Below are 47,283 nucleotides of genomic sequence, written 5' to 3' on the forward strand. Positions count from 1 at the left end.
AGTAGGACACCGCCGGACTTAACTTAGCAACACCAGAAAAGCCACCCCACGGGGTGGCTTTTCTGCGTTTAACCCCCCGGTGCCCTCGACGGGTCAACCCATGCGGCCCGGCATCTCCACGAGTACCTGCCCGGGGTCGATCGTGATCGGCGGCCGCAGCCAATACACACCGGCGTTCTCAAAGACCTGCCAGCGTTGGTTGTGCAGCAGCAGGTGGTGCGCGGAGCACAGCAGAATCCCCTGGTTGATATCGGTGCGGCCGTCATCCCGCGACCAATGGTTGATGTGGTGCACCTCGGTGAACGCGGGCGGCCGGTCACAGCCCGGCCACATGCACCCACCGTCCCGGGCCGCCAATGCCCGGCGTTGAGCCCGGCTGAACACCCGGTCCTCCCTTCCCATGTTCAGCGGCCGGCCCAGATCATCCAACCTGAGATCCACCGACCCGGAATCACAGATCAACCGCTCGATCGTCTCGGCCGACACCGGCGCACTGTTGCCCTCGAGGTAACCGTGGCCGCCTTGCCCAGGCCCGCAGATCACAATCTCCTCAGCGACCCGAAGAAACTGCAGCGGCCGGTCGAGTGCAGTCACCTCGGAGCGGGGAGGCGCGGTCGCCTCACCAAGTCCGGTGTTTGCGTCGGTAATGGGACGAGTGGAACCGGCCGGGGCGGCGGGTCCGGCCGGCCGTTGGGTGGGGTTGGCGGTAGTGATGATCTGCACCGCCGGGCGGCGGCCGCCGAGCATCTCATTGGGATTGATCGTGGTGCCGGCCTTGAGCAGATCGAAAAAGCCGTCGCAGGTGATTTGAGTGGTCGTGCGCGGGTCGTTCTGCACCCGGCGGGCCCACGCGGCGCGCCTTGTGTCGACGAAGCGCACGCCGCCACGACGGGGGCTGGTGAAGCTGTCGAAGGTGGACTTGATGAACTCACCCTGTTCCGGCGGAAACAGACCGTCCACCCGCACCTGCCCGGTATCCAGGGTCCAGATCCGCAGGTAGCGGTCATCCCACGCCTTCTGTTCGCGCTTGCGAATGCCGTCGGCATCGAGGGAGTCGCGCGTTTGCCGGGCTCGTTTGAGCAGCCGGTCGGCGTTGAGCGTGCGGGCTTCATTGAGCAGGCCGGCCAGGGCGTCGGCGAGCACGGGACCAGTGACCACAGCGTCGATATCGCCCAGGCCGGTGCGGAGGGCGTGGGCGGCATCGATGGACAGGGTGCCGTTGGACACGGCGTGCGAGATCGGCGCGTGCCAGGGCGCCGGCACGGGTGGGAGTGGGGGAGCGACCGGCTCGGGCGCACCGTTCGGGTAAGACTGCTGGTCGAGGAGTCGGCGGGCGGCCTCGGCTTCGGGGGCAGCGTCAGCAGCGGCTTGAGCGGTGGCGGCGGATTCTTCGGCTTCGCCGAGCATCTGACCGACCCCGACGAGCTTGCGCGATTCCACCCGGGTGGTCCCGGTCAAATCCTGGATGAGGTCTTCGGGGGAGAGGAAGCCCTGTTTCTTCGCCAAGCCCTCCTGGCCAAGCTCCCACCGGGAACGGTGGGCGAGAGTCTTCGCCATCCACGCTTTCCGGGTATCAAGCTCGTGCTGCGCCCGGGCGATGGTCTTCTGCCCGGCCAGCGCCTCAGCATCCGAGAGCGCGTCATACGCGGCACTGGTGGTGCCGAGCCGGGCGACCGCGTCGGCGGCCCCCAGCAGCGCATCGGCTCGACCCACGCCGTCCGCAGCGCCGCCCGCAGCAGCACGCACGGCACCGGCCGGGTTGTCCCCGAGGGTGAACGTGTCTGCGATATCCGGCTGGTTCGTCATGCCACGAATATAGCCCGATGTCGAACGTTTGTGTGAGCGAATGTCAGCTTGTGGATAACTCTCAGATCTCGCAGGAGTTATGCGCAACGCGCGGCTTGTTCCGCGGCTGGGCGCCGGCCAGGTTCGAGCTCGTGGCGGGCATATTCGCGATTGCGATGAACGTTGGCCACGTCGAGCCCGAGGTAGTCCGCGGTGCCGAGGGCAGAGGGCACGGGCCTGGCACCACCTCGGCGGCCGCGACCTCGGACCCAACCCACGTTTTGTCCTGTAGACTGAAGCAATCGAAGCTTGATGGTTCGAAACGACTTGATGGCGGGCATGAAAGTGTCTGCGCATCGCACGATGTTTCGGCGGCTATAGCAAGAGGGAAACGCCCGGTCACATTCCGAACCCGGAAGCTAAGACTCTTTGCGCCGATGGTACTGCAGGGGGGACCCTGTGGGAGAGTAGGACACCGCCGGACTTAACTTAGTCAAAATGGCCACCCATTCGGGGTGGTCATTTTGCGTTAACGTACGCTGGAGATGTAGTCCCGTACGAAAGCCCCACACACAGGAGATAAACAGTGACCCCCACCGAACGCAACGGGAACGACGCACGCGATAATGGTCGCGGCGACCAGCGAAGCGGCGGCTACCAGGGGGGTCGAGGCGGATCCGACCGGCCGCGCCAAGACGGCGCACGTCCGCCGTACCGCGGTAATGCAGGCGCCGGCAACGATCGCCCGCAGCGCGATGGCGAGCGTCCTCCGTACCGCGGCAACAGCGACCGTCCGCAGCGTGACGGCGACCGCCCCGCCTACCGTGGCAACTCTGACCGTCCGCAGGGCGGGGAGCGTGCGCCGTACCGTGGCAACAGCGACCGTCCGGCGTACAACTCCGACCGTCCGGCACGCGATGGCGACCGTCCTCCCTACCGGGGTAACTCCGACCGTCCGCAGCGTGACGGCGACCGCCCTCCGTACCGTGGCAACTCCGACCGTCCGCAGCGTGACGGCGACCGCCCTCCGTACCGTGGCAACTCCGACCGTCCGCAGGGCGGGGAGCGTGCGCCGTACCGTGGCAACTCCGACCGTCCGCAGGGCGGGGAACGTGCGCCGTACCGTGGCAATAGCGACCGTCCGGGGTACCAGGGCAACTCCGATCGCCCGCAGCGCGATGGTGAGCGTCCTCCGTACCGTGGCAATTCCGATCGTCCGGCCTACAACTCCGATCGCCCTGCGTACAAGGGCAACTCTGACCGCCCGCAGCGCGATGGCGAGCGTCCTCCCTACCGCGGCAACTCCGACCGCCCCGCGTACAACTCGGACCGCCCGGCCTACAAGGGCAACAGTGACCGTCCGCAGCGCGACGGTGAGCGTCCCCCCTACCGTGGCAACTCCGACCGTCCCGCGTACAAGGGCAACAGCGACCGTCCGCAGCGCGATGGCGACCGTCCCGCGTACAAGGGCAACAGCGACCGTCCCCAGCGCGATGGCGACCGCCCCGCGTACAAGGGCAATAGCGACCGCCCGGCATACCAGGGCAACTCCGATCGTCCGCAGCGCGATGGCGACCGTCCCGCGTACAAGGGCAACAGCGACCGTCCGGCCTACAACTCGGACCGTCCCGCCTACAAGGGCAACAGCGACCGCCCGCAGCGCGACACCGAGAACAAGCCGTGGCTGAAGGACAGCGCCCGCGGCGGCTCGCCGACCCGCGCCGGAGCCCCGCGTGACGCAGGCAAGAAGCTGTGGACCCGCGACGGTGCCCCCGCCCGCAATGACCGTGATGCCCGCGTCGTCGAAGAGGAGATGACCGAAGAGCAGCGCATGCAGCGCGAGCTGCGTTCGGTGCGCCCGCGTCACGACGACCCCGAGCTGCCCGACGACATCACGTCGGAAGACCTCGACCGGATCGCCCGCAACGAGCTGAAGACCCTCACCAAGGACAACGCCGAAGCCGTTGGCCGGCACCTGGCCATGGCCGCCCGCGTCATCGACGAGGACCCGGAACTGGCCCACCGCCACGTGATGAGCGCCGCGCGTCGCGCCGGCCGCATCGCCGTGGTGCGCGAGAGCCTGGCCATCACCGCCTACGCCACCGGCGACTTCGCCCTGGCGCTGCGGGAGCTCCGCACCTACCGCCGTATCTCGGGCTCCAACGCCCAGCTGCCGCTGATGGTGGACAGCGAACGTGGTGTCGGCCGCCCTGACCGCGCCCTCGAGCTGGGTCGTTCGGTTGACCGCTCCACCCTGCCCGCTGGCGTGCAGGTGGCCCTGGCCATCGCGATGTCCGGTGCTCGTCTCGACCTGGGGGAGACCGAGGCCGCGCTGAGCGAGCTCGAGATCGCCCAGCTCGACCCGAAGACCGCCTTCTCCTACAGCTCCGAGCTCTTCGCCGCCTATGCCGAGGTTCTCGAAGAACTCGGCCGCACCGACGAGGCCGACGTGTGGAACGAACGCGCCTCCCGCGCCGACGCTGCCCTGAACGGCGATGTTGACGAGACCATCGAGATCGTCGAACTCGACGACGAAGAATTCGATGAAGACGACGACGACACCGACGACGAGACCGACGAGGTCAACACCGGCGAAGACGACGCCGACGCGCCCGACGAGCTCGAGACCGCCGACGACACCATCACCATCACCGAGACCGAGGACGCCGCTTCAGCCGATGACGAATCCACCGACAACGCCGAGGGCGTGGACGAAGATCCTGAAACGACGCCCGTTGACTGAGCCGGCCACACCGCTGGCCGGCATCGACGTGGTCCTAGCTGACCTCGACGGCGTCGTGTACGCCGGCCCGCACGCCATCCCGTACGCGATCGACGGCCTCAACAAGGCCGCCGAGAGCATCCGCGTGGGCTACATCACCAACAACGCCTCCCGCACGGATGCGTCCGTGGCCGGCCACCTGACCGACCTCGGCCTCACCGTGGCGCCGTCCGACGTCGTCACCTCGCCCCAGGCAGCCATGCGGCTGCTCGTGGACCAGGTGCCGGCCGGGTCGCGGATCATGGTGGTGGGCGGCGACGGTCTCGTCGACGAACTGCAGAAGCACGGCTTCGAGGTCACCCGGTCCGCCGACGACAACCCCGCCGCCGTGGTGCAGGGTTTCGCGCCCGACGTGGGTTGGACCCAACTGGCCGAGGCCTGCTTCGCGCTGAACGCCGGCGTCACCCCCGACGGCGACTACGCGGGCATCCCGTGGATCGCCACGAATACCGACTGGACGATTCCGCAGGCCCGCGGCATCGCGCCGGGCAACGGCACCCTGGTGTCAGCGGTGCACACCGCCGTCGGCCGTCTGCCCCTGGTGGCAGGCAAGCCGGAGACGCCGATCTTCTTCGAGGCGCTCAAGCGTTTCGACGCCAAGGCGCCGCTGTTCATCGGCGACCGGCTCGATACCGACATCCTCGGCGCCAACCGCGCCGGCATGCCGTCGGTGCTCGTGCTCACCGGCATCGACAAGGCCAAGCAGGCCCTGGCGGCCGGCCCGGCGGAACGTCCCACGTTCATCCTGGAAGACCTGCGCCAGCTGCACGAGCCCTACCCGGTGACGGTGTTCTCCAAGGACAAGTCCCAGGCCACAGTGGAGGGCGCGAGCGTGCGCATCCACGGTGCCGACGTTGAGATCGTGGCCGTCGGTGACGACGGAATCAACCTGTTGCGCGCCGCCTGCGCGGTGATCTGGGCATCCGGACGACCGATCTACGGCCTCAACGTTCCGGAGAGTCTGTATCTCGGACGGTAGCCTAGGAGGCGTGAGTGCAGACGGAGTAGAGGCGGCCGGGCCGCCCGGTGGGCCGATCCCGGGTCGCCCGGGGCCGCGCCCGACGCCGTCTGCCCCTGCGCCCGCTCCCACCGAAGACACGCCAGCACCGCCCGTGCTCGACGGTGACCTGGACGCCCGCCTCGCGGCCGTCGAGGCGTTGCCGCTCGAAGACCGGGCGGCGGCGTATGTGAAGCTGCACGACAGTCTGCGCGACCACCTCGAAGGTGGCGACGTGCCCCGATCGAAGGCCGAATGAGTACCACGAGCACGGCACAGCCCGACCCCGAGCAGGGGAACCAGCCCGAGGACGCACCCCAGCCCCAACGTGCGGCGCCACAGCCCACCAGCGTGCCGATCAGCACGCCGCCGGCACCAGTCGCTGAACCCGTGCTCTCACCGACGGGGGAGCAGCGCCTGGACTCCGCCCTGTTCGACCGCGGCCTGGTGCGCTCGCGCACCGTGGCCGCCCGGCTCATCGCCGAGGGCCTGGTCACCGTGGACGGCACCGCAGTGGTCAAGGCATCCGCCAAGGTTCGGCCCAACCAGGTCATCGCCGTGGCACCCACCGACCACTACGTGAGCCGCGGCGCGCACAAGCTCGTAGCCGCTCTCGACGCCTTCGACCTGCCCATCACCGGGCGCACCGCGATGGATGCCGGCGCGTCCACCGGCGGCTTCAGCCAGGTGCTGCTCGAACGCGGCGTGGGCCGCATCATCGCCGTCGACGTGGGCCACGGCCAGCTGTCGCCGACGATCAAGGCCGACCCGCGGGTGGTGCTCGTGGAGGGCTTCAACCTGCGCTACGCCACCGCCGAGACCATCGCGGGCGCCTCCGGCGTCACCGACCGGCCCGACCTCGTGGTGGGCGACCTCTCGTTCATCTCCCTCACCACGGTGCTGCCGGCGCTCGTCGCCACCGCCGCCGAGGGCGCCGACTTCGTGCTGCTGATCAAGCCGCAGTTCGAGGTGGGTCGCGGCGGAATTCGGGAGGGTGTCGTGCACAACGCCGGCCTCCGCGCCGACGCCGTGTCCGGCGTGCTCTGGTCGGCGTGGGACCTGGGCCTGGGCGTGAACGGCCTGATCGCCTCGCCGATCGCCGGCGCCGCGGGCAACCACGAATATCTCGTGTGGCTGCGACGTGGAACCGGCACCAATCCGACAGAATGGATCGATCGGATAACCATCCTGGTGGGAGCGTGACGAGCGTGACGAGCATGACCGCAACACCCAGGCACATCCTCGTCGTCGCCCACACCGGCCGCCAGGATTCCCTGGAGGCCGCGGCCACGGTGTGCGAGCAACTCATCGCCGCCGGCGCCGTTCCGGTGCTCGCCGCCGACGAACGCGCCGACCTGCTGGCCTCCTGCCCACAGCTGAACGGCAGCACCGCCGTGCTCGGCGAGACCGTGCACGCCACCGACCTCGAGCTGGTCATCGTGCTCGGTGGCGACGGCACCATTCTGCGCGCCGCCGAGATCGTGCGCGGCTGCTCCGCCCCGCTGCTGGGCATCAATCTGGGCCACGTCGGCTTCCTGGCCGAAAGCGAACGCGACGACCTCGGCGAGGCCGTGCGCCGCGCCCTGCTGCGCGACTACCTCGTGGAGGAGCGCATGACGCTCTCGGTGCGGGTGAAGGTGGACCACGAGGTGGTCTACGAAACCTGGGCGCTCAACGAGGCCACGGTCGAAAAGGCCAGCCGGCAGCGCATGATCGAGGTCATCATCGAGGTCGACGGCCGCCCGCTCTCCGCCTTCGGCTGCGACGGCGTGGTGCTGTCCACCCCCACCGGGTCCACCGCATACTCGTTCTCCGCCGGCGGCCCCATCGTCTGGCCGAGCCTGGATGCCCTGCTGCTCGTGCCGCTGAGCGCCCACGCCCTGTTCGCCCGGCCCCTCGTGGTGGGGCCGGATTCCTCGCTTGCCGTCGAGATCCTCGCCCGCACCGACAGTTCGGCGGTGCTCTGCGCCGACGGCCGCCGGGTCTACGACCTGCCGCCGGGCGCCCGCGTGATCGTGCGCCGCTCGCCGGTTCCGGTGCGCCTGGCCCGGCTGCACAGCGGCCCGTTCACCGACCGGCTGGTGAACAAGTTCAACCTGCCCATCTCGGGCTGGCGGGGCCCGGTCGGACGTGAGTGAGGTGGCCGCATGATCGAAGAACTCGTCATCCGCGACCTCGGCGTGATCAAGGAGGCCACCCTCCCGCTCGGCCCCGGCTTCACCGCGATCACCGGTGAGACCGGCGCGGGCAAGACCATGGTCGTCACCGCACTGGGCCTGCTGCTGGGCGAACGAGCGGACCCCGGCACCGTGCGGGCCGGAGCGCCACAGAGCTGGGTGGAGGGCCGCTGGCTGATCGCCGCCGACGGGCCCGTGGCCCAGCGGGTGCGCGACGCCGGGGGAGACCTGGACGGCCCCGAACTGCTGCTCAGCCGCTCCGTCTCGGCCGAGGGCCGCAGCCGCGCCGTCGTCGGCGGCCGCAGTGCCCCCGCCGGGGTGCTTGGTGACCTCGGCGGCGACCTCGTCGTCGTGCACGGCCAGTCCGACCAGGTGCGCCTGCGCTCCACCGCCGCCCAGCGCGGGGCCCTGGACCGCTTCGCCGGCCCCGACCTCACCGAGGCCCTCACCGCCTTCCAACACGTGTACCACCGCTGGCACGCCAACCAGGCCGAACTCGACCTGCTCATCGCCGAGCAGGACCGTCGGGCCCGGGAGGCCGAAGACCTGCGCCTGCGCATCGCCGAGATCGAACTCGCCGCCCCGCAACGCGGCGAGGACGACGAACTCACCGGCCGCGCCGAACGGCTCGGCAACCTCGAAGAACTCCGGCTCGCCGCCGCGCAGTCGCGGGAGCTGCTGTCGGCCGAGGAAGCCACCGACGACACCCCCGATGTCGTGGCCCTGCTGGATGCCGCCCGCCGCCAGCTGGAACGCGCCGCTGAGCACGACCCGGTGCTGCCGCCGCTGGCCGAGGCCCTGGCCAACGCCGGTTTCGTCGTCGCCGACATCGCCGCTCAACTGTCCAGCTACCTCGCCGGCCTCGACGCTGACGGCGCCAGGGAGCTCGAGGTCGTTCAGGAGCGGCGCGCCGAGCTGAGCGCGCTGTCGCGCAAATTCGTCGGCGGCCTCGACGAGGCCATCGACTTTCTCGACACCGGCAGCAGCCGGCTGCTCGAGCTCGACAGCGACTCCGACCGGATCGACGCCCTGCGCGCCGACACCGTCGCCGACCGCGACCTCGTGCAGCGGCTCGCCGAGTCGCTCAGCGGCATCCGCACCATTGCGGCCGCAGCGCTCGGCGCCGCCGTCACCACCGAACTGGCCGCGCTGGCCATGCCCGATGCCCGCCTCGTGGTGGAGCTCGAACGGCTCGAGGAGGTCTCGGTGACCGGCCTCGACCTCGTGCGGATCATGCTGCAACCGCACGCGGGTGCCGAGCCAAGGGCCCTGGCACGCGGCGCCTCCGGCGGCGAGTTGTCGCGGGTGATGCTCGCCATCGAGGTGGTCATCAACGCCACCGATCCCGTGCCCACCTTCGTCTTCGACGAGGTCGACGCCGGCGTGGGTGGTGCGGCCGCGATCGAGATCGGCCGGCGACTCGCCCGGCTCGCCGAAACGGCGCAGGTGATCGTGGTCACCCACCTGGCCCAGGTGGCGGCCTTCGCCGGCAACCACCTCAGCGTGGTGAAGGGCAGCGACGGCTCCGTCACGGCCAGCAGCGTGCGCCAGCTCACCGGCGACGACAGGGCCGCCGAGATGGCCCGGCTGCTCTCCGGCCTGCCCGACTCCGCCAGCGGCCTCGAGCACGCTCGCGAGCTCATCGAACTTGCCCAGACAACCAGCTCCAACGGAGAGGCCCCAGCTAGGTGATAGGATCGAAGCCCGTGGTGAACATTACAAACGCGGACAACAATGACGGCATTACCAAGCACATTTTTGTGACCGGTGGTGTCGTTTCTTCATTGGGTAAAGGCCTGACGGCGGCAAGCCTCGGCAACCTCCTGACAGCACGCGGCCTGCGCGTCGTGATGCAGAAGCTGGACCCCTACCTCAACGTCGACCCTGGCACGATGAACCCGTTCCAGCACGGCGAAGTCTTCGTCACCGACGACGGCTCCGAGACCGACCTCGACATCGGTCACTACGAGCGCTTCCTCGACATCAACCTCACCCAGGCGGCGAACGTCACCACCGGTCAGGTCTACTCGCAGGTCATCGCCCGCGAACGCCGCGGCGAGTACCTCGGCGACACTGTGCAGGTCATCCCGCACATCACCGACGAGATCAAGCGCCGCATGCGCCTGCAGGCCAGCGACGAGCCGCGCCCCGACGTGATCATCACCGAGGTCGGCGGCACCGTCGGCGACATCGAGTCGCAGCCGTTCATCGAAGCCGCCCGCCAGGTGCGCCACGAACTCGGCCGCAAGAACGTCTTCTTCGTGCACGTGTCGCTGGTGCCGTTCATGAACGCATCCGGTGAGCAGAAGACCAAGCCCACCCAGCACTCCGTCGCAGCGCTCCGCTCCCTCGGCATCCAGCCGGATGCGCTCGTGCTGCGTAGCGACCGGCCCGTCTCCGAGTCGAACAAGCGCAAGATCGCGCTCATGTGCGACGTAGACGAAGACGCCGTCGTGAACTGCAAAGACGTGCCCAGCATCTACGAGATCCCCGCCGTGCTGCACGACCAGGGCCTCGACAAGTACATCACCGACGCCCTCGGCCTGGCCGTGCAAGACGTGGACTGGACCGCCTGGAAGCGAGTGCTCGACGCCGTGCGCGAGCCCAAGCACGAGGTCACCATCGGCCTGGTCGGCAAGTACATCGACCTGCCCGACGCCTACCTCTCGGTGACCGAAGCGCTGCGCGCCGGCGGTTTCGCCCAGCAGACCAAGGTCAAGATCGAGTGGATCGCCTCCGACACCTGCGAGACCCCGGAGGGTGCCGCAGCGATGCTCGGCGAGCTCGACGGCATCTGCGTTCCCGGCGGCTTCGGCGTGCGCGGCATCGAGGGCAAGCTCGGCGCGCTCAAGTTCGCCCGCGAGAACGCGATTCCCGTGCTGGGCCTGTGCCTCGGCCTGCAGTGCATGGTCATCGAGTACGCCCGCAACAAGGCGGGCCTTGCGGGCGCGTCGTCGAGCGAGTTCGACCCGGAGACCGAGTTCCCCGTGATCGCGACCATGGAAGAGCAGGTGGAGATCATCGCCGGCGGCGACCTGGGCGGCACCATGCGCCTCGGCCTGTACCCGGCGGACCTCGCCGAAGGCTCCATCGTGGAGGAGCTCTACGGGGCCCCGGTCGCCTCCGAGCGTCACCGCCACCGCTACGAGGTGAACAACAGCTACCGCGCCCAGATCGCCGACGCCGGCCTGTGGTTCTCCGGCACCTCGCCCGACGGCCACCTGGTGGAGTACGTGGAGCTGCCCCGCGCCGAGCACCCGTTCTACGTGGGCACCCAGGCCCACCCCGAACTGCGCTCACGCCCGAGCAACGCGCACCCGCTGTTCCGCGGCCTGATCGGCGCGGCCCTGGATCGCCAGCAGGCCAGCCGTCTGTTCGAGGTCAAGGAAGATGTCTGAGCCCGTTCTCGCCGACCAGGTGCCGGTGAATCCGTTGAGCGCCCGCGCCGACGCGGATGCGCTGCTGGCGCCGATCGAGGATGAGCCGGCGGTCACCTCGTTGAACTCCAGCGCGCTGCGCATGGAGGGGTACGTGTGGGACGTGCGCCAGGACTCGTTCGACTACAACGGTACCGAGATCATCCGCGACTACGTGGACCACCCCGGCGCCGTTGCGGTTCTCGCGATCGACGAGCAAGACCGGGTGCTGCTCATCCAGCAGTACCGGCACCCCGTGCGCATGCGCGAGTGGGAACTGCCCGCCGGCCTGCTCGACGTCGACGGTGAGCACGCCTACATCGGCGCTCAGCGCGAGCTGGCCGAGGAGACCGACGTCGTCGCGGCCGAGTGGAATGTGCTCACCGAGTTCTACACCTCCCCGGGTGGCAGCAACGAGGTCATCCGCATCTACCTGGCCCGCGGGCTCTCGCCGGCCCCCGAGGCGTTCGAGCGCACCGACGAAGAAGCCGACATGATCACCCGCTGGGTGCCCCTTGACGACTGCATCGACGCCATCCTCGCCCGCAAGGTGCAGAACCCGTCGCTGATCGTGGGCGTGCTGGCCGCCGTCGCCTCCCGCGCCCGCGGCTGGGCCAGCCTGGGCCCGGCCGACCTGCCGTGGCCGCGGCATCCGTCGAACTGGGACCACACGGTGTGACCGGCTCCGTGTTCGTCGAGGAGGCCGTGCACTCGTATCTGCGGCATGTCTCGATTGAACGCGGGCTGAGCGCCAACACCGTGGCCGCCTACCGCCGCGACCTGGTGATTTACGCCGGCTGGCTGCTGGATGCCGAGATCACCGACCTGCGCGCGGTGACCGGTGCACAGGTGAGCGGGTTCGTGCAGCACCTGGGCACCCGCGCCGAGTCGCCGCTGACCGCCTCGTCGATCGCCCGGATACTCTCCACCGTGCGCGGCTTCCACCGGTTCCTGCTCGAGGAATCCCTGGTGGAGACGGATGTCGCGCACGAGACCAAACCGCCCAAGCTCGGCCTGCGGCTGCCCAAGGCCATCTCGATCGAGCAGATCAACCGGCTGCTGGCCGCGACCGACGGCGACGAGCTGCCGCAGCTGCGCGACAAGGCACTGCTCGAGCTGCTCTACGCCACCGGGGCGCGGGTGTCGGAGGTGGTGAACCTCAACGTGGACGACATGCTCGAGGGCGATGTGGTGCGGCTCACCGGCAAGGGCAACAAACAGCGCATCGTGCCGGTGGGCAGCTTCGCCCGCGCCGCGGTGGATGCGTACCTGGTGCGCGCCCGGCCGCTGTTGTCTGGCCGGGGCAAGGCCACGCCGGCGCTGTTCCTCGGGGTGCGCGGGTACCGGGTGAGCCGGCAGAACGCGTGGTTGATCATCCGCGCCGCCGCCGAACGCGCGGAGCTGGGCATCGAGGTGTCGCCGCACACCTTGCGGCACTCGTTCGCGACCCACCTGCTCTCCGGCGGCGCCGACGTGCGCGTGGTGCAGGAGCTGCTCGGCCATTCGTCGGTGGCCACCACCCAGATCTACACTCTCGTCACCATCGACACCCTGCGCGACATGTACACCACCGCGCACCCCCGGGCTCGCTGACCGAGCGCAACTGTCCCCGCTCCGGACAAATGGTCCCGGTGCGCCGGGACCATTTGTCCGCACGGGTAACAGTTGCTGGTCGAGCGACCTAGGAGCGGGTCGCCGGGTCTCGACACGCTCGACCAACGGTGGGGACAATTCGAACGGCTACCGGGCCGCATCGGCGACAATGGGGGAGTGACCCGCACCTCCCCGCCACCGCCCGCACCGACGCCGGCCGGCCGCCTCGGCATCCGCCGCAACCTGCTGCGCCCCGAGGACTCGGAGGGCGCCGACCGGGTGACCTACGTTGAACTGTTCTTCGACCTGGTCTTCGTCTTCGCGCTCACCCAACTCTCCCGCTACCTCTACGAGAACCAGTCCTGGGAGGGCGCCCTGGAGTCGGCGATGCTGGTGCTCGCGCTCTGGTGGGCCTGGGTGTACACGACCTGGGTGACCAACTGGCTCGACCCGGCCAAGCTGCCCGTGCGCGGGGTGGTGCTCGCACTGTCGCTGGTGGGCTTCGTGGTGAGCGTCTCGATCTACGAGTCGTTCGGCGACCGTGGCATCGTCTTTGCGCTGGCCTACTCGGTGCTGCAACTGGGCCGCACGGTCTTCATGGTGCTCGCCGCGGCCCGGCACGACGCCGAACTGCGCCGCACCTTCGTGCGGATCCTGGCCTGGCTGGCCCTCTCCAGCGTGTTCTGGATCGTCGGCGCGTTGTTGCCGTTGCAGTACCGGCTGCCGATCTGGCTGATCGCCCTGGCCATCGAGTACGTCTCCGCCGGTGTGGGCTTCCGGGTGCCCGGGCTCGGCGCCTCCGGCATCGACCAGTGGAACCTCTCCGGCCCGCACATCGCCGAGCGCAGCGCTCTGTTCGTGATCATCGCCCTGGGCGAATCGCTGCTGGTCACCGGGTTCGCGTTCGTGGCGAAGGAATCGTCGGCGGAGAGCATCCTGGGCATGCTGCTGGCCTTCGCGGCGAGCGTGGCCATGTGGTGGCTGTACTTCGACCACAGCGAACGCGCCGGCGCCAAGGCGATCGCCGCCGCCTCGGAGCCCGGTCGCATCGCCCGGCTCGCGTACACCTACGTGCACGCCGTGATCATCGCCGGCATCGTGCTCACCTCGGTGGCCGACAAGGAGGTGCTCTCGCATCCGCACGCGGAGATGACCCTGTCGACGGCCGTGGTGCTGGTGGGCGGGCCGCTGCTCTACGTGGTGGGGATGCTGCTGTTCCGGCTGGTGGTGGCGCGGGAGCTGCTCGTGTCGTACCTGGTGGGCAGCGCGGTGCTGCTGGCGGCGTTCGGGGCGGCGTTTGTGCTCACCCCGTTGCAGCTGGGCGCAGTGACCACGGTGGTGCTCGTGATCGTGGCCGGCTGGGAGACCGTGGTGCGGGTGCGCCGCGGCACCGACGACAAGAAGGCCGGCTGACCGCGGCGCCTCCCCAGCCAGCGCGCCTCCCCAGCCAGCGCGCCTCCCCAGCCAGCGCGCCCGCCGCTGCCCGCCCGCCGCTGCCCGCCCGCCCCGCCCGCCCCGCCGCATCCGCCCGCAACTGTCGCCGAAGCGGACAAATGGTGCCGGCGCACCGGGTGCAAATGTCCGCACGGGCAACAGTTGGGGGCCCGAGGGGCGCGAGGCAGCGCGGTGGGCGCGCCGGGCGGAGGCGGGGCGCCCGGGCGCGGATGCCGGGCAGCTGGCGGCACACCGGCGATTCTGGCCGGGCTGGGCGTGCTGGCTCGGTAGAATCGACCAAGTGAACTGCATGACGGATCGAGGACAGCCCAGTGGCGCGTAAGACGGATAGCCGGACGCAGCTTCCCGGACTCGAGGAACTTCCCACCGGTGCAACCGGTCGGCCCCTGCAGGTGTTCGACGAGCCCGCGCCGCTGAAGAGCCACGGCCCGGCCCGCATCGTCTCGCTGTGCAACCAGAAGGGCGGCGTCGGCAAGACGACGACCACCATCAACCTCGGCGCCGCCCTGGCCGGCTACGGCCGCCGTGTGCTCGCCATCGACTTCGACCCGCAGGGCGCCCTGTCGGCCGGCCTGGGCGTGCCCACGCACGATGTCACCACCATCTACGACCTGCTCCTGAGCGGCTCCAAAGACCCGCACGAGGCCATTCAGCAGACCTCGGTGGAGGGCCTGGACATCATTCCGGCCAACATCGACCTCTCCGCCGCGGAGGTGCACCTCGTGAACGAGGTCGCCCGCGAGCAGATCCTCGCCCGGGTGCTGCGCAAGGTCTCCAACGACTACGACGTGATCCTCATCGACTGCCAGCCCTCGCTGGGCATCCTCACCGTCAACGCTCTCACCGCCAGCCACGGCGTGCTCATCCCGCTGGAGTGCGAATTCTTCGCCCTGCGCGGCGTGGCCCTGCTGATCGAAACCATCGACAAGGTGCGCGACCGGCTCAACCCGGCCATCGAACTCGACGGCATCCTGGCCACCATGTACGACTCGCGCACCCTGCACTCCCGTGAGGTGCTCGAGCGGGTCGTCGACGCGTTCGGCGACCGGGTGCTCGACACCGTCATCGGCCGTACCGTGAAGTTCCCGGACGCCAGCGTCGCCGGCATTCCGATCACCGAGTTCGCGCCGGAACACGCCGCCGCCAAGGCCTACAAGCAGGCGGCGCGGGAACTGATCCAGCGTGGCGCGGTCGCCTAAGCGGCTTTCGGCCGCTCCGGCCACCGCCGCGGCGACCACCGCCACGGCCGGCACCCGCACGACCGGTACCGGCGCGCTCGAGGATGCCGGCAGCCCGGCACCCGGCTTCTCCGTGGCCCTGCAGAACTTCGAGGGCCCGTTCGACCTGCTGCTGTCGCTGATCGGCAAGCACGAACTCGACATCACCGAGATCTCGCTGAGCCGGGTCACCGACGAGTTCATCTCCTACCTGCGCGGGCTGGATGCCGCGGAGGAACTCGACCAGGCCACCGAGTTCCTGGTGGTGGCGGCGACGCTGCTCGACCTCAAGCTGGTGGGCCTGCTGCCGCAGGGCGAGCTGGTGGATGCCGAGGATGTGGCGCTGCTCGAAGCCCGCGACCTGCTCTTTGCCCGGCTGCTGCAGTACCGGGCGTTCAAGACCGCGTCGGCCTGGTTTCTCGAGCACCTGGAGCACGAGGCGACGCGGCACGTGCGCTCGGTGCGGCTCGAGGAGAAGTACCGTGCGGCGTCACCCGAGTTGGTCTGGACGCTGTCGCTGGGCGACTTCGGGGCGCTGGCCGCGCTGGCGTTGACGCCGCGGGAGCTGCCGACCGTGGGGCTGGAACATTTGCACGCGCCGCTGGTGAGCATCCGGGAGCAGGCCGCGATCGTGGTGGCGATGCTGCGGGCGAATCAGAACCTCACGTTTCGGGAGCTGATCGTGGACTGCGCCGCGAAGGGGCTCGTGATCGCCCGTTTTCTGGCCGTGCTGGAGCTGTACCGGCACGGCGCGCTCACCTTCGACCAACTGGAACCGTTGGGGGAGCTCAGTCTGCACTGGGACGCCGAGGGCTGGTCGGACGACAATCTTGCGAACCTCGGAGGCGACTATGACGCTTGATGCCAAGACGACCGCGGTGGATGCGGACAGCCACGAGGTCTCGACAGGCTCGACCAGCGGCGGGGGAGCGCCTTCGGCTGCTGCTCACGAGGGCCAGACGATTGAGCGGCGGCTCGAGGCGATTCTGATGGTGGCGGATGAGCCGCAGAGCCTGGTGCACCTGGCCACCGCGGTCGCGCATCCGCTGGTGGACGTACGGGAGGCCATCCTGCGGCTCGTCGCCGACTTCGACGGCGTGCACGGCACCGTGCGGCGCGGCTTCGAGCTGCGCGAGGTGGCCGGCGGCTGGCGCATCTACGTGCGCCCGGAATACGACCCCGTCGTGGCCGACTTCGTGCTCACCGAGAACCCCAGCCGGCTCTCCCAGGCCGCCCTGGAGACCCTCGCCGTGATCGCCTACAAGCAACCAATCAGCCGCGGCGCGGTAGCCTCGATCAGGGCCGTTAACGTCGACTCGGTGGTGCGCACCCTTCTGGGGCGCGGATTGATCACCGAAGCCTTCACCGATAGCGAGACCGGCGCGATCAATTACGCCACCACCGACCTGCTGCTTGTGCAGCTGGGAATCAACTCGCTCGACGAGTTGCCACTAATTTCGCCGTTGCTCGCCGACGGTGCGAACGGATTCGAGGATCTACCATGACTGACCACAACGATGGCTACATCGACACCAGCAGCTCCAACCCTGACTTCGCCACCAACCCCGAGGCCGCCGTCGACGGCATCCGCCTGCAGAAAGTGCTCTCCGCCGCGGGCGTCGCCTCCCGCCGGGTGAGCGAAGAGATGATCAGCTCCGGCCGGGTGCGGGTGAACGGCAAGGTCGTCACCGAGCTCGGCCGCCGCGTGCACCCCGACACCGACAAGATCGCCGTGGACAACATCGCCGTGCAGCTGGACACCAGCCGCCGCTACGTGATGCTGAACAAGCCCGTCGGCGTGGTCTCCTCCATGCAAGACGAGAGCGGCCGCCCCGACCTCCGCCAGTTCACCGACGGCTACGAGGAACGCCTGTTCAACGTGGGCCGCCTCGACGCCCAGACCAGCGGGCTGCTGATCCTCACCAACGACGGTGACCTCGCCCACGTGCTCGCGCACCCCTCCTTCGGTGTGGCCAAGACCTACATCGCCAAGGTCGAGGGCCGCGTCTCGGCGCAGACCATCGGCAAGCTGCAGAGCGGCATCGAACTGGACGACGGCCCCATCGCCGCCGACAAGGCCCGCATCCTCACCAGCCCTCCCGGCGACGGCTTCACGCTGGTGGAGCTCACCCTGCACTCCGGTCGCAACCGCATCGTGCGCCGGATGCTCGACGCCGTCGGCCACCCCGTCGTGGACCTGGTGCGCCGCCAGTTCGGGCCGCTGCAGCTGGGCACCCTCCGTGCCGGCGCCGTGCGCGACCTCACTAAGGTGGAACTCGGTCAGCTGCTCACGGTGTCGCGCGCCGAGGTCGACAAGTAGGCAGCCGCAGCATCCGTTTCACCCGCCGTAACCGCGCAAGTTTGGAGCCGAACGTGGTCGAGTCTCGCCTGATCGGGCCGGTGCGCGTCGTGGGCGCCGGTCTGCTGGGAACCAGCATCGGCCTGGGCCTGAGCGCCCGGGGCCTCGACGTGATCCTCGCCGACGCCTCGCCCACCAACCTGTCGCTGGCCATCGACTACGGCGCCGGCCGCGCCGCGACCCCCGCCGACGCCCCGCAGCTGATCGTGGTGTGCGTGCCGCCGGATGTGACCGCCGACATCGTCGCCCGCGAACTCGCGGCCTTCCCCGACGCGATCGTGACGGATGTGGCCAGCGTCAAGCTGGCCCCGCTCACCGAGCTGCGCGAACGCGGCGCCGACGTGTCCAGGTACATCGGCTCGCACCCGCTGGCCGGCCGCGAACGCGGCGGACCGCTGGCCGGCCGCGCCGACCTGTTCATCGGCCGGCCCTGGGTGGTCGCCGCGCACGACGAGATCAGCTACCAGCGTGCCACCGCGATCGACGACCTGATCCTCGACCTCGGCGCCACCCTGGTGGAGATGAGCCCGGAGGAGCACGACCGCGGAGTGGCCCTGGTCTCGCACGTGCCCCAGGTGGTGAGCACCCTGATGGCCCGCCGCCTCACCGACGCGCCCGCCTCCGCGCTCAACCTCGCCGGCCAGGGCCTCCGCGACGTGACCAGGGTCGCCGCCAGCGACCCCGAACTGTGGGTGCAGATCCTCGGCGCCAACCCGGCCCCGGTGCGGGAGATCCTCGTGGCGCTCCGCGACGATCTGGACCGCTTCATCGGCGCCCTCGCCGATCCGGCCGCGCCCGGCGCCCGCCGCCAGGTGGCCGAGGAGATCGCCGGCGGCAACACCGGTGTGGCCCGGCTGCCCGGCAAGCACGGTCAGGACCGCCGCTACGCCAGCCTCACCGTGATGGTGGACGACACCCCCGGCCAGCTCGCCCGCCTGTTCGCCGAGATCGGCGAAGTGGGCGTCAACCTCGAGGATCTGCGCCTCGAACATTCCCCGGGAGCCCAGATCGGGCTCGCCGAGATCAGCATCCTTCCCGAGGCGGTCAGCCGCCTCACCACTGAGCTGGCCGCGCGCGGCTGGCGGATTGTCGGTTAGAGATTTGAGTAAGCACTCCTACCCCCTATTGGTTGCGATCGACGGGCCGGCCGGCAGCGGCAAGTCCAGCGTGAGCCGGGCCGTGGCCCGCAAGCTCGGTTACGGCTACCTCGACACCGGCGCCGCCTACCGGGCGCTGGCCTGGCACGTGATCGACCAGGAGGTCGACCCGCAGAACTCCGCCGCGGTCGCCGCGCTGCTGACCAGCTTCGACTACGCGATCGGCACCGAACCGGATGCATACTTCGTGCGGGTGGGGGAGACCGACGTCACCGACGCCATCCGGGAGCCGCAGATCTCGGCCGCCGTCAGCGCCATCGCCCGGGTGCCGGCCGTGCGCACCCACCTCACCGAGCTGTTCCGCAGCATCGCCAGGGCGGTTCCGCAGCCCGGCGTGGTGGTGGAAGGCCGCGACATCACCACCGTCGTGGCACCCGAGGCCGAGGTGCGCATTCTACTCACAGCAACCGAAGAGGCTAGAATGGCTAGGCGCTCTGCGGAAATATCAACCCAATCGGCCCACACCGTGGCGGAACAGCTGCGATCGAGGGATCGCGCCGACTCCCAGGTAGTGGAATTCATGAGCGCCGCAGACGGTGTGACCACCGTCGACTCCACCCATCTCGACTTCGACCAGACCATTGACGCGGTTGTAGAGGTCATCAATACCGCGAGGAACTCGCATGACTAATCAATTCGACGACACGACGATCCCCGAACTCGACCCGGAAATCGCCACGCGGCTGACCGACCTCGACGAGGACGACGCGCTGATCTCCCAGCGTGCCGCGGCGCTCCGCACCGGCCTGAACGAATACGACCTCGACGACGAGGACTTCGACGTTCTCGACCACGTCTCCGAGGACCCGGACGCCATCCAGTACCTGCCGGCACTGCCGGTCATCGCGATCGTCGGCCGCCCCAACGTGGGCAAGTCCGCGCTCGTGAACCGCATTCTCGGCCGCCGCGAGGCCGTCGTGGAGGACACCCCCGGCGTGACCCGTGACCGGGTCACCTATAAGGGTGAATGGCACGAACGCCGCTTCAGCCTCGTCGACACCGGCGGCTGGGAGCCCGACGCCAAGGGCATCGACGCGTCCGTGGCCATGCAGGCCGAACTGGCCATCGAACTTTGCGACGTCGTCATGTTCGTCGTCGACGCCAACGTGGGCCCCACCTCCACCGACGAGGCCGTCGTGAAGCTGCTGCGTCGCAGCGGCAAGCCGGTCTTTCTCATCGCCAACAAGGTCGACGACATCCGCCAGGAGCCCGAAGCGGCCAGCCTGTGGGCGCTCGGCCTCGGCCAGCCCTGGCCGGTCTCCGCACTGCACGGCCGCGGTGTGGCCGACCTGCTCGACGCGATCCTGGAGAAGCTCCCCGAGATCTCCGCCGTCGCCAAGCAGGAAGTGGGCGGCCCGCGCCGCGTCGCGATCCTGGGCCGCCCGAACGTGGGCAAGTCCAGCCTGCTCAACAAGGTCGTCGGCGAAGAGCGGGTTGTCGTCAACTCGCTGGCCGGCACCACCCGTGACCCGGTCGACGAGCAGGTTGAGCTCGGCGGCAAGGTCTGGCGCTTCGTCGACACCGCCGGCATCCGCCGCCGCGTGCACCTGTCCCAGGGCGCCGACTTCTACGCGTCGCTGCGCACGAGCGCCGCGCTGGAAAAGGCCGAAGTGGCCGTGGTGCTCATCGACGTGACCGAGGTCATCAGCGAGCAGGACGTGCGCGTCATCGACCTGGTGCTCGAATCCGGCCGGGCCCTGGTGCTCGCGTTCAACAAGTGGGACCAGATCGACGACGACCGTCGCCGCTACCTGGAGCGCGAGATCGAGCAGGACCTGGCCCATGTGGCCTGGGCCCCGCGCGTGAACATCTCGGCCAAGACCGGCCGCCACATGGAGAAGCTGGTTCCGGCCCTCGAGCTCGCGCTCGAGTCGTGGGACACCCGCGTCGCCACCGGCAAGTTCAACGCGTTCCTGGCCGAGCTGGCCGCGGAGCACCCGCACCCGGTGCGCAGTGGCAAGCAGCCGCGCATCCTGTTCGGCACCCAGGCCTCCAGCCGCCCGCCGACCTTCGTGATCTTCACCACCGGGTTCCTCGACCCGGGCTACCGCCGGTTCATTCAGCGTCGTCTGCGCGAGGTCTACGGCTTCGCCGGCAGCCCGATCAACATCAGCATGCGCGTGCGCGAGAAGCGCAAGCGCTAACCCGCAGCGCCGCCTCGGCGGTTGCTCGATTCAGCCGCATGCCGCACCCCTCACGGGTGCTGGCATGCGGCTTTTTCGTGCCTGCCGGAGAGCCCGATTCGCGGCCGAACCGGGGGTAAAACCCTACCTTTTCACCGTGCACCCGGGCGCTGAAATCACTCCATTTGCCGCAAGGTTGGCGCAAGGAAGCCGCAAGACACACCGAACTTCGCCGCGGCCGGCGAGACCGATCGCAGTCCTGGCGCGGATCCCCGCGAACCAACCCCGCAGTAGAGGTTGAAGGTGCCCCCATTCGGGGGGTTCTTCCGGTTGCTGGAGTGTTCTAGGTTCTTGCGTACTGGAACCGCCCACCGGCGGAACCACCGAACCAACCGGTGCCGAGCCCCACCCGGCTCGTGATCCGCACCGAAGTGCTTCACCTGCGACCCGCCCTCACCTCGGGCACCGCCACCGCATAACCGTTCCGCCTCAGCTGTTCCAGAATCCCGGGCCCCGAAGCCCGGCGCTACCGTCTGATCGCCGCCGCACCACCCGACCGGTGCGTTTACCCGTCGCTGAACTTCGGTTCAGCCCGCAGTGTCACGGAACCCGTTCGACTCAGCCGTTCGACGCTGCCGCACCACGTTACCTTCCAACATTTCCGCGCCATCCCGTGCATTTCGTTGATCTTGGTCCTCACGAGAACCCGAAACTCTCGACCGCTGTTCCAGCGAGATCCCTGGCCCTATCCAAGGATGTAATCACCGTGCCATCGAAGTCCCTAGCTTCGCCTGCCCGCAAACGCCAACTCGGCGCCGAACGCAGCACCCAGCCCCTCCCGACTGTTCACGACATTCCCAGCGACGCCAAGATCACCTGGGGTCGCCTGGCGATCATCAGCACCGTGCTGGCCTGGCTCGCCTACGTGATCTACACGATCCTCCGCCAGTTCCTCAACAACGGCACCGAGAGCTTCCGGTTCACCACCGAGGCCGTCTCCTACGTGATCGTGGTGACCTTCCTCACCTTCTCCGCGCTGCTCTACCTGGTGGCCCGGCAGGGGGCGTTGCAGAGGTTCCGTGACCACGTGCGGGTGCCCCGGGCCGAACTCGACAGCCACTTCGCCAGCCACCAGGGTTCGCTCACCGTGCTGGTGCCCTCCTACAGTGAGGAACCCGGGGTGGTGCGCGCCACCCTGTGGTCGGCGGCGTTGCAGGAGTACCCCGACCTGCGCATCGTGCTGCTGCTCGACGACCCGCCCCACCCCACCGACCCCGCGGTCGCCGCGCAGCTGCAGGCCTCCCGCAGCATCGCCCGCGACATCGAGCTCGCCCTGGCCGAACCGACCGCCCGGTTCACCGAAGAGCTGCTGATCTGCGAGCTCGAACTGGCGGATGACCGGCAGCCCACCAAACGCGCCGTGCACCGCCTGGCCGACAACTATCAGTGGGCCGCCCGCTGGTTGCAGGCGATGGCCTCCGCCGAGACCATCGACGACCACGTGGACACCTTCTTCGTGGAACAGGTGCTCGGCGGCCTGGCCGCGGAACTCTCCCTCACCGGCGCGGCCCTGACGGCCGCCGCCCGGGAGGGCACCGCGCCCAGTGCCGCCCGGATGCTGGAACTGCACCGACGGCTGCTCTGGACCTTCTCCGCCCAGCTGGACACCTTCGAACGCAAACTGTTCTCCTCGCTCTCGCACGAGGCCAACAAGGCGATGAACCTCAACGCCTACATCGGCCTGATGGGCCGCCGGTTCCAGCGGGAAGACGGCCCGGACGGCACCATCCTGCGGCCCGCCGCCGACGACGCGCCCGCCGACTACGTGGTGCCGGACTCGGAGTACCTGCTCACCCTCGACGCCGACTCGCTGCTGCTGCGCGACTACTGCCTGCGCCTGGTCTACTTTCTCGAGCAGCCCGACAACGCCAGGGTCGCCGTCACCCAGACGCCGTACTCGTCGTTCCGCGGCGCGCCCACCCGCATCGAGCGGCTGGCCGGCGCCACCACCGACATCCAGCACATTCTGCACCAGGGCCTGTCGCACTACGGCGCCACGTTCTGGGTGGGCGCCAACGCGGTGATCCGCAAGGTGGCCCTGGAGGACATCGTGGAGGTGGAGACCGTGGGCGGCTTCGAGGTGCGCCGCTACGTGCAGGACCGCACCGTGATCGAAGACACGGAGTCCAGCATCGACCTGGGCACCCACGGTTGGTCGCTGGTGAACTACCCCGAACGGCTCAGCTACAGCGCCACCCCGCCCGACTTCGGGTCGCTCATCGTGCAACGCCGGCGCTGGGCCAACGGTGGCCTGCTCATCCTGCCCAAGCTCTGGCGTCAGCTGCGCGAGCGCCGCCGTCAGGGCCATCCGATCAGCCTGATCGAACTGGCCCTGCGGGTGAACTACATGGCCAGCATCGCCTGGGCCAGCTTCGGCCTGATCTTCCTGCTCGCCTACCCCTACGACAGCCGGCTGCTCAGCCCGGTGGTGGTGCTTGCCGCCCTGCCGTACTTCCTCGCCATGGGCAGCGACCTGCGCTACTGCGGCTACAAGTTCAGTGACATCCTGCGCATCTACGGGTTCAACCTGATTCTGCTGCCGGTGAACCTGGCCGGGGTGCTCAAGTCGCTGCAGCAGTCGGTGACCAGCAAGAAGATCCCGTTCGCGCGCACCCCCAAGGTGCGCAACCGCACCGCCGCCCCGCTGATGTTCGTGGTGGTGCCGTTCGTGATCGTGGCGTTCTCCGGCCTCACCCTGTGGCGGGATGTGTCGCACCAGAACTGGGGCAACGCCGCGTTCGCCGGCTTCAACGGGCTGCTGGCCATCTTCGCGATCCTCGCCTACATCGGCATCTGGAACTCGGTCGTGGACGTCTGGTTGGGCCTGACCCAGTGGATGTTCGTCGAACGCGCCCCCCGCCGCCAGGTGGCCGACGCGGCCCCGGCCCCGGTGGAGCCGGTGCTGGACTGGCGGGCCGTGATCTATCACGGCCACGCGGTGGGCGAGCTGCCCAGCGACGTGGAAGTGATCACTGGACCGTTCGTGAGCGCGCCCGTGTCGAAGCGCGCCAAGCAGGGCGTGAGCAAGTGAGCGCCCGCAAGCCCGACAAGGCCGCGCCCACGACAGTGCCCGCGACCGTGCCCGCCGCCCCGGCAGCCGCCGAGGCGCCGGCCCGCGTCGACAAACCGCGCCGCCGGCTCTCGGTGGTGCGGGTGTTCCTCGGGGTGGTGCTCGTCGTGGCGCTCAGCACCGGCGGCTATGTGGGCTGGCAGTGGTGGGGGTCGGCGCAGGCCGCCGAGGCCTACGACCCCTGGTTCGCCGGCTACGTGGACGTGACCGCCACCCCCACCTACGACTTCGAGGCCTCCGCCGACCGCACCGGCAGTGATGTGGTGCTCTCGTTCATCGTCGCCGACGCCGACGAGCCGTGCACGCCCAGCTGGGGCACCCACTACACCCTCGACGAGGCGTCGGACGAGTTGGACCTCGACCGGCGGCTGGCCCGGGTGACGCAGCTCGGTGGCCAGGTGATCGTCTCGTTCGGTGGCCTGCTCAACACCGAGCTGGGCACCGGCTGCACCGACCAGAAGTCGCTCGTCGCCGCCTACGAGGCGGTGCTCGACCGGTATGACGTGACCACCATCGACCTCGACCTCGAGGGCGACAACCTCACCGACACCGCCGCGGCCAAGCGCCGTGCTGCGGCCCTCGCCGAGCTGCAGGCCGATCGCCGCGCCCGCGGCGACGACCTCGCGGTGTGGCTGACCCTGCCCGTGGCCACCGGCGGGCTCACCGATGACGGCACCGACGCTGTCGCCGCGATGCTCGACGCCCAGGTGGACCTGGCCGGGGTGAACCTGATGACGATGGACTTCGGCAGCAGCAAAGACCAAGGCGAGACCATGGCGGAGGCGGCCATCCGCGCCGTTACGGCCGCGCACCGGCAGATCGGCACCCTGTACAGCCGGGCCGGCACCGAGCTGACGGATGCCACGGTGTGGTCGAAGATCGGCATGACGCCCATGATCGGTCAGAACGACGTGCCCGCCGAGGTGTTCGACCTCGACGACGCCCGCGCCGTGAACACGTTCGCGCAGGAGCAGCGGATCGGCCGGATGTCGTTGTGGTCACTGAACCGCGACACCACCTGCGGCTCCAACTACGCCGACCTGACCCGGGTGTCCGACTCCTGCAGCGGCATCGACCAGGGCGACGACAGCTTCGTGGCCTTGCTGGGCGACGGCTTCACCGGCCGCCCGGTGACCGCGGCCGCCGCGGTGACCACCGACGAGGCCGAGCAGATCGACTCGATCGTGGACGACCCCGACACCAGCCCGTACGCGATCTGGTCGGAGACCGCCGCCTACCTCGAGGGCACCAAGGTGGTATGGCACCGCAACGTCTACCAGACCAAGTGGTGGACCCGCGGGGACCTGCCCGACAACCCGGTGCTCAACGAGTGGGAGACGCCGTGGGTGCTGATCGGCCCGGTGCTGCCGGGGGAGACCCCGATCGCCAAGCCCACCCTGCCCGCGGGCACCTACCCCGACTGGGCCGGCACCGCCATTTACGAGAAGGGTGCCCTGATCCTCTTCGACGGGGTGCCCTACGAGAGCAAGTGGTGGAACCAGGGCGAGAGCCCGGATGCCGCGGCCGTGGACCCGGACGGGTCGCCGTGGACCGCGCTGCCCGACGCCGCGGTGCAGAAGCTCCTCGACGCGCTGCCCGAGTAGGTTTTTGGGCGGGGGAGGCCCAAACATAGATATGCCCGGGGCGGTGGTTAGGGCACCGCCCCGGGCATTCCCCTGTGCGCTTGCGCGCAGAGGAGACTAGCGAGCGCTCGTGGGCTCGTCGTTGGTGTCGGTGTCGCCGTCAGTGCGCGAGCTCGTGGGCTCGGTGGGGGCAACCGGCGCGGCGGCCGGTGCCGCGGTGGTCGATGCTGCGGTCGACGCGCGGGAAGCCTGCACGGCAGCCTTCTCGTCGGCGTCGAAGTCGGTGTCGTCGTCGAAGCCGAAGTCCGGCTCGTCGTGAGCGGCGGCCACCGGCGCCGCGAGGGCGGCGTTGCGGGCGATCGACCGCGACACGACCATGGCCGCGAGCGTCACGATGAAGCCCAGGATGCCGGTGCCGATCAGGGTAGCGCCCAGGCCGCTGCCCGACTGCGCGGAGAAGTACGCCACATAGTCAGCGGACTGCGTCGTGTAGAACTCCGCCTGGGTGGCGTTGGAGGAAGTGAGGATCAGGTACCCCGCGGCGGTCACGACCACGTCGACCAGCCATAGCAGCGCCAGGACGAGGTTGAACTTGGACAGGGGACGTGAGCTGTTCTGGGACATAACTTCCTTCGATTGATGAGCGGCCGGTGACGACCTCGCGTCACGCTACGCACCCTTTCTATGGACAACCTATGTGCGAGCAGGGAATCGTCGCTGCGCCCCCTGTGTGTGGCGACTTCGCAGCACGCGCCCGCTTCGTTGATCGAGTTTGTCGAGATCCGGTGACCCGTCTCCGGTAGACCCTACGACGCTCGCAGGCGTTGTCAACCTCCCTCCCAGCTGCCCTCCGCCGAGATGCACCCCAAAAGTGAACGCAACCCCTCTCCCGACGCGGTAAGCTATTCCAGTTGTCTCCGGTAGATGCCCTCGGGAATTCACCGGAACACGGCGGGCTGTAGCGCAGCTTGGTAGCGCACCTGACTGGGGGTCAGGGGGTCGCAGGTTCAAATCCTGTCAGCCCGACCAAATGTCCCGGAAACTCAAGGGTTTCCGGGACTTTTTTGGTTAAGAGATTTGATGTTCCCATCACTACCCCATCACTTTCAGCCCATTTCCGCCGTTGAGCCGGCCCTGTCGTCCGAGGCGAAGAGGTCGGTTTCAGTCCTTCCCGATCGTCCGGGATCCTCGTGCACACCTCTTGGGTATGAGCATTCACAACGAGAACCTACCCTCTCCTGCCACCGACGACTGGGGTCTGGAGCCCCTGATGGACGTCCACGAGCTGGCCGCCTACCTGGGCATCCCGATCTCCACCGTTTACGACTGGCGGGTGCACGGCAAAGGCCCCACCGCCTACCGGTTCGGCAAACACCTCAAGTTCGCCATCTCCGACGTGCGGGCCTGGATCGCCCAACAGCGCGAACCCTCCTCCAGCTCGCCGAGGCATCCCGATCGGCGGTGAGCTGAGATGCCCCGGCAACGGTTGACCATCGGCACCTTCGGCGACATCACCACCCGCAAGCTACCGTCCGGCCGATTCGCGGCACGAACCCGCTACCGAGACTGGGACGGCCACGCACGGCTGGTTCAGGCCAGCGGCGCCACCGCTAATGCCGCCGAACGGGCGCTGAAGGCCAAGATCGCCGACCGGGACCTCTTCCAACCCGCCGACACGTCGCTCACGCCCGACAGCCTGTTCAGCGACCTGGTGGTCTACTGGCTGGAGGACATCGACCTGGAGGACCGGATCTCCCGGACCACCCGCAACCTCTACGAGCGCAACATGCGCACCCTCGTCTCACCCGCCTTCGACCACCTGGCCTTGCGGGAGATCGGGGTGGCCCGGTGCGACAAGTTCATCAAGCAACTGGCGAAGATCTCCTACAACCGCGCCAAGCAGGCCCGGGTAGTGCTGCGGCTCGCCCTGGAGCTGGCGGTGCGGCACGAGGTCCTGCCACGCAACCCCATGGACCACGTCGCCCGTCTCCACCGCGAGCCACACGTTCCCGCCGCGCTCATGGCCCCCGAGGTCAACGTGATCCGCGCGGCGATCGCCCAGTGGGAGAGCGCCGTCAACCACATCTCCGGCCCCAAACCCGACGGCCAGCTCGGCGCGATCATCGAGGTGATGCTCGGCACTTCGGCCCGGATCGGTGAGGTGCTGGCCATCCGGCGCCGGGACGTCGACATCACCAGCCCCGTGCCCTCCATCCGCCTGGCCGGCACCATCGTCAGCCGCAAGGGCGAGCAGACCTTCCGGCAGGACCACCCCAAAACCGCCAAGTCCACCCGGGTCGTCGCCATCCCCACCTTCACCTCCGACGCAGTTCGCCGGCGTCTCGCCAAGGTCGGCAGCATGGGCCTGGATGACCTGCTGTTCCAATCCCGGGACGGCACCCCGCTGACCACCGGGAACGTGCGCCGGCAACTACGACAGGTACTCGAGGGCGCGGGCATCAACGGTGTGACCCCGCACATGTTCCGCCGCACCGTCGCCACCGCGGTCAACACCAACGCCAGCATCGAACTCGCCGCAGAGCTGCTCGGCCACACGGACACCAGGGTCACCGTGATGCACTACATCCAACGCAGTGAGCTGGTGAACCCCGCCACCGCCGCGCTCCTCGACCGGGCGTTCGCCAAGGACGAAGACTGAACACGGTGCTGCCACGGTGGCAGCACCTTGCCATCTGGGCTTTCGCCTCTTCGACCCGAATCTGCGGCCCGAGCGCCGTTACTGCCCTGACTGGCCGTTCGCGATGGGCTCGGACTTGGCACGGTGCCGCCACGGCGGCGGCACCGTGCCATCTGCGGTTTTGCCCCACGGCAGTGAATCCTCGCTTCGACCCGCCGCGCTCATTGACCGGGATTGGCGAGAGACGACCACTGTTCACGGTTGTGCCACGGTGGCCCCACCGTCCCATCTGGAGTTTTGCCGGAAGCCCGAGAATCAGGTCGTCTATGCAACGTGCAGGCTCTCTAAGATCTACCTTCCATTTTGCGCCGAGGATCGAGCCTTTTCAATCGTTCTATCCTGCGAAAGCAGAAGAACGCCGGTGAATTCCTCGGCGGTCATCCTGAGGGGCTGTCATTCTCGTTGGATCCGCTCGCGTCTTCGCCCGACTTGCCCATCTCGTTCTGTTGTTCTGTCGTGAGTTCCGCCTCGACTGCGAGGGTCAGCGCCCGCCCTGCTTCCGGGCCGAGCTGATGCTCGGCGAGCAGCGCGCTGGCGGTGGCCAGGTCGGGAGCCGCGTCCGCTCCCGTTCGCGTTCTGAGTTCTGCGCAGCCGTCCACCTTCTCGTTCAATGTCAGTGTTAGCGAACAAAATGACTCCATGAGCAAACACCACTCAGTCACTGGGCACACTCCCTCGTCGGCTCTTACTGACCGCCTCAACGACGGCCGTCTGGAAGTCCCAACTGCCGTTTACACCAACAGTCTCGGACGAGAGATCGTGATCTTCGGGGTGAAGCATTACGCGTCAAGTCAGTTCTGGACAAACGTTTCCGTTCAGCTCACTGCGCTTGATGGCAAGACGGCCATTCATTTCGAACAGCCAATACGTGATCTAGTGCCACGGCGTCTTAGATTCAAGTCCCTCATTGGGAGGAGCCTCGACCGGTCTCAGCACCGAATTTGGACTGCAGCTGGCTGCGAGTTTCAATTCGATGCGCTGTCGATTGGCCCCAATTGGGAGAATCACGACGTCCCCGTCGCCAGAACGCTTTCTGCCATTCACATAGGACCGCTGATAATTGCAGCTGTTGTTTCCTTGCTGCTTAGCCTCAATCAAAACGTTGCCAGGGCTTACGGCCGGTCTCAGATTAGGCAATTACACACAGATGCCGGAAAGACCTTTCCGATGTGGATGGTGATGAAGACAAGCGTGATTCTCCGAGAACGAAACTCAGTAGCCGCGCACGCCGCGCTCGCCGCTAGCAATGATGTAGTGATGATCTGGGGCCACGCGCACCTTCCGGGAATCGGGAAACTGTTGGAACGCGGCGGATTTGTCTTGGCGCGCGTCAACTGGAATCAACTGTTCGCCGCGTAGCTCCGTCAGGATGCTTTGCCGCCAGTCTCTGAGTGCTCGGCTGTATGCCAGCAACCGAAATCTGCGTCCCGCGGCACGTCGGATCATCTTGAGATCTTTCGGCGAGCTCGGTGCACCCTCGCCCGAGGTGACTCCGTGGCCAAGAACGGCGGTAAGGTAAAAACCAGACGTAGTCCGACGGGCTAGGCCTGGGTTTGCGGTTGGAAGTTCGACTCTTCCGTGGGCCGCTGTAGTTGCTTTTCTTGTTTGCTGCTTCTCATTTCTTGCCCCAATTGTTTCGAGACTCAAGAACTCGACTCCGCAGAGAAATACCGGAACGGCTCAGAAGGGAGCATTCATGAAATCTGTCGTGGGCGCTATCGCGCTTGCTCTTACTAATGTGGGCTACAGCGTCTCAGGCACGGTGCTCTATGAGCTGGCCACCCAGACCTAGCCTTTCGGAACGTCCGCCGCACGGCGGGCAACCTTGCCGGCAGTCGTGGAATGCAAAGATCGAATTGTCGCCCGATACCAGTATCCGGGCAGAGTGATCCTCTCTGAGAGCTTCAGATCCTGGCCACGGACTTTCGGCGTTTGGCTACGTGCATGGTCGCATCAGGACGGTTTATCGTCAGCGGTCGGTACTTCTGCCGCGGTACCGCCCAGCGCAGGCAGGCATACCGACCTGATCAAGCAGCTAATTCGAAGCGACAGTAGTTGAAGCCTGTTTCAGGCCGGCTTCAGACGCGCGGCCAGTTTTGTCAGTTCTCCGAATGAGATGTATGCGTAAGTCGGATCCAGATTCTTGAACGTGATCTTCGCGAGGGCTTCAGCGGACGTCACGAAGGCCAACTCGGGCGTCACAACGAGGCCAACTACTCGCTCATACTTTGAGAAATCGTAGTTGTCGCCGACCGGATGGGCAGCAAATGTGGCGAGCCGTTCGGACCACTCGGTCACCGCCGCCTCAACTTTGGACTTTGCGTTTCGGACACTGGCGTAATCGCCCGCATCGTAGACACGGTTGAGCTCGAACTTCTTACAACTTATGCATACCAATGCCCCATCGACCTCCATGAAAGCGTCGACATCGGTGACACTTGCTCCTGCCAGGCGGAGCGTCTTGCCTCGCAGCGCGGCGACTTCGGGCCGTGGTGTGAGACCAGCCGAGTCGACAACGGCCTGCACGGCCAATTCGAAGTCTGCGGCAATGATGTTGACGCGTTTTCCACCCGTTGAGGGTGCCATCCGTAGACGCTCCGTCAGTGTGACCCCCAGTGCGAATGCATCAACCATGACGACTCCGTTCTGCCAGAATCTCAAAACGGGACCCGCAGCTCCAATGACTCCGCCTTCTTCCACCGATTCGAGGGCAGTGATTACGGCGGCTGCGTCTTTTGGGATGAAGCCCGCCATGGCCGGCCAGACTTTCTCGTTCGCGAGTGCCAAAACATCGGATATGGGGCGATGCAGGTCTTCGAGGCGCATCAGCACGTATCCCACCCGCGGGAAGCTGACTCCGATATTCTCCGTATACCAAGTGGCGTGCCACATAAGCGCTTGTGAGAAAACTACCAAGCCTGCGACAAGCTCTGGATGCTCCATGGCTTCCAGCGACCCACGTAATTGGTGGGCGTTCGATTGGTCCGTCAACGATGCCGATTTAAAGCTGAAACGGCCCTCGCCAAGAACCCACCTGGGCTTGTCAGCAATCCGGCCCGTCCACATGGGCGTCTGTCCGACACCGTCCATGAACATCGAAAGTTCGATGAGTAGCGGCTCATTTACTGTCTCAACTCCCGTAAACGGGACGACAGTCGGGTGCCAGCGATGGTTGGCAGCTTCAACCACCCGTTCATCGAAGACTTCAATGGCCGCTTCCAATTGTTCGTCCTCGACGAGATCCGGGAAGCACCCGTCGATCATCTCAAACTTGGCGTTTTTACTTGAACGTCGTAGCCACCCCTCGGCGTGGTTGACGAGCTCTGCGGCAGCGAGGAGCCTTGCCATTCGCGAGATGGCGGCCTGATCGACCGCAAATGTCAAAGGCACCCCAACAATGGGAGTGTCATCCGCGGGCGGGCGCCGAGACATCCCAGAAATGTTCTCTGCGATTCGCATGATCGATGTCGCGGTGTTGGGCAGATAACCGCGGATCACTGAGAAGTTGGTTCGGCGCAGGTACCAGAGCCAGCGCACCGAGGAATAGGGGGCATAGATGGGCTCGCATGCAGCGATTAGTGCGAGGCGAATGTCCGAGAGCATCCTGACGGCGGCGATTCCCTCCAACACGTTTCCGGGGGACGGGTGACTGCTTAGCGCCGCCTTAAGCCGACGATCGGCCCATCGTCTGGCCGGCGGTAGCGCGTCAGTAATACGTTCATCCATTTCTGCTGAAAACAGCGGCATCGCACTCAGGGGCACGCTGTTCTGGGCCATATACAACGATCCTACGGGCGGAACTCGCCAGGAGCTCTTCTTGATAGAAGTCGCGAGCAACGTGATTTGCGCATCTCCTGTACCGGAGAATGGGCTGGTTAATGACGAAAGGAAGTCCGATGGCATTCCCTGGAACCCCGAGCCGCCCGTCCGTTCTTGACGAGTGGGCAGAACCACATGATTTTGAGCATGCAGAATTGCGTCCCTCCGTGATGGCCTCGATCGAGCAGTACCCCACGTCGTGGCTCGTCGTGGAGCAATACGTGCATCGAAACCACGACTCTGATGGGGTGTCGACAGTGCTCATCACTTCGTCAGCACGCGCTGGCGCATTCGAGGAACCATCGTGGTCTGGGACGGACTTGGGGGAATTCGGGCTGGTGAACAACGAGGAAGTTGTGCTTGGGCTCACTACAGATTTGGGGGATGGCCACGCGGAATTTTTCTGTCAGCTTCAAAAGAATCATGGAATGAGGCCGCCGACGGTTGAGATCGCGTATCCATTTCTGTGGTTTTGGGATGCGATTCGTGACGGAAACGACTGGTTCTACCTCGACAGCGCGGGGCGCGAGCAGCCCCTGATCCGCACGACTCTGGATGAGGCGGACTACACGGTAGAGGTTCGTGCTCTTGAATTCAGGCGCTACCTGCAGCAACGCGGACTGCTCGGGCTCACACAGCGTGATCACGTGCGCTGGGCGAATGTGAAAGAGTTTGAGCCCGTCGATCTTGCATATAGGAGCGAGTGGTGCAGTTTCGCCTTTAACGCGCGACACGGCCAAGTGATAGCGGGCCAAAATTCGCACTCCAGGCTCCTCGGTCAGAGTGTCGTTACTGGAATTCAGGGGAAACCCATGCCGGCATGGTTGGACTACGGTAACGAGACCTACGGCGAATTCATTATCGGCGTAGAGCCTGAATCAGGTAGCTCCATAACGCACACAAGCGATCCGGACTTGCTCGCCAACTACTTTGGCAAGAACCCTGATGCACCGCACTATCTCACCAATGTGCAATTTGATCAGAAGGTGCTTGACCGCTATCTTGACGAGCCAGATCGCTACGTGGTCTCATCGACAAGGCTCGCGGCCGTCGACATGTGGTCAGTTTCGATCGGCAGGACGTCGACAGGCGATGTCGAGATCTACCTCGGCGACTTAGGGAGGGATCTCCCGTGGCAGGAGCACCCCCATTGGAAAGCCCACAACATCGTGCCGCGCGGCGACATGAACCAGGATCGTTACAAGCGAGACTTTCTCGGCCAGTGGGCCGGAGATATGGATCCGCTTGAGGTCCTTAGAAATTCCCTTGCATCAGCCAACGCCGCAGCGGAACGAGCTTGGGGGCAGCCTCTGTTTAGGCCTCTCGGCGCGGACGAGGCGCAAGAGTTCCAACGCCTCCACCCACCGGTGCACGACGGAAAGCGCACACTTGTTCAGCCGATTCTCCTACTTACGAAGGCCCTGGTCGATGCGATCAATGTGAAGCTGATCAAGGAAGTGGCCGGCACGAGCGAAAGCCGGTCGGTGATGCTTTTAGGAGAACTAGTTACGCACCTCGGGGGTGACGCTTCAATCACCGATCCCATCCGCGATCTGAACAGGCTTCGATCGTCGGGAGGTGTCGCCCACCTCGCGAATGAAAGCCGAGCCAAATTGCTTGCATCCATTGGGCTCGAGGGCCTAAACCCAGCTGAGACGATAAACACGTTGGCGACGCGGTTGTCCGTTTCACTCTCGGCAATCGCGGACCGCGTGGCTATTGCTGCCGAGTCATCTCACAGTTAGACAGGATGATCGTCCGGCACCAGCTTTCCTGGAAAAGGGTGAACCGCTACCGCCTCCAGCCAGTATTCGAGCTACCACGCCTCTTGCAGATCGAGGCGGCGCACCTTCTACGTGAAAGCGGAGGAGGCCGCGGTGACGGTGTCGATGCGGGTGATGAGCGCCGGCGACGGTTACAAGTACCTACTGCGCACTATCGCAGCCGGCGACGGACAGCGGTCGCTGTCCACGCCCTTGACCCGCTACTACAGTGCGAAGGGCACGCCGCCGGGTCGATGGATGGGAAGCGGTCTGCCGGGCCTCGGCTCGGGTCGCATCCTTGAGGGCGCCGACGTCACGGAGGCCCAGCTCCAGAACCTGATCGGGCTGGGGCGAGACCCGGTCGATGGGGCGCCGCTCGGTCGCGCCTATCCCGAGTACCAGAGGCCCACTGATCCTGCCCCACCCGGCAGCGTTCAGGAGACCGTTACCCGGCGGCGTGCGGTCGCCGGGTACGACTTCACGTTCTCGATTCCGAAGTCGGCTAGCGTCCTCTGGGGCGTGGCAGACGCTGCCACGCAGTCGCGAATTGTGCAGGCGCATCATGCAGCGGTCTCCGAAGTCGTGGCCTACATGGAGCGCGAGGTCGCGGCGACGCGGACAGGAACCACCGCGTACGACGGGGCCGTGGCGCAAGTTGATGTGACGGGCCTGATCGCCACCGCGTTCGACCACTTTGACAGCCGAGCCGGCGATCCGCACCTGCACACGCACGTGGTGATCAGTAACAAGGTGCAAACCGTGCTCGACGGCAAGTGGCGCTCGCTCGACGGCCGACCGATGCATGCCGCCGTAGTGGCACTGTCCGAACTGCACGAGTCCTTGTTCGCGGACGCGCTGACGCGATCGCTGGGCGTGCGGTGGGAGATGCGGGAGCGGGGGAGGGACCGCCACCCCGCCTTGTCGATCAGTGCAGTGCCGGAGGCGCTCGTCGCAGAGTTCTCGTCGCGGTCGCGGGACATCGACATCGCGACCGACGCGCTCATTGACGCCCACCTGGACCGGCACGGCCGCCGTCCCAGCCCGGTGACCATCACGAAGCTCCGCGCGCAGGCGACACTCTCCACGAGGCCCGCGAAAGAGGTACGCCCGCTTTCCGAACTCACCGCGGCCTGGCGCGACAGAGCGGAGCGAGTGCTCGGCGAGGACGCGACGGCATGGGCGTCAGCGGCAGCCACAACCTCTCTGGCGCCCATGTTGCGGGCCGAGGACCTGCCGCGGGAGGCGATTGATGAGATCGGGACGAGCGTGATGATGGCGGTGAGCGAGAAGCGTGCGACCTGGCGGCATTGGAATCTCGCCGCCGAGGCGGCTCGGCAACTGGCGCAGCACCGATTCGCGTCGGCGTCTGATCGCGAAGCCGTCGTCGGCGTCGTCGTGGATGCCGCCGAGCGGGCTTCGTTGCGGATCACTCCACCCGAGCTGGCACCGAGCCCTACTTCGTTCCTGCGAGCCGACGGCACGTCCGTCTTTCGGCCGAAGCACGCCACCGTCTTCACCTCGACGGAACTGCTCGACGCCGAGGCCCGGCTGCTGGAGCGTGCGGCAGACACGACCAGCCTCCGAATCGACCCGGCCACGCTTCGTCCAACCTCACTCGCACAGCGCCCGAATGGCGTCGTGCTCGCTGACGACCAGCTCGCCGCGCTAAGCGCGATCGCCGGATCAGGGCGAGCCGTTGATGTCCTGGTGGGTCCGGCCGGCGCAGGTAAGACGACCGTGATGAGCGCGCTTCGGCACGCGTGGGAGGCCGCGCACGACGCGGGCTCGGTGGTGGGGCTCGCTCCTTCGGCCGCTGCCGCTCAAGTTTTGGCGGAAGATCTCGGTATCCCAACCGAGAACCTGGCGAAGTGGTGGCAGAACCATCTCGACCATGGAGAGTCCTTCCACGCTGGCCAACTCATCATCGTCGACGAAGCATCTCTGGCGGGCACCCTGACCTTGGACCGGATCACCGGGCTTGCCACGAGCGCCGGTGCCAAGGTGCTCCTGGTTGGCGACTACGCACAGCTCCACTCGGTGGACGCCGGTGGCGCATTCTCGATGCTGGTTCATAGCCGGGCGGATGCCCCTGAGCTTGTTGACGTGCACCGCTTCACGCACGAGTGGGAGAAGACAGCCTCCCTCGGACTGCGCCAGGGCAACCCCGACTCGATCGACCATTACATCGCACACGGCAGAGTGAGTGGCGGTGACACCGAGTCGATGACGGATGCCGCCTATGCGGGCTGGCGCGCGGACACTCGAGCCGGCAGAGTGACCGTCCTGATCAGCGATTCGAACGAGGCGGTCGCCGCGCTGAACGCACGCGCCCGCACCGAACTCATCCTCGAGGGTCGCATCGACGCGGTCCGAGAAGTCTCCCTCCACGACGGAAACCGTGCGGCTGTCGGTGACACGGTGATCACCCGCCAAAACGACCGACAGCTGCGCACCTCCCGAAACTGGGTGCGCAACGGAGACCGGTGGACCGTGAACGGGGTGCGCCAGGACGGCTCGGTCGACATCCGCAGGTACGGCCACCGGTGGGGGAGCGCGGTGCGGCTTCCCGCGGACTACGTCAAGCACCACCTCGAACTCGGCTACGCTGTCACCTCGCACCGCGCCCAAGGCATCACAACTGGCACCGCACACGTCCTCGTGACCACGGGCATGACACGCGAGAACCTCTATGTGGCCATGTCGCGAGGCCGCGAAGCGAACACCGCCTTCGTCGCCGTCGACCGACCCGATATCGCCCACATCGGGCCGCGACCGGGCGACGACGAGGATGCGACGGCTCACAGCATCCTGTGCGGCGTTCTGCAGCACGTCGGCGCCGAACAGTCCGCGCACGAAATGATCGTGACGCAACAGGATGCCTGGGGTTCTGTGGCGCAACTCGCGGCAGAGTACGAGACCATCGCGGCGGCCGCGCAGCACGACAGATGGGCGGCATTGGTGCGCGGTAGCGGGCTCTCACCGGGCCAGGCTGAGAAGGCTATCAAGTCGTCTGCGTTCAGGGTACTGAGTGCGGAACTCCGACGTGCCGAAGCGCACCACTTCGACGTCGAGGGCCTGCTCGCTCACGCCGCATCTGGACCCGGGTTGGACGACGCCCAGGACATAGCGGCAGTCCTTCACCTCAGGATCGCCGCGGCGACTTCGCGCGGCTTCGGTGCGGGTAGCCCGCGCAAAAGGCCGCGATTAGTCGTGGGGCTCATCCCGAAAGCAATCGGTCCGATGAACGCGGAGATGCGCAAGGCCCTTGACGAGCGCGGCGACCTGATCGACGCCCGAGCGAGCGCCGTCCTTCAGGAAGGACTGCTCGCGGGAGCCATATGGACTCGGGAGCTCGGGGCACTCCCACATCGACCGGTCTCACCCAGGTGGAGACAACTGGCATGCACGGTGGCGGCATACCGGGACCGCTACGCGGTCGTCGGCAAGAGCGCGCTCGGCACCGCCCCGCAAACGGCGGCCCAGCGACGCGACGCCGCTCGCGCTCGTGCCTCGCTGGTCGCTGCCAAACGGCTCGCGGAGGGAAGAGATGCGTTCGCGATGGAGCGTCCGGGAGTCACCACAAGTCCTCCGTTTGTTCGCACCCCGGTCTAGAACCGCATCAGCGACATGACCTCATGTCCGGCTGTTGTCTCTCAGCTCGGCGCATTGACGACAGCACGTCCTCGCGTCTTCACTCTCGAGGACGGCTTGCCGCCCAACGGATACCGGCCGATTTCGTCCCCACGCTCGTCGCCAATCTTTTCGCTCTGCCCTGGCGGTCGGCCTAAAAGTCATGAGGGGCAGGCTTTTGCGGCCAACGTGGATCGCAATCAAGTCTCCACCCTCGGTTCGATCTAGATGCTGGACCGTTGCGGGGCCGGTTCGTGCGAGGTTGCCAGCCGTTTATAGCCCAGTGAGAGTTTCCGACAATTCTTTAGGAGACGCGATCTTGCGCAGACGGGCTACGTGACCAGGGCGGCGTTCCACTACACCCTGCACGACGACGGTTGTCGCCGTATCCATCCAATGATGGAGTTGGGTGAGTTCGGCGGCATGCACGCGTACTTCGATGCGGCCGTTTCGGGAGCCATTTTGGCTTGGCGCCTGAATCGCGATTTCTCCGAATGGGTCACCGGGAGCGTGGGAAATGTGAATGATCGGACCAGTAACTACTAGGAGCGGTTCTCGCTGGGGCGTCGAGAGCAACTTGACGGTGGTGTCTACGAGGTATCTTGCCTCTGCCGGAATAATGACGCGCTCAGGCGTGTTCTCAGCGATCATTTCGGAAGCTGCCCAGTCGAAGCGGGTTTCTAACCAGGAGACCGATGGCTCAGCCAGTGCGCGGCTCATCTGGGCAAAGATCTCTTTGCTGCCGCCCGCGATAATGACCGGAGTGAGGTCCCTCAAGCGAGGTTCTCGCCCCGACTGAATGATGTGCCTTTCGAAGAGCAACAACGTCTGTGCGAGCGTTCGAAAAACGCGACGCTCCTGTGACTCAGGCCGAACTGCATCGAACATGCTTGACGGAAGCGCTGGAACCGGATCAGCGATGGGTTCGCCGACTCGCATGAGGACCGGGAAGACGAAACTCCCGACCTCGGTGTGTCCGAGGCGGGCCTCGCGCGCTAGACCGTCTCCGAGCTTGCTGTAGTTCCCCCCGATGGACTGTCTGGGACGTCGGGCAGTCGTCGCCGCGGCCCTAATCATTCCGAATGCTGAGGTAATGACCGTCGCGCCGGCCTCAAGCGGAATGGATTGCTCGCCCAGGGTGTCGTTGTCCACGCGAAAGCGTGTGACATCGAACCGGACAAGATCTATGGCCTGTTCAATCTGCTGAACTCGATTGCCGTGCGCACGCGCGATTCGTTCGATCACATCGTTCGACTCGAAGGACCCTCGCCTCATGGTTTGGGGAAGGTACATCTCATTCGGCGTGGAGGGAAGGACCCAGAGTCCCGCGCCACCATCACGCCCAGCCCTCGCCAACGTCCAGCCGCGCCGGCGAAGCAATGCTGCGATGCTTGCGGACAGATCTTGGGTCACTTCGTGCCGCCCTGTTGTGCCTCGTGAAAGGCGTAGACCTCGTCGCGCCAGTCATACAGTGTTTCTGCGGTCAGTTGATCACTCTTGGTGAACTTCATTGTCTTGACGTGGTGCAGTCGATCGAATCGCTTGCCGAACGCAACAGTTCGATGGTTGGTGACCGTCTGCTTTGATTCGATCCACGCGGGCACAGCTGGCGGCACTTTGACGAGGACAACAAAGACGGGGTGGTAGCTGCCAGCCCATTTTTCAACCCAGGCCGATTCGAGCGCCAGTGTCGCCGATCCCTGGCCGACTTTGAACCCCCCAGTGCACTTGACTTGCACTTCGGCGCTCGCCCTCCCGAATCTTAGTATGACGTCAAGTGCGTCAACGTCCTCGTCCGAAGGTGTCTCGTGGAATCCAACACCTGCATGAGCCGACAAGGCACGCAGATATGCGACTCCGTATCGTCCGCGTCGCCCGTTGTCCGAAAAATGTGGGTTCGCGGATGTCAAGAGTCGTGAAGGTGGTGCGACTGGTGCTGGATTTGTCAAGCTCTGCCCCCGGTACCGATTTCTTGTAAAGCTAGCAGGCAAGCTCACTCTCCATTGAACGAAGGTTCTGGCGTCCTTGAGCGGTGGGAGCCTATCTTGGTCGACATCGGACAGCTCGAGGACTTCAGAATGTGAACGGTCGGCGAATCGTTGACGCGGCTACCTTCGATGATTTCGCTCAGCTTCGACACTGATTTCGAGGGGTTTCGCTCTCGCTCCAGGCGCTGGAGTGGATGCTCGTCAGCGATGGCTCGCCGAATTTCGGGCCTGGGGCCGAGATCCGAGACTGTCGACCGGGATTCTCCTTTCCTCCAACTCCTCGAGGAGGGCGGCTGGGCGATTTACTGCGCCATTACTGCTGTGACCTGAGTGAGCCCGCCTGCCAACGGCTCAATCGGCTGAATATCAAACCGCTCGCGTCCAACGCCGAAGGATTCGGAACGGTGGCGGGATGCGAGCGGCCACTAGTCTGCCATTCTGATCACAACGCCACAGCGACATCAGGAGGAGCATCTTGGATTCCGAGACATCAGCCGCATTCGACACTGGCAGACGAATTTGGCTCGACCATCTTGCCACACTCGTCCTTGACTCCACTTGCGTTCGCGTGTTCGCCGATTCTTCGCTCACTCCGATAGAGCAAGCAATGCTTGTTGTTCATGTGGGCACTGGGCATCTCTACGGAATAGCCGACAGCGACTCCATCGTCGAAGGAGTGCTTTCAGCCGAACAGATCGAGGTACTGATCTCGCGATATTGGCTTGACGGCCAGTTCAATCCGTATCTCGCGCGCACCATACCGTTCCTCTGGGCGAGCCTGTACCGGTTGGGTCGAGACACGCAAACGGTCCAGAAGGAGATTCTCGGCTTGCTTTTCAATTCTCAGCTTGGACGACGTATGCAGGACCAGTCGAGCAGCGACCTCGACCCCGGGAAGATCGACACGCAGGCATCAGAGCTAGTCAGTGAATTACAGCTTCACCAGGATTCGAACGATGACCGAAAACCGCTTGCACTCGACTGCGAGAACAGCCATTTGGGGCTTGTCGACATGCTGCTCGCGGCGGAAGTGCCCATCACTATAGATCTCCTCACTCTTCTTGAAGTTCAAGCCACCATCCCGCTGGACAGTCAGGCGCGACAAGAGGTGGCAGCGCTCGAGGAGGCGGGTAATCAGCACGAGATATTTCGATCGATGCCCGGGGGGTGGCCTGGGCCAGCTCCGTCAGACGTGCCCGGGTGGGTTCGTGACATAGTCCAGAGCAGTGGGGCTCGCATGTACTACGCGTCCACAGGCCACATTCCGGGCTGGCTAATCGTCGCAGAATCCGAGCAAGAACTCCGAGCAATCCACCAGTGGAGCTATGAACCCAATTTCGGTTTCGCGGTAGACAACGAAGGTAATCCTGTACTGCTAATACAGCTCACTTTCGCTAGCGACGATGAAACTGCGGATGCCGCGTGGCGCTACCCACTGCAGGATGTACGCAGTGTCACTCGGCTACGGGCCCTAATTGCGATCGGAGTCGTCCGTCTTGACGTCTACAAGATCAGTGCCGACGCACGCTTAGAGTTCATATTTGCTTTTGGCTGCCCTCTCCCGATTCCGCTCCGTGAGGCCTGTCTTTTGTTCCTCGAAACCAACTCTCTGTCGCCTTCGCAAGTAAGACTTTTCCATCCAACAACTCCAGAGGACGAACTAGACACCATGAGCTTGGTGGAAGGAAACATGTTCGATGGCCTGAGCCGCGGCATGAATTCGCTTCGGACCGACGCCTCGTCTGAACTTGCCGATGCATATCGAAATCACCTTGCAACACTAGATTCCGCGACGGCAGCTCTGTTTGGAGGGTTGCGAAGCGACAACCTCTACAAGGAATCACGCGAGACGCTTCGGATCGCGCTAGCTCAGGAGGAGCGCCCGGCGAGAGACACGATAGACGTAGGACTACTAGGCGAGGGCCGCGCATATCTTCAGTTTCGAGTCATTTTCGATGAACCGGTTCGACTGGTTGCCTACGCGGCCTACAGAGGGGGTACCGGCGCTCTCCAGACAATGATGGCAGAGTTCGACGGCGAATTCAGCTCATCATGGGATCTCGACCAACAGGCGACTGCGCTAAGTGCTGGGTTAAGTGGACTCAGGGCGATGCTCTCCGATGGAGTGTCGAAGTTGATTGTTTGTCCTGCTCCCGCTGCCTACAACCTGCCCTATCACGAGGCGCTCTTGCGACTCGGCTTCGAAGAAGTGAGTTACACACACCGGGTGGCCACCCTTCGACCTGCGGGGCGATCGGGCGCCGAAGACACAGCTGTCGTCGGATTCGCTGGTGAGGGAACGCTGTACATCGAGGCAGTTGACACCGAACTGGAGATTGTGTCACGCCTCCACAAGGCCGCCAGGACAGCGATGATTCCTGGAACTCTCCCGCGTCTAGTGCATCTAGCGGGTCACGGTCACGCTGGAAATCAAAGCTATGAAACAGCGATGGAAATCGGTGCGGACGGCCCCCCACTCTCTTCTGCTCGGGTGCTCCTCGACTTCGACGCATCAGGCTGCGAGCTTGTATTCCTGTCGGCCTGTTCATCTGGCCGAGGCGCATACGACTCTGATCAGATGGCTGAAGCCATACCGATGGACATCGCGTTCATCGAGGCAGGGGCACGAACCGTTGTGTCCACTTCCAAGCCGGTCAATGACTACATCGCGTGCTTTTTCGCCGCTGTATTCCATGCGGAACTTCTGGTAGGCAAGTCCACCTGGGAGTCCTACATAAATGCTCGCGAGGCGGCGCGTTCAGGGCGGCTTCCGAAATCCGCAGAACTCGTGGACGCCCTGTGGCCGAACTGGGAGAACGACGTCCGCGCCGCGTTGACAGTGCACCCCCATGACTGGGCGAGCTACAGGCTATCCGGTCGCCACTGGGATTAGTGGGTGGATGCCTCATCGCGGTCGGGATTGGTGGCGTCCCCAGGAGGGGAAAAGAGTGTTGAACTCCCGAGGACCATACCTGACAACAACGCACGTCCCCTTGCTATCTTCCAAACTGAGGACGGAGGAACCACGAGTTTGTTTGCTCAATGCGCATTCCTCCAATCCCGCCCTCCTTTACCGTCCATGGCGCGCCTTCGGTTGATCTCGTCTTCGTAGGCGCTGAGCCACACGGCCGCCCGCTCTGTCCGACCACGGCGCAGGACTTGAGACACAATAAAGGGCAGAAGCACCGTCGCAAGAATTAGGGTGAAGATTCCGCTTGCGATGGCTGCCGCCAGCCATGGCAATCCGTCGAAGTTGAGCCCCCTACTGGGCGCGATAAAGAGGGCCGCGAACGCGAGCAGCAAGGCGGCTAGCGAAACTTCCGCCGAGGTCGTGTCATCCCCTGATCGCGCACGAAGCAGGGCCAATACGTTGAGTTGGGTCTCATAGGCAGCGCGGCCAAAGGCTTTGACTCTTGTTGGAGAGACGTCTAGATCCCCGTGGAGGTGAACAGCGACTGTGGTCGGAAGTTTGGATCCCATGGTGCGACAGTATCGGCTGGTTCGGACATCGCTCCCTGAGGCGACCTTCGAAGTTTTCTAGGACGGCATCAGGTCAAAGTCTTGCGGCCGTTTTTTCCGTGGTCCAGGGCTTTCTGTAGTTCGGTCATCGTTGGTCATCGCGACTGCGCACCAACGACTGGTGCTCGGCCGTTGGGGTAGGCGGCTGTCCGGCTGAGGACATGCCATCTTGCCGTCGATCGGCCAAAGGCTGGATGATTGGCCCATGACCAATACCGTCCCGCCGTCAACAGATGCACCCAGCGCACCGATCGCCACGATCTATCAAAACTCTGATCAGGTTGCAGGGATACTCCAGCAGATCGTGCGGCAGCCGCTTCTGACGGACGAATCGCGCGAGATCACCGCAGAGGGCGGTACTGATACCGCAGCCGCCGGTGGCGCAACAGGTAAGGCCATGGTTAAGGGTAAGCTCCCGTTTTTCGGTGGTGGTGAGCTAGGCACGGAAGCTCAAGCGAGCCTGTCGTCGAGCTGGACCCAGACGACCGGAACAGCCTCTCGTCAGCAGTTCGTTTATTCTCAGGCATACAACCTCCACCTCGTCCGGCAGTTCCTCGAGCAAGGGGCGCTCTTGACTCACCTGACATCCGCGGAGCAGGCTGAAGGGCTTCAGCCAGGTTCATTCGTCCAGTACACCTCCGCGTTCGACCCCGTTGAGCTCACTCTTGCTCTGGATGTCGTATCGCCCGAACTTGTCGAGGCAATCACGCGCTACACCGTGAAGCGCGACTACGTTTCCCGGTTCCCCGAGGAGGGCGGTCATGAGGCACGAATCCAGCACGCAGAGAAAATGTACCTTGAAGCCGATGCAAAGGGAGAGCTAGCCCGAGCGATCACGAACGCTGTCAAGGCGGACACGCGGCAGGAAACCACGCGCGAGTACTACGGGCGAGTTGCCGAGGAGCCGGCGCTGACGGTCATCACAATCTGCGACTTGGCACACTTCATCGTTGACGACCCGGATCGGCTTCTTGACGGCACGTTTACGGTGCTCGGCAAGGTCATCTCGGCTGTTGAATCGGACGTGCCAACGTTCGCTCGAAACAAACTCCTTCGCAACCTCGCACCGACAGCGCTCGACGACGGCATAGGCAAACTGTATGAAATGATCGACCAGGTTCCCGAGGTCGGTGGGAGGGCGCCTTCGGAGTACGTCGGCCTGAAGCTGGACTCGAGGGTGCGCGGATCTTCCATGCGTGTCATGCCCCTCGCTGTCTTCTCCTGACTCACGAGATGCCACGCATCCGAAATCTCCAGCCAGCCGCGCGTCGTAAAGCGCACTTGACGCCGTGGGCGTGCTGGGGCCGAAGCTGATCTTCGACGTCACCGACGAGGGAGACCGGACTGGCCGTGTTCCGGCCGGCCAGCGAGGCTGTCAGCACCGACATTTGTGGGAGGGACGTTTCGACGAGCTCACGGTGCTTGCTCCGGTCGGGCAGAGTGAATCGTTAATCAGGCAGCAGCGTCGTCGCGCGACCAGATTTTCGTGACCGAAGAAAAGGGGTCAAGCCTCAACGCGCGTGGGCCGGTAGCGCACGGCGACTGTCCCCGACTGGAACTCATGGCGGTCTACGAGTTCGAGCTGGATGCGCTCGCGCAGGCCGGCAAACAATGTCGGCCCGTGACCGGCAAGGACCGGCTGCACAAGGAACTCATACTCATCGATCAGTCCCAGATCGGCCAGAGCCAGGGGGAGCGTTACACCACCAACCCACAACCCCGCGCCTGACTCCCGCTTTAGCTGCTGAACCGCCTGCCTCAAGTCGCCTTGCACCAGCTCGGCATTCCAATCGACCCCGCTCAGCCTGCTCGACACGACGAACTTCTTCGACCGATCAATGGTCTCGGCGAACGGCTTCTGCCATTCAGCCATCCAGTCAGGCCAAGTGCCCGAGGCCGGCTTCCGCCACGCCGACTCCATCATCTCGTAGGTCACCCGGCCGAAGAGCAGGCCATCGGCTCGTTCGAGCTGAGCCGTCCAATAGCGCATTGAATCCTCGTCCGGGGGAAGCCCTGCCTCGTGATGGCAGCAGCCGTCGAGCGTGACGTTGATCGAGTATCGGAGTGGTCTCATCTCGCGGCTCTCCATTGGTGCGCGCGCCGCGTTCATCGGAACGTTCACAAAACGATAGCCGGTATCGCTTCTCAACGGCGCCCCAAATCGCACCCAACAATTCACGCCACCGCCGCCGCGATGACACTCGTGCCGTGGCCACGGCACGCACGTGTTCGGGGAGTACCTGAGCCAAGTGCACCGATAGGAATCCGGATGTCGTCAATCTGTACCACCTACTGGGGGCCGGCGAGTGTCCCTGCGATCAATTCTCGGACTTCACCCCGTGCAAGGATTCAGGAATGATCCCCTCTGAAACCAGCCTCCGCATAGGTTCTCTTGTCGAGATGTTCGGCGACTTCGCCGAGGTACTCGGAGGTACCGGCGGCTATTTCCTGGACTCAGACCTCGATATGGACCATGACCTGGCTCGAAGCGTCGTTGTCCCTGTCCTCGTTGTAAACGGTTTGGCTAACTCGGTTGGCGACCACCTTGACGCGTGGGTGACCAAGTCCCACGACGGCCATACAGGAGTGTTTGCGGACTTTACTCTTTTTCGCCCCGTTGTCGAGTCTCTCGCCGCCATCATCTGGATTCTGGGAGCCGCAGAGTCAAAGGATCGCATTTCCAGGACTATTCAGTTTGTAAACATCGAGTTGCGAAAAGGTAAGCGCCTGGTAAGTGACCTGCAGAAAGCGGGAGGTCCGGACCAGCCAATGCAGAACATTTTCAATGAGTTGGAGGACTCTCTCCTACAGGCATGTGAAAACGTCGGCTTAGAGCACTCCACGTGCATGCCGGAGCGGCCGCTCGACCCGTCTAAACTGACGAAAAAGGCAGCTCAGTACGTTCCCGGGCCGACACTTGACACATACAAATTCTGGGCTCTGTGTTCCGCTCATGCTCATAGCCAGATGTTTACAGTGCTCAGCAAGGCCAATGTGCACCGCCACAACCGTCCCGACGGGAATCTATACAATCTCTACGAGCTTTTCGATTTCGTGGCGAAGCTCCTCGGGATAGCGGTTGGGCTACTTGAGAAGCGGGGAAGCAACCTCGGTGAAGTCAGTGCGACCGCCCGGACGGGGCGCACGCGGTGAACACGAAACGCCCACACATGGTCTCGAAGGGCTACATCAAGGGCTGGGCGGATGCGAAGGGCATCGTCGAGGTAATCGACATTCAAGGCCGTCGAGGCCTCCGTCAACCCATTGGAAACGCGACGGTAGTGAACTACGTCTACGAGCCGACAGTCTTGACGACTGACCTCGAGGCTGCGTACGGGCAAATCGAATCCGCTGGCACACCAGTCATCGTCAAACTCCGTGATCGCGATATCGCCCTCACGTCAGCCGATATCGCGGCCATGATCGCCTTTATGGAAATGCACCTCGACCGCGGCCGTTACGCAGATCAAGCAAAAGTCCGCACGCCCGCCGTTCTGGTCAAGACTGGGTGGCATTTTGAAGACGCAGAGTTGAGCCTGGGTGATCGTCTTCTCTTATCGCAGTCGCTTCCCGACGTGCTACGGCTGGCGACGCTAGGGCTAGAGCAATGGACATGGACAGTCATTTCTACCGAGGGCCTCCCAACCGGAGATGGTGCGGTACTCCTATGGGTGCCAACGAAAGGCGCCGATATCTGCACTGTTTCCTTTCCGTTGTCACCCACACGATTACTCGTGATCGGGGAAGAACTTCCCGATGGAATACCGATACATACCCGAATTACCGACAACTGCAAGCGGTGGATCATCGGAGCTCCCGGAACGCTCAATCTTGCTTGGGCTGACGATGGCCGCGCAGCGTCAACGTGAGGGTCCACCGCAACGAGTTGCCTCGGCATGCCGGTGCGAACCCTTCGTCCTGCGGACGTGCGCGACTTGGGAGTGCCGAAACGATCGTGACCAATTTGCCACGGGTGAACCGCCTTGCGGGCGCTAAATGCTGTTCAGGTGGTCATCTGTCAATGGCCATTAGGAACTGCCCGTAGGCGGCCAGCAGAATTGCCCGCTGGTGGCCATGGAAACTGCCCACTCA

General features: G+C 65.5%; 36 protein-coding genes, 1 tRNA gene and 1 rRNA gene. 30 read left to right on the top strand and 8 right to left on the bottom strand.

Going from position 1 to position 47,283, the window contains the following annotated elements; genetic code table 11:
* Positions 1 to 93: 93 nt before the first annotated feature.
* Complete coding sequence (locus ACEN2M_RS16970; RefSeq protein WP_441649320.1) at positions 94 to 1,806, bottom strand: DUF222 domain-containing protein; 1,713 nt, start codon at positions 1,804 to 1,806, stop codon at positions 94 to 96.
* A gap of 346 nt (positions 1,807 to 2,152) precedes the next feature.
* On the opposite strand from ACEN2M_RS16970, the gene rrf reads away from it, so the two are divergent.
* From rrf to ACEN2M_RS17070, 20 genes are all read left to right on the top strand, one after another.
* A 5S ribosomal RNA gene (gene rrf / locus ACEN2M_RS16975) occupies positions 2,153 to 2,269 on the top strand.
* 102 nt (positions 2,270 to 2,371) lie between these two features.
* The gene (locus ACEN2M_RS16980) at positions 2,372 to 4,528 is read left to right on the top strand and encodes a primosomal protein (protein WP_441649321.1); all 2,157 of its coding nucleotides are present in this window, start codon (positions 2,372 to 2,374) and stop codon (positions 4,526 to 4,528) included.
* Positions 4,464 to 5,546 carry an HAD-IIA family hydrolase gene (locus tag ACEN2M_RS16985; RefSeq protein ID WP_441649322.1) on the top strand — a complete coding sequence of 361 codons (1,083 nt, stop codon included), beginning with the start codon at positions 4,464 to 4,466 and terminating at the stop codon, positions 5,544 to 5,546. The genes ACEN2M_RS16980 and ACEN2M_RS16985 overlap by 65 nt, the downstream gene beginning before the upstream one ends.
* A 10-nt stretch (positions 5,547 to 5,556) precedes the next feature.
* Complete coding sequence (locus ACEN2M_RS16990; RefSeq protein WP_441649323.1) at positions 5,557 to 5,823, top strand: hypothetical protein; 267 nt, start codon at positions 5,557 to 5,559, stop codon at positions 5,821 to 5,823.
* Complete coding sequence (locus ACEN2M_RS16995) at positions 5,820 to 6,767, top strand: TlyA family RNA methyltransferase (RefSeq protein ID WP_441649324.1); 948 nt, start codon at positions 5,820 to 5,822, stop codon at positions 6,765 to 6,767. Before ACEN2M_RS16990 ends, ACEN2M_RS16995 begins: the two co-directional genes overlap by 4 nt.
* A gap of 14 nt (positions 6,768 to 6,781) precedes the next feature.
* The gene (locus tag ACEN2M_RS17000) at positions 6,782 to 7,702 is read left to right on the top strand and encodes an NAD kinase (protein WP_441649325.1); all 921 of its coding nucleotides are present in this window, start codon (positions 6,782 to 6,784) and stop codon (positions 7,700 to 7,702) included.
* Positions 7,703 to 7,711: 9 nt separating this feature from the next.
* A complete protein-coding gene (recN, locus tag ACEN2M_RS17005; protein WP_441649326.1) occupies positions 7,712 to 9,433 on the top strand; it encodes a DNA repair protein RecN in 1,722 nt (573 codons plus the stop codon).
* Between the two features lie 17 nt (positions 9,434 to 9,450).
* Positions 9,451 to 11,139, top strand: coding sequence for a CTP synthase (locus ACEN2M_RS17010; protein WP_441649350.1), 1,689 nt, complete (start codon positions 9,451 to 9,453; stop codon positions 11,137 to 11,139).
* Positions 11,140 to 11,260: 121 nt separating this feature from the next.
* A complete protein-coding gene (locus ACEN2M_RS17015) occupies positions 11,261 to 11,836 on the top strand; it encodes an NUDIX domain-containing protein (protein ID WP_441649351.1) in 576 nt (191 codons plus the stop codon).
* A gap of 8 nt (positions 11,837 to 11,844) precedes the next feature.
* On the top strand, positions 11,845 to 12,750 hold the full coding sequence (gene xerD / locus ACEN2M_RS17020; RefSeq protein ID WP_441649352.1) for a site-specific tyrosine recombinase XerD: 906 nt from the start codon (positions 11,845 to 11,847) through the stop codon (positions 12,748 to 12,750).
* Between the two features lie 177 nt (positions 12,751 to 12,927).
* Complete coding sequence (locus ACEN2M_RS17025; RefSeq protein ID WP_441649327.1) at positions 12,928 to 14,163, top strand: low temperature requirement protein A; 1,236 nt, start codon at positions 12,928 to 12,930, stop codon at positions 14,161 to 14,163.
* Positions 14,164 to 14,516: 353 nt separating this feature from the next.
* Positions 14,517 to 15,404: a ParA family protein gene (locus ACEN2M_RS17030; protein ID WP_441649328.1), complete on the top strand. Its 888-nt coding sequence runs from the start codon at positions 14,517 to 14,519 to the stop codon at positions 15,402 to 15,404.
* 112 nt (positions 15,405 to 15,516) lie between these two features.
* A complete protein-coding gene (locus ACEN2M_RS17035) occupies positions 15,517 to 16,284 on the top strand; it encodes a segregation and condensation protein A (RefSeq protein WP_441649353.1) in 768 nt (255 codons plus the stop codon).
* Positions 16,274 to 16,927 (top strand): SMC-Scp complex subunit ScpB, encoded by a 654-nt coding sequence (gene scpB / locus ACEN2M_RS17040; protein ID WP_441649329.1) that lies wholly within the window; start codon positions 16,274 to 16,276, stop codon positions 16,925 to 16,927. The genes ACEN2M_RS17035 and scpB overlap by 11 nt, the downstream gene beginning before the upstream one ends.
* Entirely contained in the window at positions 16,924 to 17,742 is an 819-nt protein-coding gene (locus ACEN2M_RS17045) for a pseudouridine synthase (protein ID WP_441649330.1), read from the top strand. Before scpB ends, ACEN2M_RS17045 begins: the two co-directional genes overlap by 4 nt.
* Positions 17,743 to 17,795: 53 nt before the next feature.
* Positions 17,796 to 18,878 (top strand): prephenate dehydrogenase, encoded by a 1,083-nt coding sequence (locus ACEN2M_RS17050; RefSeq protein ID WP_441649331.1) that lies wholly within the window; start codon positions 17,796 to 17,798, stop codon positions 18,876 to 18,878.
* A 4-nt stretch (positions 18,879 to 18,882) separates the two neighbouring features.
* Entirely contained in the window at positions 18,883 to 19,569 is a 687-nt protein-coding gene (gene cmk, locus ACEN2M_RS17055) for a (d)CMP kinase (RefSeq protein WP_441649332.1), read from the top strand.
* Positions 19,562 to 21,082 (top strand): ribosome biogenesis GTPase Der, encoded by a 1,521-nt coding sequence (der, locus tag ACEN2M_RS17060; RefSeq protein WP_441649333.1) that lies wholly within the window; start codon positions 19,562 to 19,564, stop codon positions 21,080 to 21,082. Before cmk ends, der begins: the two co-directional genes overlap by 8 nt.
* A gap of 745 nt (positions 21,083 to 21,827) precedes the next feature.
* Positions 21,828 to 24,152: a glycosyltransferase family 2 protein gene (locus tag ACEN2M_RS17065; protein ID WP_441649334.1), complete on the top strand. Its 2,325-nt coding sequence runs from the start codon at positions 21,828 to 21,830 to the stop codon at positions 24,150 to 24,152.
* A complete protein-coding gene (locus tag ACEN2M_RS17070) occupies positions 24,149 to 25,795 on the top strand; it encodes a chitinase (protein ID WP_441649335.1) in 1,647 nt (548 codons plus the stop codon). The genes ACEN2M_RS17065 and ACEN2M_RS17070 overlap by 4 nt, the downstream gene beginning before the upstream one ends.
* A 96-nt stretch (positions 25,796 to 25,891) precedes the next feature.
* On the opposite strand, the gene ACEN2M_RS17075 is transcribed toward ACEN2M_RS17070, so the two are convergent.
* Positions 25,892 to 26,398 carry a hypothetical protein gene (locus tag ACEN2M_RS17075; protein WP_441649336.1) on the bottom strand — a complete coding sequence of 169 codons (507 nt, stop codon included), beginning with the start codon at positions 26,396 to 26,398 and terminating at the stop codon, positions 25,892 to 25,894.
* Positions 26,399 to 26,726: 328 nt separating this feature from the next.
* Between ACEN2M_RS17075 and ACEN2M_RS17080 the strand changes: the two genes are divergently transcribed.
* The 3 genes from ACEN2M_RS17080 (at position 26,727) to ACEN2M_RS17090 (ending at position 28,433) form a co-directional block, all read left to right on the top strand.
* Positions 26,727 to 26,803 (top strand) — tRNA-Pro (locus tag ACEN2M_RS17080).
* Between the two features lie 178 nt (positions 26,804 to 26,981).
* Positions 26,982 to 27,239, top strand: coding sequence for a helix-turn-helix transcriptional regulator (locus tag ACEN2M_RS17085; RefSeq protein ID WP_441649337.1), 258 nt, complete (start codon positions 26,982 to 26,984; stop codon positions 27,237 to 27,239).
* 6 nt (positions 27,240 to 27,245) lie between these two features.
* Positions 27,246 to 28,433, top strand: coding sequence for a tyrosine-type recombinase/integrase (locus ACEN2M_RS17090; RefSeq protein WP_441649338.1), 1,188 nt, complete (start codon positions 27,246 to 27,248; stop codon positions 28,431 to 28,433).
* 416 nt (positions 28,434 to 28,849) lie between these two features.
* On the opposite strand, the gene ACEN2M_RS17095 is transcribed toward ACEN2M_RS17090, so the two are convergent.
* A complete protein-coding gene (locus ACEN2M_RS17095) occupies positions 28,850 to 29,083 on the bottom strand; it encodes a hypothetical protein (protein ID WP_441649339.1) in 234 nt (77 codons plus the stop codon).
* Between the two features lie 28 nt (positions 29,084 to 29,111).
* Here ACEN2M_RS17095 and ACEN2M_RS17100 point away from each other — a divergent pair, with 28 nt between their 5' ends.
* Positions 29,112 to 29,831 carry a hypothetical protein gene (locus tag ACEN2M_RS17100; RefSeq protein WP_441649340.1) on the top strand — a complete coding sequence of 240 codons (720 nt, stop codon included), beginning with the start codon at positions 29,112 to 29,114 and terminating at the stop codon, positions 29,829 to 29,831.
* 708 nt (positions 29,832 to 30,539) lie between these two features.
* On the opposite strand, the gene ACEN2M_RS17105 is transcribed toward ACEN2M_RS17100, so the two are convergent.
* The gene (locus ACEN2M_RS17105; RefSeq protein WP_441649341.1) at positions 30,540 to 32,249 is read right to left on the bottom strand and encodes a hypothetical protein; all 1,710 of its coding nucleotides are present in this window, start codon (positions 32,247 to 32,249) and stop codon (positions 30,540 to 30,542) included.
* A 119-nt stretch (positions 32,250 to 32,368) separates the two neighbouring features.
* Here ACEN2M_RS17105 and ACEN2M_RS17110 point away from each other — a divergent pair, with 119 nt between their 5' ends.
* The gene (locus tag ACEN2M_RS17110) at positions 32,369 to 34,036 is read left to right on the top strand and encodes a hypothetical protein (protein WP_441649342.1); all 1,668 of its coding nucleotides are present in this window, start codon (positions 32,369 to 32,371) and stop codon (positions 34,034 to 34,036) included.
* 144 nt (positions 34,037 to 34,180) lie between these two features.
* Entirely contained in the window at positions 34,181 to 37,666 is a 3,486-nt protein-coding gene (gene mobF, locus ACEN2M_RS17115) for a MobF family relaxase (RefSeq protein ID WP_441649354.1), read from the top strand.
* Positions 37,667 to 37,957: 291 nt separating this feature from the next.
* Here mobF and ACEN2M_RS17120 read toward each other — a convergent pair whose 3' ends face one another.
* The gene (locus ACEN2M_RS17120; protein WP_441649343.1) at positions 37,958 to 38,929 is read right to left on the bottom strand and encodes a hypothetical protein; all 972 of its coding nucleotides are present in this window, start codon (positions 38,927 to 38,929) and stop codon (positions 37,958 to 37,960) included.
* A 164-nt stretch (positions 38,930 to 39,093) separates the two neighbouring features.
* Positions 39,094 to 39,681, bottom strand: a complete 588-nt coding sequence (locus ACEN2M_RS17125; RefSeq protein WP_441649344.1) for a DUF4365 domain-containing protein — start codon at positions 39,679 to 39,681, stop codon at positions 39,094 to 39,096.
* A 466-nt stretch (positions 39,682 to 40,147) separates the two neighbouring features.
* Here ACEN2M_RS17125 and ACEN2M_RS17130 point away from each other — a divergent pair, with 466 nt between their 5' ends.
* Positions 40,148 to 42,565: a CHAT domain-containing protein gene (locus ACEN2M_RS17130; protein WP_441649345.1), complete on the top strand. Its 2,418-nt coding sequence runs from the start codon at positions 40,148 to 40,150 to the stop codon at positions 42,563 to 42,565.
* Positions 42,566 to 42,711: 146 nt separating this feature from the next.
* Here ACEN2M_RS17130 and ACEN2M_RS17135 read toward each other — a convergent pair whose 3' ends face one another.
* On the bottom strand, positions 42,712 to 43,152 hold the full coding sequence (locus tag ACEN2M_RS17135) for a hypothetical protein (RefSeq protein WP_441649346.1): 441 nt from the start codon (positions 43,150 to 43,152) through the stop codon (positions 42,712 to 42,714).
* Between the two features lie 244 nt (positions 43,153 to 43,396).
* Between ACEN2M_RS17135 and ACEN2M_RS17140 the strand changes: the two genes are divergently transcribed.
* On the top strand, positions 43,397 to 44,416 hold the full coding sequence (locus ACEN2M_RS17140; RefSeq protein ID WP_441649347.1) for a DUF6414 family protein: 1,020 nt from the start codon (positions 43,397 to 43,399) through the stop codon (positions 44,414 to 44,416).
* A gap of 279 nt (positions 44,417 to 44,695) precedes the next feature.
* Here ACEN2M_RS17140 and ACEN2M_RS17145 read toward each other — a convergent pair whose 3' ends face one another.
* Positions 44,696 to 45,265, bottom strand: a complete 570-nt coding sequence (locus tag ACEN2M_RS17145; RefSeq protein WP_441649355.1) for a dihydrofolate reductase family protein — start codon at positions 45,263 to 45,265, stop codon at positions 44,696 to 44,698.
* A gap of 281 nt (positions 45,266 to 45,546) precedes the next feature.
* Between ACEN2M_RS17145 and ACEN2M_RS17150 the strand changes: the two genes are divergently transcribed.
* Both ACEN2M_RS17150 and ACEN2M_RS17155 read left to right on the top strand, forming a co-directional pair.
* On the top strand, positions 45,547 to 46,344 hold the full coding sequence (locus ACEN2M_RS17150; RefSeq protein WP_441649348.1) for a hypothetical protein: 798 nt from the start codon (positions 45,547 to 45,549) through the stop codon (positions 46,342 to 46,344).
* Positions 46,341 to 47,060, top strand: a complete 720-nt coding sequence (locus ACEN2M_RS17155; RefSeq protein ID WP_441649349.1) for a DUF4238 domain-containing protein — start codon at positions 46,341 to 46,343, stop codon at positions 47,058 to 47,060. Before ACEN2M_RS17150 ends, ACEN2M_RS17155 begins: the two co-directional genes overlap by 4 nt.
* Positions 47,061 to 47,283 lie beyond the last annotated feature (223 nt).

It is taken from the genome of Cryobacterium sp. W22_MBD10_FK3 (genome assembly GCF_052113745.1).
GTDB lineage: Bacteria > Actinomycetota > Actinomycetes > Actinomycetales > Microbacteriaceae > Cryobacterium.

Excerpts from the sequence above, each read along its gene's own strand:
- ACEN2M_RS17105 (WP_441649341.1), bottom strand. The coding sequence starts at position 32,249 with ATGGCCCAGAACAGCGTGCCCCTGAGTGCGATGCCGCTGTTTTCAGCA.
- recN (WP_441649326.1), top strand. The coding sequence starts at position 7,712 with ATGATCGAAGAACTCGTCATCCGCGACCTCGGCGTGATCAAGGAGGCC.
- ACEN2M_RS17150 (WP_441649348.1), top strand. The coding sequence starts at position 45,547 with ATGATCCCCTCTGAAACCAGCCTCCGCATAGGTTCTCTTGTCGAGATG.
- ACEN2M_RS17145 (WP_441649355.1), bottom strand. The coding sequence starts at position 45,265 with ATGAGACCACTCCGATACTCGATCAACGTCACGCTCGACGGCTGCTGC.
- ACEN2M_RS17110 (WP_441649342.1), top strand. The coding sequence starts at position 32,369 with ATGGCATTCCCTGGAACCCCGAGCCGCCCGTCCGTTCTTGACGAGTGG.
- mobF (WP_441649354.1), top strand. The coding sequence starts at position 34,181 with ATGCGGGTGATGAGCGCCGGCGACGGTTACAAGTACCTACTGCGCACT.
- ACEN2M_RS17135 (WP_441649346.1), bottom strand. The coding sequence starts at position 43,152 with ATGGGATCCAAACTTCCGACCACAGTCGCTGTTCACCTCCACGGGGAT.
- ACEN2M_RS16970 (WP_441649320.1), bottom strand. The coding sequence starts at position 1,806 with ATGACGAACCAGCCGGATATCGCAGACACGTTCACCCTCGGGGACAAC.
- der (WP_441649333.1), top strand. The coding sequence starts at position 19,562 with ATGACTAATCAATTCGACGACACGACGATCCCCGAACTCGACCCGGAA.
- scpB (WP_441649329.1), top strand. The coding sequence starts at position 16,274 with ATGACGCTTGATGCCAAGACGACCGCGGTGGATGCGGACAGCCACGAG.
- ACEN2M_RS17090 (WP_441649338.1), top strand. The coding sequence starts at position 27,246 with ATGCCCCGGCAACGGTTGACCATCGGCACCTTCGGCGACATCACCACC.
- ACEN2M_RS17000 (WP_441649325.1), top strand. The coding sequence starts at position 6,782 with ATGACCGCAACACCCAGGCACATCCTCGTCGTCGCCCACACCGGCCGC.
- ACEN2M_RS17100 (WP_441649340.1), top strand. The coding sequence starts at position 29,112 with ATGAGCAAACACCACTCAGTCACTGGGCACACTCCCTCGTCGGCTCTT.
- ACEN2M_RS16995 (WP_441649324.1), top strand. The coding sequence starts at position 5,820 with ATGAGTACCACGAGCACGGCACAGCCCGACCCCGAGCAGGGGAACCAG.
- ACEN2M_RS17075 (WP_441649336.1), bottom strand. The coding sequence starts at position 26,398 with ATGTCCCAGAACAGCTCACGTCCCCTGTCCAAGTTCAACCTCGTCCTG.
- ACEN2M_RS17140 (WP_441649347.1), top strand. The coding sequence starts at position 43,397 with ATGACCAATACCGTCCCGCCGTCAACAGATGCACCCAGCGCACCGATC.
- ACEN2M_RS17045 (WP_441649330.1), top strand. The coding sequence starts at position 16,924 with ATGACTGACCACAACGATGGCTACATCGACACCAGCAGCTCCAACCCT.
- ACEN2M_RS17015 (WP_441649351.1), top strand. The coding sequence starts at position 11,261 with ATGGAGGGGTACGTGTGGGACGTGCGCCAGGACTCGTTCGACTACAAC.
- ACEN2M_RS17085 (WP_441649337.1), top strand. The coding sequence starts at position 26,982 with ATGAGCATTCACAACGAGAACCTACCCTCTCCTGCCACCGACGACTGG.
- ACEN2M_RS16985 (WP_441649322.1), top strand. The coding sequence starts at position 4,464 with ATGACGAATCCACCGACAACGCCGAGGGCGTGGACGAAGATCCTGAAA.